Origin of the sequence: Parafannyhessea umbonata (assembly GCF_012844235.1) — a bacterium.
In the GTDB taxonomy this organism is placed as follows: Bacteria; Actinomycetota; Coriobacteriia; order Coriobacteriales; family Atopobiaceae; genus Parafannyhessea.
Map to the genome: position 1 here is coordinate 115,343 of NZ_JABAGR010000004.1, position 57,190 is coordinate 172,532.

The following is a 57,190-nucleotide window of genomic DNA, read 5'->3' on the forward strand; positions in this document are numbered from 1 at the left end:
CATACCCCACCCAGACCGCCCTCGTCGAGGTCAACCCCGAGGTGCGCGAGAACCGCCACGTCACGTGGCGCGAGTACGACCTGGTCGAGAACACGGAGGACGAGCCGTTCCGTCGCGAGATGACGTGGCGGGTGTTCGACGAGCAGGCCAACCGCTTCGCGAACCTGCTGCTTTCGCGAGGCGTGCACAAGGGCGACAAGGTGGCCCTTCTCCTCTACAACTGCATCGAGTGGCTGCCGCTGTACTTTGGCATCCTCAAGACGGGCGCCGCCGTGGTGCCGCTTAACTTCCGCTACGCCCCGGACGAGATCGAGTATTGCATAAAGAAGGCCGATGCGGACATCCTGGTCTTTGGCCCGGAGTTCATTGGCCGCGTGGAGCAGATCGTGCCGCAGATTCAGCGCGGCAGGCTGCTGTTCTACGTGGGCGACGACTGCCCCACGTGGGCGGAGAGCTACCGCGAGCTCGCCATGCTCTGCTCAAGCGCCGATCCCATGATCCCGCTTTCGGAAAACGAGGATGCGGCGATCTACTACAGCTCTGGCACCACGGGCTTCCCCAAGGCCATCCTGCACCACCACCAGAGCCTCACCCAGGCCGCCCAGATGGAGGCCGTGCACCACAACACCACGCACGACGACGTCTTCCTCTGCATACCGCCGCTGTATCACACCGGCGCCATGATGCATTGGCTGGGTTCGCTCTCCGTCGGCGGACGCGGCGTGCTGCTGCGCGGCGTGAGCCCCAAGACCATCCTCAAGACGGTGTCCGACGAGCGCTGCACCATAGTCTGGCTGCTCGTCCCCTGGGCGCAGGACATCCTGCTCGCCATCGAGGAGGGCACCGTCACGCTGTCCGACTACCACCTCGACCAGTGGCGCCTCATGCACATTGGCGCGCAGCCCGTGCCCAAGAGTCTCATCCGCCGCTGGAAGGAGGTCTTCCCCAACCACCAGTACGACACCAACTACGGCCTGTCGGAGTCCACGGGTCCCGGCTGCGTGCACCTGGGCCTGGACAACATCGACCACGTCGGCGCCATCGGCGTGCCCGGCTACCGCTGGGAGTGCAAGATCGTGGACGAGAAGGGCGAGGCCGTGGGGCGGGGGACCGTGGGCGAGCTGTGCGTGAAGGGCCCCGGCCTGATGGAGTGCTACTACAAGGACCCCGTCGCCACCGCGGAGACCCTCGTGGACGGGTGGCTGCACACCGGCGACATGGCCAGGCAGGACGAGGACGGGTTCTACTGGCTCGTCGACCGCAAGAAGGACGTCATCATCACGGGCGGCGAGAACCTGTACCCCGTGCAGATCGAGGACTTCATGAGCGGCTGCGACGCCATCCAGGACGTCGCGGTCATAGGCCTCCCGGACGAGCGCCTGGGCGAGATCGCGGCCGCGGTGGTGCAGCTGAAGCCGGAGTTCGTCGGCAAGGTGGAGGAGGACTACATCAACGACTTCTGCATGGGCCTTCCGCGCTACAAGCGCCCGCGCAAGATCATCTTCGCGGACGTGCCGCGCAACCCCACCGGCAAGATCGAGAAGCCGCTCCTGCGCCGCCGCTACGGGGCCACGGGTCTCGTGGACAGGGAGAACCAGGCCTAGCCTGGACATGCGTTTTTGTTGTGCTCGTACGGCCATGGACTTCGCACGGATGCATACGCCATGCGAATTGTTGGTATGCGGTTCTTCTCGCCCCGTATTCAGAAAAATGTCAATTGCGACTAACACCGTCTGCGACCTGCGAAGGGCGAACGTGCAGGCATTCCGGGGTTTTTGAAATGAATATCATTCGCTAGCCAACGTCATCAGAACGATGTGGACTGGAAACGTTTTCGATTCGACTTAGCAAAAAATCTCCACGTCAAATACAATTGGGACTAGTCGTAAGGCGACGTATGCCCGTGACTCAGGCGTCTCGGGCGTATCAAGACAGAAGGAGAAGACATGTCCGAAGCCCCCGAGACAAAAGCTCCGCAGGTCGAAGAGCCAACTCGCGATGACGGCGCGGCCATCATCGTCCACAGCGACGAGGAGCTGACCGAGAAGCTCGCCCAGATGCGTGAGGCCCAGAAGAAGTTCGCCACGTACACCCAGGAGCAGGTCGACAAGATCTTCAAGGCGGCAGCGCTTGCGGCCAACAAGGAGCGCATCCCCCTGGCCCAGCTCGCCTACGAGGAGACCGGCTACGGCGTCGTGGAGGACAAGGTCATCAAGAACCATTTCGCGGCCGAGTTCGTCTACAACAAGTATCGTGACACCAAGACGTGCGGCGTCATCGAGGAGGACAAGGCCTACGGCATGACGAAGATCGCCGAGCCCCTCGGCGTCGTCGCTGCGGTCATCCCCACCACGAACCCCACCTCCACTGCGATCTTCAAGACGCTGCTGTGCCTGAAGACCCGCAACGCCATCATGATCAGCCCGCACCCGCGCGCGAAGAAGTGCACCACCGAGGCCGCCCGCATCGTGCTCGAGGCCGCGGTCGAGGCCGGCGCCCCGGCAGGCATCGTCGGCTGGATCGAGAAGCCGTCCCTGGTCGCCACCAACACCCTCATGTCCGAGGCGGACATCATCCTCGCGACCGGTGGCCCCGGCATGGTCAACGCCGCGTACAGCTCCGGCACCCCCGCCCTCGGCGTCGGCCCGGGCAACAACCCCGCCATCATCGACGACTCCGCCGACGTCGTGAACTCCGTCAACTCCATCATGCAGTCCAAGACGTTCGACAACGGCATGATCTGCGCGACCGAGCAGAACGTGATCGTCCTCGACGGCGTGTACGACGCGGTCAAGGCCGAGTTCCAGAAGCGCGGCGCGTTCTTCCTGCAGGGCGACGACATCGACAAGGTCGGCAACACCGTCATCGTGAACGGCGCCGTCAACGCGAAGATGGTCGGCCAGCCCGCCACCAAGATCGCCGCGGCCGCCGGCGTCGAGGTTCCCGCCTGGACGAAGGTCCTCATCGGCGAGACCGAGTCTGTCGAGCCCTCCAACCCCTGGGCGCACGAGAAGCTCACCACCATCCTCGGCATGTACCGTGCGAGCGACTTCGACGACGCGCTCGCCAAGGCGTCCCGCCTCATTGCTGATGGCGGCTATGGCCACACCTCCTCGCTGTTCATCGACACGCGCGAGACCGAGAAGCTCCAGAAGCACGCGCACGCCATGAAGACCTGCCGTATCCTCATCAACACCCCCGCTGCCCAGGGCGGCATCGGCGACATCTACAACTTCCAGCTCACGCCGTCCCTCACGCTTGGCTGCGGCTCCTGGGGCGGTAACTCCTTCTCCGGCAACGTCGACGTTCACCAGCTGCTCAACATCAAGTCGGTCGCAGAGAGGCGTGAGAACATGCTCTGGTTCCGTACCCCCGAGAAGGTCTACTTCAAGAAGGGCTGCATGCCCGTCGCCCTCCGCGAGCTCAAGGAGGTCTACGGCTGCAAGCGCGCCTTCATCGTCACGGACTCCTTCCTGTACAAGTCCGGCTTCACCAAGAAGATCGAGGAGCCCCTGGACAAGATGGGCATCGCCCACTCCAGCTTCTGGAGCATCTCGCCCGACCCGAAGCTGCAGGACGCCCAGAAGGGCGAGGAGCTGCTCCGCGCGTTCGAGCCTGACGTGATCATCGCCATCGGCGGCGGCTCCGCGATGGACGCCGGCAAGATCATGTGGACCATGTACGAGCACCCGGAGGAGAAGTTCGACGACATGGCCGTCGACTTCATGGACATCCGCAAGCGCGTCTACCGCTTCAAGAAGATGGGCGAGAAGGCCAAGTTCGTCGCCATCCCGACCTCCTCGGGCACCGGCTCCGAGGTCACGCCGTTCGCCATCATCACGGACGCCGAGACCGGCATCAAGTGGCCCATCACGGACTACGAGCTCATGCCGACCATGTCCATCGTCGACACCGACAACATGATGACGCAGCCCAAGGGCCTCACCTCCGCCTCCGGCATCGACGTCCTCACCCACGCCATGGAGGCCTACGTCTCCATCATGGCGTCAGACTACACCGACGCCATCGCGCTCAAGGCCGCGAAGCTCGTGTTCGACTACCTGCCGACCGCCTACAGTGAGCCCACCAACGTCGAGGCCCGCGACCACATGGCGAACGCCTCCTGCCTCGCCGGCATGGCCTTCGCGAACGCCTTCCTCGGCGTGAACCACTCCATGGCGCACAAGCTCGGCGCCTACCACCACATCCCGCACGGCTGGGCCAACGCGGTCATCCTCACCCGCGTCGCCCGCTACAACGCGGCCGAGCGTCCCACCCGCATGGGCACGTTCTCCCAGTACCAGTACCCGCAGGCGAAGAAGCGCTACGCCGAGATGGGTCGCTTCTGCGGCTTCACCGGCAAGGACGACGACGAGGTGTTCGAGAACTTCATGCAGGGCATCGAGGACCTGAAGGAGTACATCGGCGTCAAGAAGACCATCGCCGACTACGGCGTGGACGAGAAGTACTTCCTCGACACGCTCGACGAGATGTCCCTCAACGCATTCAACGACCAGTGCACCGGCGCGAACCCGCGCTACCCGCTCGTGGCCGAGATCAAGTCCCTGTACCTGGACGCCTATTACGGACGTCCTGCGACCTCCTACGAGGACAAGGGCCTGACCATCCGCGATTCCGAGTAGCGTTTCTTGTCGTACACGCAAGATGAGGAGATGACTGCACCATGGAACTACCCAAGGACAAGAAGGTCATCAAGACCCGTCACAACAAGGTCGTCTACGACTGCGGTGACACCGTCGCCAAGGTCTTCAACGCCACGAAGCCGCACGCGGACGTCTTCAACGAGGCGCTGAACCTCGCCCGCGCGGACCAGGCCGGCATCGACGTGCCCGAGCTCGTCGAGGTCAGCAAGGTCGACGGCTCCTGGGCGCTCGTCACCAAGAAGGTCGCGGGCAAGACTATGCGCGAGCTTGCGGACGAGGACCCCTCCAAGCTGGACGGCATCATGAAGGACTTCGTGAAGCTCCAGCTCGACGTGCACAAGCACAGGAACGACCTCCTGAACCGCCAGAAGGACAAGTACACGCGCATGATCAACTCCGTCACGGAGGTCCTGGACGAGTCTACCCGCTACGACCTGCTGATGCGCCTGGACGGCATGCCCAACCACCAGAAGATCTGCCACGGCGACTTCGTCCCCTCCAACGTGATCGTCCGCGAGGACGGCACCGCGTGCATCTGCGACTGGGCCCACGCCAGCCAGGGCGACGGCTCCGCGGACTGCGCGGTCTCGTACCTGCACTTCAAGCTGAACGGCCAGGACGACTTCGCGGAGACCTACCTCAAGACCTACTGCGAGCTGCAGGGCACCACGGTCGAGTACGTCAGCCAGTGGTTCCCCATCGTCGCGGCGGCCGAGCTTGCGCGCGGTCGCGTGGTCGAGAAGGACTTCCTCCTCAGCTGGATCTCCGTCGGCGACTACGAGTAGTCCGGGGCGGCGGCCCAGGCACCGCGGCATGCGCCGCATGACATGAGCGAGACAGGGGACGGGGTCGCCGCGCGCGGCCCCGTCCCCTTTGCGCTTCTCGCCCGTGGCGCGCGTTGCCGCCGCTTGCCCGTCATGCGCCCTTGTTGTCAAAATCGAAACAACTATCCTAGACAATGGAGCCCTGGCACGAGCCCGGTGCTCGTGACGTGAGTCCTGCGGCGGGGCGGCGCATGCGGCCCGCCGCGGGTTGGCGATGGGAGAATCGATGGCAAAGCAGCTGCTTTCGGGCAACGAGGCCATAGCGCAGGGCGCGTGGGAGGCCGGCGTCAGGGTTGGCACGGGGTATCCCGGCACGCCCTCGACGGAGACGCTCGAGAACCTGGTCAGGCACGAGGACGTCTACTGCGAGTGGTCGCCCAACGAGAAGGTCGCGCTCGAGGTGGGCATAGGGTCGGCCATGGCCGGCGCGCGCACGCTCGTGACCATGAAGCACGTGGGCGTCAACGTCGCGGCGGACCCGTTCATGTCCGTCGCGAACACGGGCGTGAACGCGGGCCTCGTGGTGCTGGCCGCGGACGACCCGTCGTGCTACAGCTCGCAGAACGAGCAGGACTCCCGCACGTACGCGGCGTTCGCGCGCATCCCGTGCCTGGACCCCGCGGACTCGCAGGAGGCCTACGAGTTCAGCCGTGCGGCGTTCGGGCTCTCCGAGCGCTTCGACACCCCCGTCATGCTGCACGAGACCATGCGCATCGCGCACACGCGCACGATGGTTGACCCCGCGGGCGAGCGCGAGGACGCGCCGCTGCGCGACTACGCGTCGCAGCCCCAGAAGTACGTCATGATGCCGGCGTTTGCCGTGGGCCGCATCCAGGCCACGAACGCGCGCGAGGACGCCCTGGTGCAGTTTGCCGAGAAGAGCGAGCTCAACCGGGTCGAGATGCGCGATACCGGCATCGGCGTCATCGTGGCCGGCGCGCTGTACAACCACGTGCGCGAGGCGCTGCCGAACGCGTCCACGCTCAAGCTCGGCCTCACGTGGCCGCTGCCGCCGGAGCGCCTGCGCAAGTTCGCGGCGTCCGTGGACAAGGTGTACGTGGTCGAGGAGACGTGCCGCTACTTCCGCGACGCCATCGCCGCCATGGGCATCGACCTGGGCGAGTCGCCCGCGGCGCCGCTGCCGCGCTCCGGCGAGATCTTCCCCTCGCACATTCGCGCCAGCTTCGGCGCCGAGCTGCCCTCCCACAAGCAGGCGGCACAGGACCTGCCGCCGCGCCCGCCCGCGTTCTGCGCCGGCTGCCCGCACCGGCTGGTCTTCTGCGAGCTGCGGCGCATGCACGCCATTGTGACCGGCGACATCGGCTGCTACACGCTCGGCGCCGTCGCGCCGTACAAGGCGGTAGACTCCGTCATCGACATGGGCGCCTCCCTCTCGATGGCGCACGGCATGGAGCTCGCCGGCGCGCAGGAGCGCACGGGTCGCCCCGTCGTGGGCGTCATCGGCGACTCCACGTTCGCGCACTCCGGCATCACGAGCCTGCTGGGCACCGTGTACAACGGCGGCACCGGCACGCTCTGCATCCTGGACAACCGTACGACGGCCATGACCGGCACCCAGGGCAACCCCGTGAACGGCCTCACGCTCACGGAGCAGGCGGCGCGCGTCTCTCCCCTCGTGGACGCGGCGGAAAAGCCGACCATGCTCGACCGCCCCGCCGGCAAGCCGCTCGACCTGGTGGCGCTGTGCCGGGCCATCGGCGTGGACGAGGTGAGCGTGGTGGACGCGCAGGACCTGAGGGCCATCCGCCGTGCGCTCAAGGAGGCCACGTCGCACGCGGACCAGCTGAGCGTCGTCATCTTCAAGAGCCCGTGCCGCCTGGTCGACCGCTCTTCTCGCCCGGCGCCGCGCATCACGGACTGCCGCGCGTGCGGATCGTGCATCCAGATTGGCTGCCCGGCCTTGGGCAAGGCGGCGGACGGCACCGCGCAGATCGACCCGACCCAGTGCATCGGCTGCAACCAGTGCGTGCAGAGCTGCCCGTTTGGCTGCATCGCGTTCGAGGAGGAGTAGCATGCCACACGCAACCGCATCCGCGCAGGCCTCGACCATCGAGCTTGGACAGCGCGTCACGTTGGAGAAGACCATGACCGTCCTGCTGGTGGGCGTGGGCGGGCAGGGCACGATCCTGGCCGGCAACATCCTCGCCATGTGCGCGAGCGAGGCCGGCCTGGACGTGAAGGTGTCCGAGATCCACGGCATGAGCCAGCGCGGCGGATCGGTCAGCACGATCATCCGCATGGGCCAGAGGGTCGACAGCATGATCTGCGACCCGGGCTGCGCGGACGTCCTGGTGGCGTTCGAGGCGATGGAGGCCCTGCGCAACCAGCAGTTCCTGCGCGAGGGCGGTCGGCTGTTCGTGAACGACGAGACGATCACCCCCGTGCCCGTGAACATAGGAAACGCAACCATGCCGCAGAACGTGGATCAGCGCCTGGACGCGCTGGGCGCCACGCGCATGAACGCCGGTGCCATCGCGCGCGAGGCGGGCAGCCCCCGCTCCACCAACGTGGTGCTGGTGGGCGCGCTTTCCACGGCGCTGCCGTTTGCGCGCGAGGAGTGGGAGGACGCCATCAGGCGCCGCGTGCCTCCCAAGACGGTGGACGCGAACCTGAGGGCGTTTGCGCTGGGTCGCGAGGCGGCCCTTGGCTAGCGGCGCGGGCCGCGGTCCTGCCGGCGGCGAGCGCGAGCCCCTCACGGAGGAGCTGCTGGCGCGCCTGCTCGCAAGCGCCACGCCGCAGGAGTACCTGGACCAGACGCAGGTGGGGGAGCGCGACCTTGCCCCCTACCTGCGCACCCTCCTGCAAGAGAAGGGTCTGACGCGCGCGGACGTGCTGCGCGCGTGCGACGTGAGCCCCTCGTTTGGCTACCAGGTGTTCCAGGGCGTGCGCCGCCCCAGCCGCGACACGGCCATAGCGCTCGCGTTTGGCCTGGCCTGCAGCCTGCGCGAGGCCCAGCGCCTGCTGCGCCGCGCCGGCCACTCCGAGCTGTACTGCAAGGTGCGCCGCGACGCCGTGATCATATTCTGCCTGGAGCACGGCTACAGCCGCTTCGAGTGCGACGACGAGCTGTTTCGCCTGGGCGAGAAGACCATCGGCGCCGACGGCGCGGGAGCCGTGGGCTGATGGCGTCGGCCGACCCGGAAGACCAGGCGCTGCTGGCCGCGATGGACCTGGACGACTCGTTTGTGCCCGTGCGCACGCTGGCCGAGGGCGACGGCGGCACGACGGAGCTCGTGGCGCGTCGCGTGGCGCGGGCGGGCGAGCCCGCGCTGCTGGTGCGCAAGCGCATGCCGGCGCCGCTCGCGAACGAGCCCGCGTGGCGCGCACTGCAGGTGGCGGAGCTTGCGGCGGCGGACGCGGAGGCGGGCGAGCCGGCGGCCAAGGCAGGCGACCACTCCATGGGGGATGGCCCGGCCAAGGGGGTCGGCCCGGCCAAGGACTCAGGCGTTTCTCGCCTGCCGCGCGTGCGGGAGCTGTACCGCCTGCCGGACGCGCTCGTGGCGGTGTACGACTACGTCGAGGGGCCCACGCTGCGCGAGCTCGTGAGCGGGCGGGGTCCGCTGGCGGCGGAGGCTGCGGTTGCGCTGGCGCGGCAGCTGTGCCAGGCGCTTGCGCCGCTGCATGCGGCGGGCGTGGTGCACCGGGACGTCGCGCCCGGCAACGTGGTGGTGGCCGCGGACGGAGCGCACCTCATCGACCTGGGGATCGCGCGCATGCGCGTGGACGGGGCCTCGCACGACACCACGCGCCTGGGCACGTGGGGGTTTGCGGCGCCGGAGCAGTACGGGTTTGCGCAGACGGACGCAAGGTCGGACGTGTTCTCGCTCGGCCGCGTGCTGGCGTACGCGCTCACGGCGGCGGACCCGCAGGACGCGTCGTTCGACGCGGCGGCGCAGGAGTCGCCGCTTGTGCCGCCGGACCTGCGCGATGTTATCAGGAAGGCAACCTCCTTCGAGCCTTCGGCCCGCTACCAGTCCGTGGGGGAGCTAGACCGTGCGCTTGCGGCCACTCAGGCGGGTCTGGTTTCGCCGCGGGGCGCGGTGGGCGATGCGCGCCCCGCACGCTTCTGGGGCGCGCGGTCCGTCGGGCACGTTCGCGCCCGGGACCTCTGGACGGCGTTTCGTGCCGCCGGGGCCGGGACGAGGGCGGCCTGCGTCCTTCTTGCCGCGTTCGCGGCGTTCAGTACCGTCTTGCTGGCGGTCTCGTGCTGGTACATGGTGTTTAGGCCGACGGACGAGTACGGGCCGTACTCCGCGGCGCTGGGAGTTGGCCTGGCCGTGTGGGTTGCGTTTGCCTTTGGCTGGGAGCCCGTGTGCTGCATGCTTGGGCTGGGACGCTACGACCGCCCGGACGGGCGCGTGCGCGTGCGCGTGCTGCTGCGTCGGGAGGTCATGCACCTGCTGTGGCTTGCGGCGCTGTTTGCGCTGGATATCGCGGCTGTCGTCATCGCTGGGGCCAGCAACGGCGCTGTCGTTGGCGCGTAGTGCGTGGCCCCACGCTCCAAGAGGCCATCGGCGTCCCACGCGTCCGTTGGCCGGAAGATGCGACCGGCAACCTTGCGCGGCCCAATTTGCCCGACTCTGCTGCCAGCAGAGGACTTTGCACTTCCTGAAACCTAACATCGGTCGTGCGCGCAAACGCGCGTGCCTGACGTGCGCCGTGGCCCAGGCCATGGCGTGTCGCAGGCCGCAGCGCGGCGCAAACACGGACGGGTTCGGGACGAGGAGAAGAACATGAGAATCAAAAGGACAATCATTGGTGCTTGTGCGGCATCCGGCGCGCTCGTGCTCGCGCTTGCGGGGTGCGGATCGGGCGGCTCTGCCTCCAGCCCCAAGTCGTCGGACAGCTCCTCCTCTGCAAAGCAGGAGCAGACCACCAAGAAGGCCGATCCCAAGAAGGAGGCCTCCGTCAAGGTGACGATCGACGGCGCGCAGATGGCGACCGACTACAATGGCAACCCCTGCGTCGTCGTCAACTACACCTTCACGAATGTGTCGAACAAGGAGGCGCAGTCATTCACGTCCTCCACGTACACGGAGGTCTACCAGAACGGCGTCCAGTGCGACGCGGCCGCGACCGACGCGGCGGATGGTAACTCGCTGCTCACCAACGTCCAGGCGGGGCACTCCGTCCAGGTGCAGGAGGCTTACAGCGTGAAGGACACGTCGGACATCGAGGTCAAGGTGTACGCGGTCGAGAACATGTTCGACGGCAAGACGCCCCTGGCAGAGCAGAAGATCAGTCTCTCGTAGCAGGTACGCAGGAACGTGAAAGGCAGGCTTTACTCGTGAAACGCAGCAAACTCCTCTTGGTCGCGCTCGTTCTGGGCGTGGCATATGTGGTCTACAGCCTCTGGTACTGGTTTGGGGGCGGTGCGGCCGGGTCCGTGGGCGCGGACTCCGCGTCTCAGGCGGGTGCGGGCCTCGCGACCATGCTCGTGACTCCCCATCTGGCCCTTACCGTCGTCGCAGTCGTGTTCAACGCACTGGCGTACTTCATGGGCAAGCGAGCCTTCGCGCTTGTGGCGGGCATCCTCTACGCGGTCGCCATGGTGCTCTTCCTCGCGTACTTCTTCTTCGTGCTGGTGCAGATGATCCTGTGCTTCGTGGCGTACGCGAAGATGCCGAAAAAGGGCGATGCGTAGCCTGTCAACCTGGCGCTCGGATACACGCTCAAACAAATAGATAAGGCAGGCGAGAAGGACTGGCGGCCATGGTCGCTGGTCCTTCTCGCCTGATGTCGCTTCCGCCTTGCAGACGCCTTGCGCCGGGACGGCCGCCGCCTGGCCCGCCGGCCGCCGACTGGCCCGGCGGACTCGCGCGAAGAGTCCCGCGCTACCCCAGGATGCGGTGCTGGAACTCTCCGTCCGCATAGACCCCGTAGCTGTGCGAGCTGTCCTTGGGGATGCCCACGCTGCCCGGGTTGAAGCACCACGCGTTGGGGTTTGCCTCGCTCTGCTGGTTCACCTTCTTATGCGTGTGGCCATAGACGATCGCGGCGCCTGCCGGAAGCGTGGGCATGCGGTCCACGGAGTTGTGGATGCCGGGGCCCCACACGTGGCCGTGGGTAAGGAACAGCTCGCGTCCGGCGCCGGCCGCCTGCGGGTTTGGCGCAGTCGGGTCCCACAGCACGTCGTAGTCCGCCATGCACGGGAAGTCGAGCACCATCTGGTCGACCTCCGCCTCGCAGTTGCCTCGCACGCAGATGACGCGGTCCGCGATGCCGTTCAGCATGGCGATGACCTCCTTCGGGGCGTAGTCCGCCGGGAGGTCGTTGCGCGGGCCGTGGTACAGGAGGTCGCCCAGCAGCACCACGCGGTCCGGCTGCTCGGCGTCGATGGCGTCCATGAGCCGCGCGCACCACCGGGCCGCGCCATGGATGTCGGACGCAATCAGGAGCTTCATGATCTTCTCCACTTCCGTGGCCTCCACAGGGGCGCCACATGAGGTCTTTGCCTGGTACCGATGGTCCCACTGGGTGGCACCCGTGGTCAAACAATGGCGTTTACCTGCACGGATGTCGCATGGCGAGAAACGCTGCCGCCATGGTCGAACCCTATAGCGCAAATTTCAAAAAATCTAATGTGTGAGGACTTAGATTATGTATAGAATCAAAACGCATGGGAACAATGAGGATTGTACAACGAGGATAGAACGTCCCGAAGCCGGCGCGGCCGGTCCTTGGGAGACAGGGAAAGGAACTACACCATGGCAAAGATTCTTGGCATCGACCTTGGTACTACTAACTCGGCAATGGCCGTGCTCGAGGGTGGCAAGCCCACCATCATCGTGAACGCGGAGGGCGACCGCACCACCCCGTCCGTCGTGGGCTTCCGTCCCGACGGCGACCGCATCGTCGGCAAGGCCGCGAAGAACCAGGCCGTCACGAACCCCAAGAACACCGTCTTCTCGATCAAGCGCTTCATGGGCCGTCGCTACGACGAGGTTGGCTCCGAGCTGAAGACCGTCCCGTACACCGTGAAGAGCGGCACCGGCTCCCGCGCCGTCGTCGAGATCGACGGCCAGGACTACACGCCGGAGCAGATCTCCGCGATGATCCTGTCGAAGATGAAGGCCGACGCCGAGAAGTACCTGGGCGAGACCGTCACCGACGCCGTCATCACCGTCCCCGCGTACTTCAACGACGCCCAGCGCCAGGCGACGAAGGACGCCGGCAAGATCGCGGGCCTGAACGTCAAGCGTATCGTGAACGAGCCGACGGCCGCCGCGCTTGCCTACGGACTGGACAAGAAGGGCATCGACCAGAAGGTCCTCGTGTTCGACCTGGGCGGCGGCACCTTCGACGTGTCCCTGCTTGACCTCGCGGACGGCGTGGTCGAGGTCCTGGCCACCAACGGCGACAACCACCTGGGCGGCGACGACTGGGACCAGAAGGTCATCGACTGGATGGCCGACAAGTTCCAGAAGGACAACAACATCGACCTGCGCAAGGACCCGATGGCGCTGCAGCGTCTGAAGGAGGCCGCGGAGAACGCGAAGAAGGAGCTGTCGAGCGCGCAGCAGGCTGACATCAACCTGCCGTTCATCACCGCCGACGCGACGGGCCCCAAGCACCTGAACTACACGCTGACCCGTGCGGAGTTCGAGCGCATCACCCGCGATCTTCTCGACCGCTGCAAGGCGCCTGTGACCAAGGCCCTGCGTGACGCCAACCTGCAGATCTCTGACGTGAACGAGGTCATCCTCGTCGGCGGCTCCAGCCGTATGCCCGCCGTCCAGGAGCTCGTGAAGCAGATGACCGGCAAGCAGCCGAACATGTCCGTGAACCCGGACGAGGTCGTCGCTGACGGCGCTGCCGTCCAGGGCGGCGTCCTGACCGGCGACGTCGAGGGCATCCTGCTTCTGGACGTCACCCCGCTTTCCCTTGGTGTCGAGACCATGGGCGGCGTGATGACCAAGATGATCGACCGCAACACGACCATCCCGACCTCCAAGACCGAGGTGTACTCCACCGCCGCCGACAACCAGACCTCCGTCGAGATCAACGTCCTGCAGGGCGAGCGCGAGATGGCCGCAGACAACAAGAGCCTGGGCAAGTTCCAGCTCACCGGCATCCCCGCGGCGCGTCGTGGCGTGCCCCAGATCGAGGTCACGTTCGACATCGACGCCAACGGCATCGTGAAGGTCACCGCCAAGGATAAGGCCACCGGCAAGTCGCAGCAGATCACGATCAGCGGCTCCACCGCGCTTTCCGACGACGAGGTCGACCGCATGGTGAAGGACGCCGAGTCCCACGCCGAGGAGGACAAGAAGCACAAGGACGAGATCGAGGTCCGCAACCAGACCGACTCCCTTGCGTACAGCACCGAGCAGACGCTGAAGGACCTGGGCGACAAGGTTCCCGCCGACATGAAGAAGCAGGTGGAGGGCGCGGTCGCCGAGGCCAGGAAGGCCTTGGACGGCACGGACATGGACGCCATCAAGGCTGCCGGCGACAAGCTGCAGGAGGTTGGCCACAAGCTGGCCGAGATCGTCTACAGCGACACGAACGCGCAGACCGCCGCTGGCGCCGGCGCGGGCGCCGCACAGCCGACCGGTGACCCCGACGACGTTGTGGACGCGGACTACGAGGTCGTGGACGACGACAAGGACAACAAGTAAGCTCGTCGCGTCGAGCGAACGATAGCTACCTGAGGGGCGGTCTGAGGGCCGCCCCTTGGGGGATTCCCGAAGGAGGGTGACGTGAAGGTGCCAGTCGAGGACGCGGAGGAGAAGAGCAAATCCACTGAGGCCCAGGCCGCGCCGGAAGCGAAGGCGACGGACGAGCTGGATCCCGAGGAGGAGGCGGCTCGCGTGGAGGCTGCGAAGCGTGCGGGCGAGGCCGCTGCCGCCGAGGACTTCAAGGCGGACGCAAGCAAGGTGCGCGCGGAGCGCGACGAGCTGCAGAAGCAGCTTGAGGAGGCCGCTGCCGACGTCGAGGCCGCGAAGAAGCAGGCCGCGGAAGCAAGCGAGCGCCTCGTGCGCCTGCAGGCGGACTGGGACAACTACCGTAGGCGTACGGCCCAGGAGCGCCTGGACGAGCGCGAGCGCGCGGCCGAGAAGCTCGTGGTGAACCTGCTGCCGGTCTTGGACGACATGGAGCGCGCGTCCGAGCATGCCGCGAAGAACGACGCGGACAACGAGAGCCTGATGCAGTTTGTGGACGGCGTGAACGCGGTGCATGACAAGATGCTCTCCGTCCTGGCGAAGGAGGGCGTCGAGGTGATCGACCCCGTGGGCGAGCCGTTTGACCCGCTGATTCACCAGGCGGTCGGTCGCGAGGAGAACAAGGACGCCTACGACGAGACCGTGGCCCAGGTGTACCAGAAGGGCTACTCCATGGGTGGCAAGGTCATCAGGAACGCAATGGTGACGGTTACCTTTGGCGGGCCGAAGCGCCCGACCCCCAAGCCGGAGGACGACTCCGAGGACGAGGGCGGCGCGAAGGATGCCGGCAAGGCCGCCGACGCCGAGTAACAAGGTAAGTTGACCAACGCGCCCGGGCCCAGCAGGTTCGGGCGCGGCTATTTGGAAGGAGGCGTTAGCTCGCATGACGGACAAGAGGAACTACTACGACATCCTTGGCGTGAAGCGCGACGCCGACGCCGACGAGATCAGGAAGGCCTTCCGCAAGCTGGCCGTGAAGTACCATCCGGACGCGGGCGGCGACGCTCAGAAGTTCAAGGAGATCAGCGAGGCGTACACGACGCTCTCCGATCCCCAGAAGCGCAAGGAGTACGACCAGCTGCTGATGTTCGGCGGCATCCCCGGCGCGGACTTTGGCGGATCGGGCGGACGCAACCGCACGTACACGTACACGACGGGCGCGAACGGTGCCGACTGGTCCGAGATATTCGACAACATCAGGAGCGGCGACGGTGCGTTTGGCGGGTTCGACTTCTCGTCCATCTTCGGCGGGGCGGGAGGCCCCGGCGCGGCACGGTCGAACAGGACCGTCAAGGGCGGGGACCTCACCATGTCCATCGACATCTCTGCCGAGGAGGCGTTCTCCGGGGCGCAGCGCAAGGTGTCGTACACGATACCCTCCACGGGCGAGCGCCAGTCGCTTACCGTGAAGGTGCCGGCCGGCGCCGTGGATGGGGGCAAGCTCCGCTACCGCGGCCGCGGCGAGTACGGCATGAACGGCGGCGCGCGCGGCGACCTTGTGGTGACCACAAACGTGGCCGAGCACCCGCTGTTCAAGCGCGACGGCGCGGACGTGCGCATGGAGGTGCCCATCAGCGTGTTCGAGGCGGCGCTGGGCGCCCAGGTGGACGTTCCCACGCCGGACGGGCACGAGGTCAGGCTGAAGGTGCCGGCGGGCACCCAGGATGGCAAGACGTTCCGGTTCAGGGACCTTGGCGCCCCGGACGTGAAGCACAAGGGAAGCCGTGGCGCGATGTACGTGACGGTGAAAGTCAAGGTGCCTACGCACCTCTCGCCCAAGGAGAGGGAGTCGCTGCAGGTCATGAGGGATAACGACAAGCGCGACTACCGAAAGGACGTGGAGCGCTATGGCGCATAGGGACGAAGGCGACAAGAGCAAGCCGCTGTACATGATCAGCGTGGCCGCCGAGCTGACGGGCATGCACCCGCAGACCCTGCGCGTGTACGAGCAGAAGGGGCTGGTGACACCCGGGCGCTCGCGCGGCAACACGCGCCTGTACTCGCAGGGCGACATCGAGCGGCTGAACCTCATCAGCAAGCTGACGGACGAGGGCATCAACCTCGCCGGCGTGGTGAGGATCCTGGACATGCGCGAGCGCGCCATGGAGCGCGACAAGGAGATCGACCGGCTGCGCAGGCGCGTGCGCGAGCTTGAGGACGAGGTCCACGAGCTGCGCATGAGGGAGAAGATCACCGCCCTCGCCCGCTACGACGGCGCGGGACCGGAGCAGGTCATGCGCGGACTGCTCTCGAACGGCAAGGGCCGCGGCGTCTGAGGACGGCTTGCCGGCGCGTGGCAGGCCCTTCTCGCCCGCGCGGGCGTTTGTCGCTAGCTACAAAAATCGCGTTTGGCTTAGACGCCCCTTCCTCGTACCTTTATGCGGGGAAGGGGCGCCTTCGTGTGCGGTGGCCATGTGACGCGAGGCTTGCACGGGAGGCCCCAGGGCCCAGGGGAGGAAGATCCACATGAGCGAGTTTCTTGCAAGTCGCTTTGCGAACGCGTGCCCGTATCGTCCCGGAGAGCAGCCAAAGGACCGTGCGTACGTCAAGCTGAACGCGAACGAGACCAGCGTTGCCCCGAGTCCGCGCGTGCGCGAGGCGCTGTGCGACGAGGGGCTCTTCAAGGGGCTGGGCCGCTATGCTGACCCGTACTGCATGCCGCTGCGGCGCGCCGTGGCGCGGGTGTACGGCGTGGACGCGGAAGAGGTGTTCGTGGGCAACGGCTCGGACGAGGTCTTGGGCTTTGTGATGCAGACGTTCATGGGGCCGGGCTCTCGCGTGTGCTTTCCGGACGTGACATACGGCTTCTACCATGACTTTGCAGTTACCTTTGGGCTCGACTGGGAGTACGTGCCTGTGCGCGACGACTTTGGCGTCGACGTTGCGGCGCTGTGCGCGACGGACCGCCATGTGCTCTTGGCTAACCCCAACTCCCCAACGGGAATCGCGTTGGGTATCGACGAGGTCGAGAAGATCGTGGCCTCGCGGCCGGAGCGTCTTGTGGTGTTGGATGAGGCCTACGTGGACTACTGCGGCAAGAGCTGCGTGCCGCTGGTGCGCAGGCACCGCAACCTGATAGTGGTGCACACCATGAGCAAGTCCAGAAACTTGGCCGGCGCGCACATTGGCTACGCCATTGCTCAGGCGGACCTGGTGAAGGACCTGGAAGACATCAAGTTTGCATTCAATCCGTTTAACCTGAGCGCACCGACCATGGCCGTGGGTATCGCGGCGCTTTCCGACCCGGAGTACTATCGCGCGACGGTTGCCAACACGGTGCGCACGCGCGAGGCGATCCGTGCCGAGCTCGAGGCCATGGGCTTTGCGGTGCTGCCTTCGAGTACGAACTTCCTGCTGGCGTCGCACCCTAGCCTCGACGCGCGAACGTGGTGCGCAGAGCTGCGATCGGCCGGCGTGCTGACGCGCCACTACGATACCAAGAGGTTGCGGCCGTGGCTGCGCGTGACCGTGGGCACGCCGGAAGAGATGCGCGTCTTTTTGGACCAAACGCGGCAGATACTGGAGCGGGCGCGCGCCTAGGGGCGCCGCCGCGGGCCACTACTGCGCAAGGAGCTCCTGGCAGAGCGCGATCTTGCGCGCGATAGACAGCTGCTCCATCTGCGCGTGCGACTTGTAGCTGAGGCCGCATACGGAGGCGATCTTGCCCAGGCGGTAGCGGATGGTATTGGGGTGCTGGCCCAGTGCGCGTGCGGCGGCCTCCACGGACTCGTCGGCGTCGCAGTACGCCTCGAGCGTCTGCAGCAGGCTGGAGCCCGTCTCTGCGTCAAAGCTCCGCAGCGGCTCGAGCACGGAGTCTGCCCACGCGTTCACCTGCGCGTCACGAGCGCAGGGCAGAAGCGCCCTCAGCACGCCCAGGTCTGCGTAGTGCACGGTGCCGCCGCCGCGCCTGCGGGCAACGAGGGCCGACCTTCGCGCTTCGAGCACGGCATCGCCCATCTGCCCAAGGTCAAAGTGGACGCAGCTCACGCCAACCGGCGCCGTCACCTCGTGCTCAAGAACGTCCGCACGCAGGACGCTTACCAGCTCGTCCAGCTGCGCCCGACCGTTCACGACGTCGGAGTCCGCGCTCGCGACGTACAGCAGGCCGTCGTCGTAGGGCGCCAGCAGGCAGCGCAGGCCAAAGAGCCGGCTTTCGTGGTAGCGTGCGAGCGCCTGCGCAAGTCCGGCCTGCGAAGGAGGCTCCGCAACGTAGACGGCCACGTGCTCCTCGCCAAAGCTCGGGTTCAGGCGCAGCGCGTGGGTGCGCACGACCTCGCGGCTTGCAGGCTCGCGCGTCATCAGGTCCAGCTCGTTCTGTGCAAACGACGCGTCCGCGAGCTCGGCCACACGCCGGTCCACCTGGGCTATGACCGTGTCGAAGAAGAAGTCGTCGTGGGTCGTCAAGAACAGCGGGAAGTCGCGCGCGTTTGCATAGCGAAGCGTGGAGTCCGGTATGTCCAGGTGCAGCACGTTCTTGATCACGAGGCCGCTCGTACCGCGTCCGACCAGGTACTTCACGGCCTCGCCAATAAGCCACGGGTCGTCGCGCGCATACAGAAACGTCGAGAGCACAAGCTGGCCCGGCTCGAAGTTGACGCGCTGGTAGCGGGTCTTGAGCCCGGGCATGAGCTCGTAGTCGAGGATGCCCACCTGGCCAATCGCGCGCGAAAGCCCGCCGGCGCCCGCAAGGAGCCGCATGCTCTGGGCGTACGAGTTCATGAAGTCCGAGACGGTATAGATCATCATAGGCTCCTGTAGGTCCAAAAACACAATGCAAAGACTGTCGAGAAGAACAATCACCATGGCAGATAGCCCGTAAATTCAAAAGAAATGTTCTTCTCGCCCCAAAACCTATTGTAGACAAAAACAACAAGTTGCCCTCGAACATCAGGCCTTGGGCACGTAAAGTCGTTGTCATGAGCGGCGTGGGTATAGGGCCCGCGCTACGGGCAGGCCGGATCCAGGAGCCCGTGTAAGACAGGACGAAGCATGACGCAGATCAGGGTACTTTCCGCGGAAGACATCTCGAAGGTCCTTACCGTGACCGATGCGCTTGAGGCGGTGGAGGACGCCTACCGCCAGAAGGCGGAGGGGGAGGCCAAAGCGTGGCCCATGGTATACGAGCACTTTGTGCCCGGCGCCTCTGACATGGACATCCGCTCCGGCGAGCTTGCGGCCAGTGGGCTGTTTGGGCTCAAGCTCACGTCGTGGTTCTCGGGCAACCCCAGCCGTGGCCTGCCAGAGGTCTTTGGTACCACGCTTTTGTGTGACAACGGTACGGGCGCCCCGCTGGCGGTCCTGAACGCCGGCGCCATCACGGGCCTGCGCACCGGGGCGGCCGCGGCACTGGGCGTGAAGTGGCTGGCGCGCAGGGACGCGTCGCGACTGCTCGTCGTCGGCGCGGGCCACATGAGCACGTATATGGTGGCGGCGACGCTCGCAGCGTGCCCCGCCATAGACCACGTCGAGGTGTGGGACCCGCGCAAGGAGGAGGCACCGGAGTCGCGCGTCGAGCTCATGCGCGGTGAGGTTGCGGACATCCTGGCCGCGGCGGGTGCGGAGCGCGAGTACGAGCTCGTCGACGTGGCGGACGGCAAGGCCGCGGCAGGCGCCGCCGACGCGATTATCACCATCACCCCGGCGACCGACCCCGTGGTCCAGCGCGACTGGGTGCGTCCCGGCACGCACATCAGCGCCGTCGGCGCGGACATGGAGGGCAAGCAGGAGCTTGCGTCCGACCTTGTGGCGGCGGCCCGCGTCTACGTGGACGACCGCGCGCAGAGCGTGTCGTCCGGCGAGCTCGAGGTGCCCGTCAAGCAGGGCGCCATCACGCCGGACCACATTGTGGCGGAGCTGGGCGAGCTCATCGCCGGCAAGGCGGAGGGTCGCACGTCCGAGGACCAGGTGACGGTGTTCGACACCTCGGGAATCGCCGTGCAGGACCTTGCGGCGTCGCACATGGCCTACGACCGCGCCGTCGAGCGCGGGCTGGGTTCCGTGGTCGCGCTGTAGCGGGCGAGAAGAACAGTCAACGTACGGGCAAGCTAGGCGGACGCGCCCGAATCTGGTGGGCGCCGCAACGGAGGTCGTCATGAAGATCAAGGACTTCAAGGTAGAGCAGTGGATGAACGCGTGGGAGACGAAGTGCCGCTACAACGTGGCCGAGACCTGCACGTACTCCATGTCCCTCGACGAGGTGTTCGAGCTGTGCGAGGGCTCGGCGGAGGCCGGGGCGAAGGCGCGCCAGGAGTTTCTGGACGCGTTCTGCAAGCGTCGCCTGACGTATGGCGACATAGAGGGCAACCCAAAGTTCCTGCAGGGCATCTGCGGCCTGTACCAGACGGTCAAACCAGAGCACGTCATTCCCACGCACGGCGCGGCAGGCGCAAACCACCTTGTGCTCACGACCCTGTGCGAGCCGGGTGACCACGTCGTTTCCGTCATGCCCACCTACCAGCAGCTCTATTCCATCCCCGAGATGTGCGGAGCCAAGGTGAGCATTCTGCACCTGGACAAGGAGCAGCACTACCACGTGGACGCAGAGAGGCTCGAAGCCCTCTGCGGGGACGACGCCAAGGTCATCTGCATCAACAACCCGGACAACCCCACGGGAGCCCTGCTTTCCGAGGAGGAGATCCGCAACATCGTGGACATCGCCCGCAGGCATGACGCATGGCTCGTGTTCGACGAGGTGTACCGTCTCTTGGTGCAGGACAGCGACGCGTTCACGACCTCGCCCATCGACCTGTACGACAAGGCCGTCGTCGTGAGCTCCATGTCCAAGGTCTGGTCCATGGCCGGCGTGCGCCTTGGCTGGTGCATCACGAAAGACGTGCAGCTCCGTCACGACCTGCTGAGTCACCGCGACTACGACCTCATCAGCTGCGGCCTGTTCGACGAGGAGGTAGCGGCCTATGCCCTAGCGCACCGCGACGCGATTCTGGGTCGCAGCCACCGCATCGTCCGCAAGAACCTGCAGGTTCTGACGGAGTGGGTCGACTCCGAGCCGCACCTCTCGTTCGTGAGGCCCGAGGCCGGAACCACTGCCCTCGTCTACTACGACTACGACATCGACTCCTACGACTTCTGCGTCGACATGGTCAAGACCGCGGGCGCCCTCGTCACGCCCGGCGATGCCTTCGAGGAGCCGCACAGCATGCGCATCGGCTATGCGTACTCCGACAACCCCGATGACCTGCGCCGCGGCCTTGAGGCGATCTCGGCCTTCATGCGCACGCTCGAAAAGTAGCTGCGGTCGCACGCGACGCGGCCCCCAACATACGTATCGCCTGCGGGCGAGAAGGACGTGCGGCGTAAGGCCGCGACCCTTCTCGCCCGCCCATCTTTGCGGCCGGCGCGCCTTCGGCGGTGCGCTGGCCCTTCCTTTTGGTTCTCTTTATCACGCGCAGAAAATCTATCTAATGAAGACTTAGATTTTTGCATAAGCGCCAGCTCACGGGGAACAATGAACCTTGATAACCAGATTCCCAGAAGGGAGAAAAGCATGAGATTCGACAAGTGGGCAGTGACGGCCCAGGAGGCGCTGCAGTCCTCCGTCAGCATAGCCGCCGACGCCGAGGCGGGCGAGGTTCGCCCCATACACCTGCTGAAGGCGCTGCTGCAATCCAACGAACGCAACATCACCGCGATCATCGAGCGCGTGGGCGCGGACCCCGCGCAGGTCGAGGCCCAGGTGGACCAGACCATCGCGCATGCGCCGCGCGTCACGGGCGACATGAGCCAGATGAGCATAAGCAACGAGCTGCGCCACGTGGGCGACGAGGCCGAGAAGCTCGCCTCCAAGCTCGGCGACAGCTACGTCACGAGCGAGCACCTGCTGTGCGCGCTCGCGGACGAGAAGGGCGACGCCGGATCGGCGCTGCGCGGCGCGGGCATCACGGGCAAGCGCGTGCAGGAGGCGTTCAACGACCTGCGCGGTGACGAGCGCGTGACCTCTCAGGACGCGAAGACGCAGTTCGAGGCGCTGGAGCAGTACGGACGAAACGTGACGGACCTTGCCCGCCAGGGCAAGCTCGACCCGGTCATCGGTCGCGTGGAGGAGATTCGCCGCACCATCCAGGTGCTCAGCCGCCGCACGAAGAACAACCCCGTCCTCATCGGCGAGCCCGGCGTCGGCAAGACCGCCATCGTCGAGGGCCTGGCAGAGCGCATCGCCGCGGGCGACGTGCCCTCCACCATCAAGGACAAGGAGGTCGTGGAGCTTGACATGAGCGCGCTCGTCGCGGGCGCAAAGTACCGCGGCGAGTTCGAGGACCGCCTCAAGAGCGTGCTGAAGGAGGTCCAGAAGGCAAACGGAAGGGTCATCCTCTTCATCGACGAGCTGCACACCATCGTGGGCGCGGGCGCGACCGAGGGCTCCATGGACGCCGGCAACATCCTGAAGCCGGCCCTGGCCCGTGGCGAGCTGCACATGATAGGCGCGACCACCCTGGACGAGTACCACAAGTACATCGAGAAGGACCAGGCCCTTGCCCGCCGCTTCCAGACGGTGTTCGTGTCCGAGCCTACGGTGGAGGACACCATTTCCATCCTGCGTGGCCTGAAGGAGAAGTACGAGCAGCACCACCGCGTGCGCATCACGGACGCGGCGCTGGTGTCTGCCGCGGACCTCTCCAACCGCTACATCAGCGAGCGCTTCCTGCCCGACAAGGCCATCGACCTGGTGGACGAGGCCGCGTCCCGCCTGCGCATGGAGCTCGACTCCATGCCGGCCGAGATCGACGCCGTCGACCGCGAGCTGACCCAGAAGCAGATCGAGGAGCAGGCCCTCATGAAGGAGGAGGACGCCGCCTCTAAGGAGCGCCTCGCCGCGCTGCAGAAGGAGATCGCGGTCACGCGCGAGAAGCTCGACGGCATGAAGGCCAATTGGAAGAACGAGAAGGACGCGATCGACCACGTCCAGGACCTCAAGAGCCAGATCGAGGACGCCAAGTCCCAGGTCGAGATGGCCACGCGCGCCGGCGACCTCGCGAAGGCATCCGAGCTGCGCTACGGCAAGATCCCCGAGCTCCAGAAGAGCTACGAGGCCGCCGAGCACGCGCTCGAGTCCAAGCAGGAGGCAGGCGGCATCCTGAAGGAGGAGGTCACCCCGGACGAGATCGCGGAGGTCGTGAGCTCGTGGACCGGCGTCCCCGTCAGCAAGATGATGCAGGGCGAGATGGACAAGCTCAAGAACCTGGAGGCGGAGCTCCACAAGCGCGTCGTGGGTCAGGACGAGGCCGTCAAGGCCGTCGCCGCGGCCGTGCGCCGCAGCCGTGCGGGACTTTCCGACCCCAACCGCCCGATCGGCAGTTTCTTCTTCCTCGGCCCCACGGGCGTCGGCAAGACCGAGCTCGCAAAGGCCCTGGCAGAGTGCCTGTTCGACGACGAGAAGGCCCTGGTGCGCATCGACATGTCCGAGTACATGGAGAAGTTCAGCGTCCAGCGCCTCATCGGCGCGCCTCCCGGATACGTGGGCTACGACGAGGGCGGCCAGCTGACCGAGGCCGTGCGCCGTCGTCCGTACTCCGTCATCCTCCTGGACGAGATGGAGAAGGCTCATCCCGACGTCTTCAACATCCTGCTGCAGGTCTTGGACGACGGTCGCCTCACCGACGGCCAGGGTCGCGTCGTGAGCTTCAAGAACACGATCATCATCATGACCTCCAACGTCGGCAGCCAGTACATCGCCGGCGCGAACGCCTCCAGCGACCCGAAGACGGTGCAGAAGCAGGTGAACGACGCCCTGCGCGCCACCTTCAAGCCCGAGTTCCTCAACCGTATCGACGACGTCGTGGTCTTCCACGCACTGGGCCTCGACGACATCGAGAAGATCGTGGACATCCAGCTGAAGGACGTCCGCAAGCGCCTCGACCGCGAGCGCATCAAGCTCGAGCTCACGCCTGCGGCCATCCAGTCGCTGTCGCTCGACGGGCTCGACCCCGTCTACGGCGCGCGTCCGCTCAAGCGCCTCATCCAGCGCCAGGTGGTGGACAACGTCGCGTCGCTCATCATCGCGGGCAAGCTCCACGAGGGAGACACCGCGAGGATCGACGTGGGCGCGGACGACCAGCTCTTCGCGGAGCCCGTCCCCGCCGGCGACAACTCCGACCAGCCGTCGGACGACACGCCGGTCGAGCCGGACACGGTGGAGTAGCCGGGGCGCCCCGCGCGTCGCGCGGACCATATGGTGTCAGGCCAGGGCCGGCCGGGCGGGACATCCTGCCCGGCCGGCCCTTTGCCGTACGCGCCGCCTTTGCGCAATAATGTTCCAAACGCTTGTGAGGGAGGCATCGTGACGGACGAGAAGGACCAGGCCCCAGAGCAGCTAGTCCCCCTGGACCAGAACTCCGAGGACGCCGTTGAGGACGCCGACGCCTCCGCCGTGGTCGATCCCGACAGGTTCGGCCGCGTGGCGCAGGGCGCCCGGGCGGCCGTCGCCGCGGATGGCGTGCCGGGCGAGGGCGCAAGCCGACGCCCCGGGCGCGCGGTCATGGCGTTCGTGCTCGTCCTGGCGCTCGTCGCCTGCGTCGCGGCCGCCGCGACGTACGGGGCGGAGCTCTGGGGCGGCAAGACCGTTCCCTACGTCGTGGGCTCCACGCAGGAAGGCGCGGCCGGCAAGATACGGGGCAAGGGCCTCGCGGTCAAGGTGGCCCTCGTCGCGTCGGACGATCCCGAGGGAACGGTCGTGCGCACGAGGCCTGCGGCGGGCACACGCACCCCGGCGGGAGGCACCGTCACCGTCTACGTCGCGAAGGCGCGCGTCGTGCCCAAGGTGTCCGGGCTCCAGCTGGGCGAGGCCAAAAAGGCGCTTCGCGGCGCAGGCGCCAGGCACTTCTCCATCGCCTACGTGGCGTCTGGCGCCGCCGACGGCAGCGTCGTCGCGACGGAGCCGGCGGAGGGCGCCGCGTTCCAGGCAAGCGACACCATAACCATCAAGGTCGCGCGGCCGTACACGGTACCGTACGTCGTGGGCAAGACCGAGGCTGACGCCCGCGCCGCCGTGGCCGAGGCCGGCCTTGTCGCAAGCGTCGCGTACGTGAGGTCGGACGAGGACGCCCTGACGGTCGTCGCGGCGGACCCCGCCCCCGGCACCACCATAGAGCGGGGCGCGACCGTCACCTTGCAGGTGTCTGCGCCGTACCCCTCCGACTACCACCACCTGCGCGAGTACTTCGACTACAAAACGCACGTGACGGAGTTCCTGAGGGGCGAGGGCTTCCAGCTCGCGACGTCCTCCACCGGCGACGGCGGCGTGGCGCGCGTGCTGTACGCCTCGGCGGACAAGGGCAACGTGACGGTGACGGACACCCCGTTCAGCCACAGCTTCCCCAAGGGGTCGGGCACCGCGGACGTGCTGGCGTCCGGCGCGGCGCTGCCGGGCATCCGCCTTGACTTCGCGGGCGCGGACCTCCCGGCGGACGCGTCCTCGCTTGACGAGTCCGCGGTGCGCCAGCTTGCGGACCTGTGCGGGTTCACGGGCATGACCCAGACGCTTACGCAGGACCAGGTGGTCGTACCCTCGAACTTGCGGAAGTCTTCCGCGCGGTTCGTGTGCGCGTACGGGGAGATGGGCGACTACTGCTGGTCGGTCCTCGTGGTGCGCGACGCGGACCGCACGCGCGCCGCGGCAACGTGTGCGCCAAAGTCGCTGTACGACGCCTACGACCTTGGCAAGTTCAACAACAGCATCTGCGACATGATCGCGTGCGTGGACGTGTACGGATAGGGGAGCGCAAGGCACATGCAACGGAATACGACAGACGACGCACGGCAGCAAGGCACCCGCAAGGACTCCGGGCGAGAAGCTCGCGCCCACGCGGCCGCCGCGAGGAAGCGGGACGCGCGTGGCGCGCGGCAGAGGCCCGACCAGCCGAAGGACGACCCGTTCATCCGCGCTGAGCGCGAGGACGATGACGGCTACGACCCGTATTCCGACCGCAGGCCAACGCCGGAGCCGCTGTTCGAGCGCGACCCCTGGGACTAGGGCCCCTGGGACTGGGATTGCCCAGGCGCCGGCCAGAAGCGCCCGGCGCCTAGCCCAGGTGGCTTATCATCTGGGCGATCACGATCGCGATGACCACAAACACCAGGATGACCGCGATGATCGAGAAGAGCGACCTGCGGCGCCGCATGCGGTCGCGCGAGGCAAATATGGAGCGGCGACCCTTTGGCACCTCGAGGTACTGGCCGTAGCGCCCCTGCTGTATGGAAGACCTGCTCTTGCGCGCGCGGCGGTAGCTGTGCCCGCCAGAGAGCACGCCGCCGCCTATGGCGATGTTGGAGTCGTGCGCGTAGCCCTCGGGCGAGTACGTGCCGTCGGCTGCGTCATCGTTGATGGCCGGCTGCGTCTTGTGCGGCGCGCGTGGGCGCGTGTACAGCTCGCGCTGCATGCCGGCACCGCCCTCTGGCCAGGCGCCGTCCTCCCAGCCCTGCTCTCGGGCGGCCTGCGCCGCCTCGTACTCTGCCGGGTCCATCGGGCGCCGGCGCGGCGCGTCCTGCGGCTGGGGCTGCGCCCCATAGCCCTCGAGCCCGTCAAGGCCAAGCAGATCGTCGTCCGTGGCGTCCGTCGGGCGCTCGCCTGCCGCGCCCGCATCCTGTGCCGCGGCGCCCGTCCCGGCCGGCCGTGACGTGGCCGCGTCCTTCTCGTCCACGCGCTGGCGCTGGTCCTGCGCCGCGCCCGCGTCCCTTGCGCCGCTTATGTGCTGCGGCTTGGCCTCGGCGGCCTCTACCAGAAAGTCGGGTATGTCCTGCGCGGTGCGCGAAGCGTCGTCGGACGCGCGTCCCGCTGGCTTCTGCTGATTCATTGCGTGCCTCTGTGTTCGCTCGCAAGATGCTACTGGATGGAATTTAGCATATCGCGCACGAATGACCTCCAGCCAAACTCCGCTAAGCAGTAAGCAAACATAAATGAAAACCTAGTGTGTGTACACTTAGATTTGATGAGTTTGTGTCGCTAAGAAAACCTTGCGGCGCGTGTTTAAATCCACCCTCGGCGGGAACAAACAACTACGAACGCAAAAGCGCACGACGGCGCCGGAAAGCGGGCGCCACCAACCATAGGGAGTGATAGTCATGACGAGCATGATTCCGTACACCAGCCTTGACAGGGCACTTTGCAGCTGGCCGTTCGATTCCATGGACGATTTCTTCGCGCCGCTGGCCAAGGTCACCGGCGACTACGGCTTCAAGATGGACGTTGAGGACGCGGGCGACGCGTACGTGGTGTCCGCGGAGCTGCCGGGCGTCACGAAGGACCAGGTAGACGTGGAACTTAACGAGGGCCGCCTCTCCATCAGCGTGGACAAGAAGGAGTCCGACGAGAAGAAGGGCAAGACCTACCTGCAGAAGGAGACCTCGGAGTGGCAGGCGTCCCGCGGCGTGTACCTAAAGGACGCCGCGCGAGAAGGACTTTCCGCCAAGCTCGAGGGCGGCGTCCTCACGGTGAACGTCCCCAAGCAGCAGAAGCAGTCCAACGTGACGAAGGTCACCGTCGAGTAGCCCTTCGCGCCTGGGGTGCGCCGGAAGGCGCGTCCACAACATGGCCCGGGCCGTCATGGCGCGGGCGTCCTAACACACAAGGGGACGACGCTCGGGCGCCGTCCCCTTTCTGTGTCGCGTGCCTCACCGCGCACGCTTCTTCTCGCACGTCTCATGTCGCGTGCGGCTTGGTCCCGCGCGCCGATGCCCGCGGTCGTCGCCGGCAGCTACACCGAAAGCTCCGGGCGCGGGCAGCGCATGATGACGGGCTCGCCGTCGCATGCGAGCTCGCCGCCTTCCACCACCACGTCGGACCCGTCGATCAGGTTCCTGTACGTGCCGTCCGCAACGTCCACGGCAACGCGGGCAGTCTTGCCCCTCAGGCTGAACACGCCAACGGTGCGAGGCATGTCGCCCGCCTCCTTGCGAACGTCGTCTCGATACATGACCGCCACGTCCTTCTCGTCGTCCGCCGTGGCGTGGCAGTAGTCCGTGGGCTCCAGCACGTCGCGCTTGATGCCGTACAGCGTGCGCATGAGGCCGCTCAGGTCGCAGCGCACGGTCCAGTCCACGGTGTCGCGGTCAAACAGGCTGGGCTGGTGCTCCGCCGCGACCTCCTGGCCGGCGTACAGCAGGGTCGTGCCTTTCAGGAAGTAGATCATGGCGGTAAGGTTGCGCAGGTCGCGGGGGTCGCTGTCCCATCCCGCGATGCGCGGCAGGTCGTGGTTCTCCAGGTAGCGCAGCTTGTTGTAGTACGCGGGGTACGCGCAGTCCTGAAAGTCCACCAGGTCCAGGTAGTGGCTCAGCGTCGCCTTGCCGCGCAGGTAGTTGTCGAACGTCTCCTGCACGTCGTAGGAGTACTCGATGTCGAACGCCTCGAACGCCTCCGTGTCGCGGGCGCAGCACATGCCCAGCGCGCGACACGCCTTGCCAAACGAGCGGTGCACGGTCTCGGCCAGCCAGATGGCGTCCGGTCGCACCTTCGCCACGGCCTTGCGCGCGGCCTTCCAGAACTCCACGGGCACGAAGGACGCCACGTCGCAGCGGAAGCCGTCCACCATGGTCGCCCAGTAGCACAGCGACTCGATCTGGTAGTCCCACAGCGGCTTGTTCCACCTGCCGGGCGTGCCGTAGTCCAGGTCGATCACGTCGGACCAGTCGCCCACATGGTTGCCGGGGTTGCCGTCCGGCTTGCGATAGAAGAACTCCGGGTGCTGCTCAAACAGCACGGAGTCGGGGGAGGTGTGGTTGTACACCACGTCGATGATGCACCTCATGCCGCGCGCGTGGATCGCGTCCACCAGCTGCCTGAAGTCGTCCAGCGTGCCGTACTCCGGGTTCACGGCGCGGTAGTCGCGGTTTGCGTAGGGGCTCCCGAGCGTGCCCTTGCGGCCCTTCTCGCCCGTTGGGTGGATTGGCATGAGCCACACCACGTCGACGCCCAGGTCGCGGATGCGGTCAAGGTCGGGTATGACCGAGAGGAACGTGCCCTCCTTGGTGTGGTTGCGTACGAAGACGGAATAGATTACCTGCTTCTGCAGCATGGGGTTCGTGTCTGCCGGCATGCGCTTCCTCCTTGTGTCCTGTTGCGGCGTCTGCGTGCCGTCCCGCCCGTGGCGTCCGGGCGGCCGCGGCCACGCGATAGCATATGCCATTGCACGCGCCGAGGGTGCGTGCCCTTTCGTTCCTCTATTGGTGTCGCTTGTTCCATCTTTTTTGGCGAGATTGCTACTCACCCGCGATTTCCGTCCGTTCACCGCCTGTTCCCGGAAATCCGACGGCTATTCCTTGACCGAATCTCCATGCGAGTGCTTCAATGGTCTTACTGGAAACGTTACCAGAAACGTTCCCGCAACTGGTTTGATGCCAGTTTTCGAATCGGTACGAAACGCAGCGACAAGTGCATGAGGGGAGGGACCGACGTTGACCATCAAGGATGTCGCAGCATACTGTGGGGTCTCGGTCAGCACGGTCTCCCGAGCGCTCAACGGTCACCCGGATGTGAGCGAGGACATGCGCAACAAGGTCCTGGATGCCGCCCGCGCGCTGCGCTACGTTCCCAACAGGAGCGCCCGCGACCTCGCGATGAACCAGTCGGACACCATCGGGCTCGTCGTCCGCGGCGGCACCAATCCGTTCTACACCCCCATCGAGCACGCCATAGAGCATGAGGCGGAGCTTCGCGGCTTCGGCATCGTGCCGCGCCAGCTCCCCTCGAACGGCGACGAGATCGGCGAGGCCGCGGAGCTCGTGCGCACGAAGCGCCTCAAGGGCGTCGTGCTCTTGGGCGGCAGGTTCGACTACTCCACAGAGGACGCGCAGTCCGTCGGCGTGCCGTTCGTGTGCTGCTCCTATACCAACCACTTCGGCGACCTGCCGAGGGACGCCTACTCCTCCGTCTCCATCAACGACAAGGCCGAGGCGTACAAGGCCGTTCGCGCCCTCATCGACGCGGGCCACACCCGCATCGCGTGCCTGTTGTCCGAAACAGACGACCAGTCCATCAGCCAGCTCCGCTTCGACGGGTACTGCCAGGCGCTGGAGGACGCGGGCATCCCGCTCGACCTCGGTCTCGTCCTCAAGACGAACGGCTTCCTGATGAGCTCCGCGTACGAGCGGGTCAAGGAGGCCATCGAGGCCGGCCTCGACTTCACTGCGGTCTTCTCCATCGCCGACACGATGGCCATCGCGGCCATGAAGGCGATTTTCGACACCGGCGCCAGCGTTCCCGACGACTACTCCGTCATCGCGATCGACGGCATCGAGGTGTCCCAATACACGGTCCCAACGCTCACCACGCTCTGCCAGCCTCAGGAAACCATGGGCCAGGAGGCTGTGCGGCTGCTGGTGGACGTCTTGGAGGGCAAGTCCGAAAACGAGCACGTCAGGCTCAAGACGACCCAGCGGTCCGGTGGGACCGTCGGGCCGGCAAGAAGGTAATTCTCGCACCTAAGGGAGGGTGCGTGAAGGAAAACGTAGGAGGGTTCTTATGTTTGACAAGCCAATTTCTCGTAAGGGTTTCCTGAGCGGCACCGCCGCGGTCGTCGCGGGCCTCGGCCTCGCCGCCTGCTCCGGTGAGTCTGGAGACGACTCCAGCAAGTCCGGTGCCGGCAAGACCTATGGCTCCGGCAAGAACGGCACCGTTTACTGGCTGAACTTCAAGCCCGAGATTGACGAGACCATCCAGAAGCTCGGCAAGAAGTACGCGAAGGCCAAGGACGTCAAGGTGAAGATCGTCACCGCTGCTTCCGGCGACTACGAGAAGACCCTGACCTCCGAGATGGACAAGTCCGAGGCTCCGACCATCTTCGTCATCGGCAACCATGCCGGCGTCAAGGAGTGGAACGACTACGCTCTCGACCTCAAGGACACCGACATCGCCAAGGCACAGACCACCGACGAGTACAACCAGTACGATGACAGCGGAAAGCTCGTCTCCGTCGGCTACTGCTACGAGTGCTACGGCATCGTCGCCAACGTCGACAACATCACGAAGGCCGGCCACTCCGTCGACGAGATCAAGAACTTCGACACCCTGAAGGCCGTCGTCGAGGACATCCACAAGAACGCCAAGGCCAACGGCTTCGACGCCTTCGCGGCCACCGACATGGACGACTCCTCGTCCTGGCGTGTCACCGGCCACCTCGCCAACCTCGAGTTCTTCTATGAGGAGCACAAGGGCGACGGCGCGAGCAAGGACGTCTGGAAGGAGACCCCCGCTACCATCGAGGGAACCTACCTGCCGAACTTCAAGAGCCTGTACGACCTCATCATCAACAACTCCGTCACCGCTCCCGACCAGCTCGCGACCGGTGGCCACGACCCCGCGCAGCAGTTCAAGGACGGCAAGGCCACGTTCTATCTGACCGGCTCCTGGGACTACGCCGACATCGCCAAGTCCGTCAAGAACACCACCATGCTTCCTTACTACTGCGGCGTGAAGGGCGAGGAGAAGGCCGGCCTCAACAACGGCACCGAGAACTGCTGGGCCATCAACAAGAACGCCTCCAAGAAGGACCAGAAGGCCTCCATGGACTTCCTGATGTGGCTCGTCTCCGACGCCGACGCCTCCAAGGCCCTCGTCGAGCAGCTCGGCATCATGCCCTTCAAGGACGCTGCCGAGTCTGAGAACGGCTGGCTGAAGCGCTCTGCAGAGCTCGCCGACGCAGGCAACTACAACATGGACTGGGCGACCAACTTCGAGCCGAACGTTGACACCTATCGTGCCGGCCTCGTCTCCGCTCTGAACGACTACAACTCCAAGCAGAACGACGAGAACTGGGACAAGTTCAAGACCGCCTTCGTCGACGGCTGGGCGACCCAGTACAAGAAGGCTAACGCATAGCCTTAGGCTCGGGTAAGCCTCTGCGGACCGGGTGGACGCGCGCCCGCCCGGTCCGCTTCTTTTTGGGAGCGTTTATGAGTAGTGCAAAAGCAAAGAAGATAACGGCGACGAGCTCGCGGGTGAGGTCCATCAGGCGCTGGGGCCTCCTCTTCCTCGGGCCCGTTACCGCCGCATTCACGATTGGTTTCATCTGGCCGTTCATTCAGGGCATCTACCTCTCGTTCTGCCAGTTCCGCCTCACGTCTGATGCCAAGTTCATCGGACTCGGCAACTACGCGGCGGCATTCGCGGACGAGAGCTTCAGGTACTCGTTCTGGTACACCGCGGCATTCGCGGTCGTGAGCCTCGTGCTCATCAACGTGCTGGCGTTCGCCGTCGCGTACGCCCTGACGCAGAACCTGAAGGGAAGCAACATCTTCCGTACCGTGTTCTTCGCGCCCAACCTGATCGGCGGCATCGTCCTGGGCTACATCTGGTCGATGATCTTCGACGGCATCCTGTCCAGGTACGGCACCTCCGTCATCCTCGAGACCAAGTATGGTTTCTGGGGCCTGGTCATCCTCATGTGCTGGCAGCAGGTCGGCTACATGATGATCATCTACATCGCCGGCCTTCAGGCCGTACCCGAGGACATGCTCGAGGCAGCCAAGATCGACGGTGCGTCCAAGTCTCAGACCCTGTTCAAGGTCACCATTCCCAACGTAATGCCCTCCATCACCATCTGCATGTTCCTCACTCTCACCAACAGCTTCAAGCTCTTCGACCAGAACCTTGCGCTGACCGGTGGCCTCCCCTTCAAGCAGCTCGCGAACGGCGAGACGGTCCACACGACCGAGATGCTCGCCCTGAACATCTACAACACGTTCTACGGAACCGCCTCGGTCGCACGTGGCACCGCACAGGCCAAGGCAGTCATCTTCTTCGTCCTCGTCGCGATCATGGGCCTCGCCCAGCTTGCGTACACGCGTAAAAGGGAGGTGCAGCAGTAATGGCTTCCAAGCAAGAGACCCTTACCTCCGAGCGTCGTCACAAGACAATCGCCTCAGTGGTTCTCTCCATCATCTGCATCATCTACGTCATGCCCATCGTCACGGTGGTCATCAACTCCTTCAAGAAGAACACCTTCGTGAAGACCGACACCTTCGCGCTCCCGAACGCGGAGACCGCTGCCGGCTGGGCGAACTTCATCAAGGGCATGACGTTCGGCAACTACCCCTTCATGGCGTCCGTTGCCAACTCCGTGATCATCACGGTGATCTCCACCTTCCTCATCCTGTTCTTCTGCTCGATGGCCGCCTGGTACATCGCGCGCGTGAACTCCAAGTTCTGCAAGGTCATCTACTACCTGTGCATCTTCAGCATGGTGGTCCCCTTCCAGATGGTCATGTTCACGCTGTCCAAGACGGCGGACGTCCTCAAGCTGAACACCCCGTTCACCATCCCCATCGTCTACCTCGGCTTCGGCGCCGGCCTCGCGATCTTCATGTTCGTCGGCTTCGTCAAGTCGATCCCCATCGAGATCGAGGAGGCGGCCTCCATCGACGGCTGCGGTCCCGTGCGCACGTTCTTCCGCGTGGTTCTTCCCATGCTGAAGCCTACGCTCATCTCGGTCGGCATCCTCGAGGTCATGTGGGTGTGGAACGACTACCTGCTTCCGTACCTTGTGCTTGACATCAACAAGTACCGCACCATCCCCATTCACATCCAGTACCTCAAGGGCAGCTACGGTACGGTCGACCTTGGCGCGACCATGGCGCTCATCCTCCTGAGCATCATCCCCGTCATCGTCTTCTACCTGGCGCTGCAGAAGTACATCATCAAGGGCGTCGCAGCAGGCGCCGTTAAGGGCTAAGGAATCATGGATCGTTCGTGCGGCACAATTCTTCCGATCTACGCGCTCCCGACGGCGCATGGGGTCGGCACCCTGGGCAGGGAGGCCCGCGAGTTCGTGGACTTCCTGTCCGAGTCCGGCCAGACCTGGTGGCAGATGCTGCCGGTCGGGCCGACCAGCTACGGCGACTCCCCGTACCAGAGCCCCTCTACCTTCGCGGGAAACCCGTACTTCATCGACCTGGACTACCTGGTCGAGGACGGGCTCCTCACGAGGGACGAGGTCGACGCCGTGGACTGGGGCGACGATCCCAGCAAGGTCGACTACGCCCTTCTCTTCCAGAGGCGCGAGCCGCTGCTTCGCCGCGCATTCGAGCGCGGGCGTAACGGCAACCGCCGGCTCTTCGAGGAGTTCGTGGTCGAGAACGAGTCCTGGCTGGCCGACTACGCCCTGTTCATGGCGGTCAAGCGTCGCTTCGACCTCAAGCCGTGGATCGAGTGGCCCGACGACGGCATCCGCCTTCGCGACGACGACGCCGTGGCCAGGTACACGTCCGAGCTTGCGGACGAGATCGAGTTCTACGAGTTCGAGCAGTTCCTCTTCTACACCCAGTGGGACCAGCTGAAGCGCTACGCGCACGCAAAGGGGGTCAAGGTCCTGGGCGACCTCCCCATCTACGTCGCGCTGGACTCCGCGGACGTGTGGGCGAACCCCACCATGTTCCAGCTGGACGAGAAGAACGTGCCCATCGAGGTCGCGGGCGTTCCGCCAGACTACTTCTCTGCGGACGGACAGCTGTGGGGCAATCCGCTCTACGACTACGACGCCATGGAGAAGGACGGCTTTGCCTGGTGGGTCAACCGCATCAAGGGCGCGGCGAACCTGTACGACTCCATCCGCATCGACCACTTCCGTGGCCTCGAGAGCTACTGGGCCGTGCCGTACGGCGATAAGACCGCGCGCAACGGCCGCTGGGTCAAGGGGCCGGGCATGAAGCTGGTCGGGACGCTGGAGAAGGCGTTCCCCAACGTGAGCTTCATCGCGGAGGACCTTGGCTACACCACGCCGGAGGTGCGTCAGCTGCTCGCGGACTCGGGCATGCCGGGCATGAAGGTGCTCGAGCTTGGCTTCGACTCGCGCGATGTGAGCGACTACCTGCCGCACGCATTCTCCCCGCACTGCGTCTGCTACACCGGAACGCACGACAACCAGACCGTCGAGGGCTGGAGGTCGGAGGCCGATGCGGCTGATGTCGAACTTGCCACCAAGTACCTGGGGCTCAACGAGGGGGAGGGCTTCTCGTGGGGCGTCATCAGGGGTGGCATGTCCAGCGTCGCGGAGCTATTCGTGGCGCAAATGCAAGACTATCTGGAGTTGGGTTCCGAGGCGCGGACCAACTTGCCCGGGACCCTTGGTGGGAACTGGCAGTGGAGGCTTTTGCCGGGGCAGATCACGCCCGGGCTCACTAAGCGCATCGCCGCGATGACCCATATGTATGGAAGGGACGTGAGACGCTAATGGCAGAGGTAAGCCTGAAGCACATCGAGAAGATCTACCCCAACATCGAGGGTGAGAAGAAGCACTTCTTCGGCAAGAAGAAGGACGCTCCCAAGAAGAAGAGCAACCTCAAGCAGGTCGACGGCGGCGTCCTCGCCGTCGAGGACTTCAACCTCGACATCGCCGACCGCGAGTTCATCGTGCTGGTCGGCCCGTCCGGCTGCGGCAAGTCCACCACGCTGCGCATGGTGGCGGGCCTCGAGGAGATTACCTCCGGTGAGCTGTACATCGACGGCAAGCTCATGAACGACGTGGCCCCCAAGGACCGCGACATCGCCATGGTCTTCCAGAGCTACGCCCTGTATCCGCACATGACGGTGCGCGAGAACATGGCGTTCCCCCTGAAGCTGCGCAACGTCCCGAAGGACCAGATCGACAAGAAGGTCGAGGAGGCCGCCTCCATCCTGGGCATCACCGAGTACCTCGACCGCAAGCCGAAGGCGCTTTCCGGCGGCCAGCGCCAGCGCGTCGCCATCGGCCGCGCCATCGTGCGTGAGCCAAAGGTCCTGCTCATGGACGAGCCGCTCTCCAACCTGGACGCAAAGCTCCGCAACCAGATGCGCGCAGAGATCATCAAGCTCCGCCAGCGCATTGACACCACGTTCATCTACGTCACGCACGACCAGACCGAGGCCATGACCCTCGGCGACCGCATCGTGATCATGAGGGACGGCGTCGTCCAGCAGGTCGGCACCCCGCAGGAGCTGTTCGACCACCCCGCGAACCTCTTCGTCGCAGGCTTCATCGGCGTCCCGCAGATGAACTTCTTCGACGCGAAGCTCACCAAGGACGGCGACATCTACAAGGTCAAGGTCGGCGACGCAACGTTCGTCCCCAGCGAGGCAAAGCAGAAGCGCCTCGCCGCCAAGGGCGTCACCCCGCAGGACGTCACGCTCGGCATCCGTCCGGAGCACGTCACCCTCACCGACGACGCGCCCGAGCTCGTGACCGGCACCGTCGACGTCTCCGAGATGATGGGCTCCTCCATCCACCTGCACCTCAACACGCTGGGCAAGGACGTCATCGTCATCGTCCAGACCCAGGACCTCAAGGAGGAGAAGCGCGGTGGCTTCAAGCTGGGCGAGAAGGTCTCCTTCACGTTCGGCGGCGACGTCATCCACCTCTTCGGCAAGGACGACGAGAAGAACCTCGAGTTCTAGTCCAGACGCCCTCGGGCGCCCGGCAAGGCGCTCCCCGCGGCCGACCGGCGCATGTCACACCGGCCGGCCGCGTTAGGGGCAGAGCGCGTCTTGCGGCGCAAGGCCGCAGGCATCGCGCACCATAAGGCAGCACCCTCCCCAAGCCCGCGTCGCAACCCCTTTCGGCGACGCGGGCTTCTTCGTGTCGCGGGGCGTCGTCCGCGTGCGACGGGTGACGGGTGCCGGCGCGCCCGTGGCGGTCTCGCCGGGCGCGGCGCCGCTATGCCTCGAACCCAAAGAACGACGTGACGTGCACGGTGGAGAAGCCCTTCTCGCATGCCGCGTCGAGCGTTTTCACGGTGTCCTCCACAAGCGCCACGCGGTCGCGGGGGAGCGCGAGGTCATCCGCGACGTCCTGGAGGAAGTCCATCTTCTGGGGCTTGCGCTCGACCAGGCGGATGTGGTCTGGGGCGATGCCGTAGTGCGCGAGCACGAAGTCGCGCTTGCCCGGCGCCTCGAAGTCCGCCGCGACGGAGCACGCGTACACACGCTCCGGCCCCTTCGCGCGCACGAAGCGCTGGATCTGCGGCACGGGGCGCGTGAAAGCGTACGGGTCGTGCGTGCGGACGTAGGTCTCCCAGTCTTCGTCGGGGCACGCGCTGTGGCAGTGCGTGCCGAACTCGTACACGGCCAGCACCCCGTCGATGTCGAACACGACGGCGGTCTGGGGGTCCAGCAGGAATTTGAAGAGCTCGCTCATGGGGTCTCCCTGGTCTTGTCGGGTCTGGGCGCGCGGCGCGGCGCGGGGGGCGCCCGGCGGCGTGCGGCATTCGCTCACACCTGCTATATACCACAGGCGGGTGACCCGGATGGGCCGCCCGCCTGGCGTTTCGTCTTGCATGTGCCTTGCGCGTGCCTTGCGGCTACGTTGCCGCCTATGACCACGCCGACGCCGTGGCCGATGGTGAGGCGACGGCCGCGGTGGCCGCGAGCTGCATTAGAGGTCCATCGAGAGGTAGCGCTCGCCGGTGTCGGGCAGAATCGCCACGATGGTCTTGCCGGCGTTCTGCGGGCGGTTGGCCAGCTCGACTGCGGCGGAGACGGCCGCGCCGGAGCTGATGCCCACGAGTAGGCCGAAGTCGCTCGCGAGGCGCTTCTTGGTCGCGATGGCGTCCGCGGAGGTCACGGGCACGACCTCGTCCACGACGGACGCATCGTACGTCTTGGGGACGAAGCCGGCGCCGATGCCCTGGATCTTGTGGCCGCCGGCGGGCTTGCCCTCCAGCACCGCGGACTCCGCGGGCTCGACGGCGATGCCCTGGACGGAGGGCTTCTGCTCCTTCAGGTACTTGGCGGTGCCGCTGATGGTTCCGCCGGTGCCGACGCCCGCGACGATGAAGTCGACGGTGCCCTCGGTGTCACGCCAGACCTCGGGGCCAGTGGTCTTGTAGTGGGCGCGCGGGTTGGCGGGGTTCACGAACTGGCCGGCGACGATGGCGCCGGGGGTCTGCTTGCGCAGCTCCTCCGCACGGGCGACGGCGCCCTTCATGCCCTCGGAGCCAGGGGTGAGCACGATCTGCGCGCCGTAGGACGCGGCGAGCTTGCGACGCTCGACGGACATGGTCTCGGGCATGACGAGGATCATCTTGTAGCCGCGCTCGGCCGCGAGCATGGCAAGGCCGACGCCGGTGTTTCCGCTCGTGGGCTCGATGACGGTGCCGCCCGGCTGGAGCGTGCCGTCGGCCTCGGCCGCGTCGAGCATGGCCCTGGCGATGCGGTCCTTGACGGAGCCGCCGGGGTTGGTGGCCTCGTACTTGCCCAGGATGGTGGCCTTGCCGTCCACCAGGGCCGAGAGGTCCACGAGTGGGGTGGAGCCGATGAGTGCCTCAGTGCTTCCTGCGTACTTCATTTCTTCCTCCTATGAGACTGGGTGCGAGGTAAACAGCGCCTTGTGCGTGGTAACTCGCATGGCAGTATCGTGGCACCTAAATCCCTAGCAATCAAGTAGGAAAATATATTCGTAACAAAATCCTACCTGTGCGGTGGGAGAAGGCGGCCCCGGTCGGTTATTGGGTAAGAATGTGGTCACAAAAAGGGTCTGACTTTACAATTCTGCAGACTGGTACCTATTAGCGGGCTTTTGGTACCAGTCAGACTTCTGGCCACCATGGCGTGGGAATAAATTAGGTGCACGGTTGGTGTCGACGCTGGCGGTGCATGATGAAAAAAGATATCGAACGGCGCTGTGTCGAACTGACTCAGACGGCAATCACGCGCTTCTGGCAGCGCGATCCAGAGTACGTGCTCAGTCTCTGCAGTGACGACGTCATGTGGATCTCTCCGGAGAAGGACCGCTACATGCGCGGCCTGGACGAGGTCTCGGCCGACTTCCGTAAGTCCGCGCACGACATAAAGAGCTCCCACGTCTCGCACGCGCAGTTCTCCGTGGTGCAGAACTGCGGTGACGCCTGTTCCGTCGTGGGCCGCTACGTGGTGACGATGGACGAGGAGACGGGCCTGATACGGCAGTCGCACGAGCGCTGCCAGTTCAACTGGGAGCGCAAGGGCGGCGAGCTCAGGGTCGTGAGTATGTTCGTGAGCTGGCCGCGCGGGCAGATGGTGCCGGAAGAGACGTGCCGCGTCGACTCGATAAGCAAGGTGACGCGCCGCTACCTCGAGGCACGCATCGCCGCGCAGAGCGACAAGCGCCGCCTGGTGTTCCCGGACGTGAACGGACCCATACGCTTCGTGTCCCTCAACGAGGTGCTGTGGGTGGGCGCAAAGCGCAAGCACACCATCATCCACACGGTCTCGGGCGACTACGAGGCGAGCATCGGCCTTTCCGAGGTGGAGCGCTCGCTTGGCCAGGGCTTTGTGCGCGTGCACCGCAGCTTCATAGTGAACCCCAGCTACGTGGCGCTAATCGAGCGTCGCGAGATCGTGATGTCAGACGACACGCGCGTTCCGGTTCCCGAGAAGCGCCATGCCGAGGTGGCGGCGCGGCTCATGCGGACCACGAACTAGTGCCCGTCGCGGCCGCGCGGGTCGCAACCCCCAACGCCCGCGCGGCCGCAGGCTTGCACTGCGGGACTTATTGGATACTTGTCCGGCGGATGCGGATTTGCCTGAACGGGTTTCCCAACAACTCACTTCACCACGTAGCGCGCCTGGATCTTCAGGCGCGCGTTGCTTGCGACGAGGACGTTGTCGCCCGTCAGGCGCGGGCTCTCCGGCGCCTCGGGAATCAGGTACACGTGCTCGAACGTGGCCTTGCACGCGTCGAGCGAATCCGCGAGCACGTCGGTCCCCTTGCCCTCGAGCGGAGATATCACGTTCGCCAGGTACACGCCGCCCTCTGCCAGGTGGTCGCGCACCTGTCGCGCGCCGTCCTCGGTCTTGAGGGGGCCAAGCGGCCTCTTGCCGCCAAACGCGTCGTTCACGATGAGGTCGAAGCGCTCGCCGGAGCGGGTGAGGTAGCCCCAGCCGTCGTCGCACACCAGGTCGAGCCTGCCGTCCTCCCGCGTGCGGAACTCGCGCTCGAGGTCGTCCAGAAAGAAGAAGCGCCGCGCGATATCCGTTATGGCGGGGTCGATCTCCACGACCGTGGTCGAAAGGTGCGGGCACGAGCTCACCAGCCACTTGGGAAACGAGTAGCCGCCGCCCCCTATGACGAGGGCACGCCCTTCTCGCCCGTCCTTGAGGCCGGCGATGTCGACTATCTGCGCAAAGTAGCGGTGGTACACGCACACGAGGCGGTACCTCAGGCTGTCTTGCACGTAGCTGACGGACTGGAACTTGCCGCCCACGTTGAGCAGACGGATGGGGACGCCGTCGTCGTCCTGCGAGTCGAACACGATCGCCGGGCCGAACTTGGTACGAAGCTTGATGTAAACGCCACGGCGCCTGAGCACAAGCAGGCACACGAGGCATACGAGGTCGACGGCGACGGCGATCGCGATGAGTGCGACGATGGGCGTGGGGAGCTTTGGCATGCGTTTACCTTTGGTGTTCTGGCGCGGCGGCGGGGTGCGGGGCGCACGTAAAACGGGCACGTAGAGATTGTGAGTTTTGCCCGGCTTTGGTTATACTAACCATTGCATCTTTGTCGAACCTAAGACGCCACCATCAATACAGAACCTTTGGGAGGACTCGTATGATTTTGGGAATGGGACCTTTTGAGCTGATTGTCATCGTCTTGGTAGTGCTGGTCATCTTTGGGCCCAAGAACCTCCCGAAGCTTGGCAAGTCGCTTGGCCAGACCGTGAAGAACGTGCGCGAGGGCATGGAGGAGGGCTCCGACGACAAGAAGGACGAGAAGTCCGAGGAGGCCGCCAAGGACGCCGAGGCCGAGGACGTGGTCGAGGAGTCCGCAGACTCCGACGCAGGCGCCGCCGAGGACGTCGTCTTCTGCTCGCACTGCGGCCACAAGAACGAGGCCGGCGCGGAGTTCTGCTCCAAGTGCGGCAGCCCCCTGTCCAAGTAACGAGCGTCCCGCCAGCGCAAGCGCACCGCCGGCACGGGCAAGCGTCCCGGCCAACACCACGAAGGAAAGCAGAACATGGCAAACAAGGAAATCATCCTTACCCCCGAAGGCCGCCAGAAGCTCGTCGAGGAGCTTGAGTACCGCGAGGGCGAGAAGCACGACGAGATCGTCGAGCGCATCAAGGAGGCCCGCGGCTTTGGCGACCTCTCCGAGAACGCGGAGTACGACGCCGCGAAGGAGGAGCAGTCCCAGAACGAGTCCCGCGTGAACGAGATTCGCCACATCCTGGCGACGGCCAAGGTCGTGGAGTCCGGCGCGGACGCTCACCTGTCCGTCTCCATCGGCACCACCGTGGAGCTCGAGGACGCCAAGGGCAAGCGCATGAGCCTCACCATCGTGGGTACCACCGAGACCGACTCCATCAACCACAAGATCTCGAACGAGTCCCCGGCGGGCATGGCGCTCATCGGCCACGTCGTGGGCGACCAGGTTTCCTTCAACACCCCCACCGGCAAGGTCCGCGAGTACAAGATCGTCAACATCACGCGATAGGCCAGGCCACGCGGAAGCCCGCATAGCACGAAGCGTCGCGCCCCACTGCGCAGGTGAACCTGTGTGGCTGGGGCGTTCTTGGTAACGGCGCCCGCGGGCATCGTGCCCGGCACGCAACGCAAGCCAGCAACGGCGGCCACAGGCCGACATATTCCAGAACAGGAGAGAACATGGCTCAGGCGAGCAATGCCCCCGAGGTAGACATCAACGACGTGCGCGCGGTCCGCCGCGCGAAGCGCCAGGCGCTCATCGACGCCGGCGTGAACCCGTACCCCATCGCGAGCAAGGTCACGGCCCACGCAAAGGACCTGGAGGAGAAGTACGCGGGCCTCGAGGCCGGCGCCGACACCCAGGACGAGTACTCCCTCGCCGGTCGCGTCCGCGCGATCCGCGGCCAGGGCAAGCTCATGTTCGTGGTGCTGGAGGACGTGTCTGGCAAGATCCAGCTGTTCTGCCGCGTGAACGACATGGACGAGAAGAGCTGGGAGCTGCTGCGCCAGCTCGACATGGGCGATATCGTCCAGGCGGAGGGCCCCGTCGTGCGCACCCGCCGCGGAGAGCTCTCGCTCGCGCCCAGGAGCATAGTCCTTCTCTCCAAGTCCATGCGCCCGCTGTCCGAGAAGTTCCACGGGCTGACGGACCGCGAGATCCGCTACCGCCAGCGCTACCTCGACCTGATCATGAACCCCGAGGTGCGGGACGTCTTCCGCAAGCGCAGCCGCATCGTGAGCCTCATTCGCAGCTACATGGAGGCCGACGGCTACATCGAGGTCGAGACGCCCATCATGCACTCCATCCTGGGCGGCGCGAACGCGAAGCCGTTCGTCACGCACTTCAACGCGCTCGACCGCGACTTCTACCTGCGCATCGCGACGGAGCTGCCGCTGAAGCGCCTGATCGTGGGCGGCATGGAGCGCGTGTTCGAGATCGGCCGCCAGTTCCGCAACGAGGGCATGGACCTCACCCACAACCCGGAGTTCACCTCGATGGAGGCGTACTGCGCCTACAGCGACCTGGACGGCATGAAGCGCCTGACCGAGGGCCTGTTCCAGTACATCGCGCGCGAGGCGTGCGGCTGCGAGCCCGGCCACGAGGTCATCATGTTCCAGGGGCAAGAGATCGACATGAGCGGCACGTGGGACTCGCGCCCGCTGAGCGAGATCGCCTCCGAGGTCGTGGGCGAGCACGTGGACATGGACACCCCGGTGGAGCACCTGCGCGAGCTGTGCCGCGCCAACGGCATCGAGCTGCAGGACAACTGGGGCCCGGGCAAGCTGCTGTTCGAGCTGTACGACGAGTTGGGCGAGGAGACCCTGGTGCGCCCGACCTTCGTGTGCGACTACCCGGAGGAGGTGAGCCCCCTGTCCAAGCGCAAGGACGACGACCCGCGCCTGACGGACCGCTTCGAGCTCGTGATCGCCGGCCACGAGTACGCCAACGCGTTCAGCGAGCTCAACGACCCCGTTGACCAGGCCGGCCGCTTTGCGGAGCAGGTTGCGGCCAAGGGCTTTGGCGACGACGAGGCCATGGGCTACGACTACGACTACGTGCGCGCGCTGGAGTACGGTATGCCGCCCGCGGGTGGCATCGGCTACGGCATCGACCGCATGATGATGCTGTTCTGCGACCAGCCGTCCATCCGCGACGTGCTGCTGTTCCCGCAGATGAAGCCGGAGACCGTCACGCGCCAGGACATCGCGGAGCAGGTTGGCGGCGCGCGCACGGACAACGCCGCCGCGGACGTGGACTCGCTTTTCTCGGATGCCGAGAAGGGCGCGACCGCCGAGGTGGAGGCCCAGCGCCAGGCCGAGGACGCCGAGCCGGCGGCCGACGCCGAGCCGGCAACCGATGCCGCGGGCGAGAAGGACGAGGCCTCGGGCTCGCAGGACGGCGCCGGGGCGTCCGACGCGGTGCGCGCGGCCATCGACGCCACGGCGCAGGAGGGTGAGGCGCTCGACGCCGGGATCACCCGCGAGAAGGCGCACGAGCTGCTGACCACGTACAACAAGGACCCGTTCCACGTGAGCCACGGCGAGACGCTCGAGGGCCTCATGCGCCACTTCGCGCAGAAGTACGACCCGGCGAACGTAGACTTCTGGGGCCTGGTGGGCCTGCTGCACGACCTTGACTGGGAGAGGTGGCAGGACGACCAGCTCCACACCACGAAGACCGCGGAGCTTCTGGCCGAGGCCGGCGCGAACCCGTACCTGGCGCACGCCATCATGACGCACAACTCCGACATGAACCACGACCTGCCGGAGCCGCGGCTTAAGATGGAGAAGGTGCTGTTTGAGTGCGACGAGGTCTCCGGCCTGATCCAGGCGGCGGCCAAGATGCGCCCGTCCGGATCGGTTATGGACATGCCGCTGAAGTCGCTCAAGAAGAAGTTCAAGGACAAGCGCTTCGCGGCCGGCTGCGACCGCGACGTGATGCGCCTGGGCGCGCAGTACAACGGGCTCGAGGTGGCGGACGCGCTGAACGAGGTGCTCGAGGCCATGAAGGCCATCGCGCCCGTGGGCGACATCTACGCACGGGACGACGAGGACGAGGCGGAGCAGTCCGCCGAGCCCGCGAAGAAGGGCCTCACGATCGAGCCGGTGGCCGATGGCGTGACGTTCGACGTGTTCAGCCAGTCCGACATGCGCGTGGTCCACGTGAAGGAGTGCGTCGCCGTCCCGAAGAGCAAGAAGCTGCTGCAGTTCACGCTGGACGACGGCTCTGGCCAGGACCGCACGATTCTCTCGGGCATCCACGAGTACTACGAGCCGGAGGACCTGGTGGGGAAGAACGTGGTCGCCATCGTGAACATCCCGCCGCGCAAGATGATGGGCGTGGAGTCCTGCGGCATGCTGCTCTCCGCCATCCACGAGGTCGACGGTCAGGAGCGCCTGAACCTGCTGATGGTGGACGACGCCATCCCCGCGGGCTCGAAGCTGTACTAGGCCGGGCGGCGCACCGGGCGCCGGCACAGGGCCGGGCGCGCGCAAGACACATGCAAGGGGGCCGTCGACGGTGCTGTCCGTCGGCGGCCCCCTCTGCGTGGGCGGCTCTTCTCGGCCAGCCGCGTGCCGGCGCGCGTCCCGCGGCCGTACCCGCGGCCGCAACCACGGCTAGTGGGTGGACACGGAGTGGAACTCGTAGCCGCGTGCGTGGCGTGCTATGGAGTACTCGAACGGCACGCCGTCGTCCAGGTAGCCCACCTGCTCCACCTCCAGAAGCGGCGTCGTGGGCGTCACGTCCAGCCAGCCCACCTCGCTCTTGCTGGGAAGCACCGCCCGCAGGGTGCGGTGCGCGCTGCCGATCTTCAGGCCAAGGTCACCCTCGATGTAGCCGTAGATCGTGGTCTCCACGTTGCGCTCGCGCAGGTCCGGTATCAGCTTGATGGGCATGAACGTGTACTCGATCACCTGAGGAACGTCGTCGATGAGGCGGGTTCGGCACACGTAGTACGCAAACTCGTCCGAATCCATGCCCAAAAGCCCCGCGACCTCTGCCTTCGGCCTTACGACGGAGAACTCGTGCACGTCGGACGTCACCTTCTCGCCCGGGTGCTCGGCGCAGAAGCCCGTCATCTGGCTGGACATGTCCCACCCGGAGGGCGACTGGGCCTCTGGCTGCGGCACGCGCTTCACGTACGTGCCCGAGCCGCGCCGCCTTGCGATGAGCCCCTGCTGCACCAGCTCGTCCATCGCCTTCTTGATGGTGATCTTGCTCACGTCGTACAGGTCGCACAGCTCCGGCGTGGTGGGAAGCTGGTCGTTCGGGCCGTACACGCCCGAGGCGATCTTCTTGCGGATGTCATCGGCCACCGACTCGTACTTAAGCATGCGCGTCTTCTTTCCGTCGTCTGTCTCATGCCATTATCCCCATAATTCGTCCCATTGTCTTTATTGAACACGAACAAAAAATATTCCTTTATCGCGCAAAGTATCTGCTGAGAAGCACCGCGGGCGCCGGGACGAGAAGGACGGCCCCCTCGGTCGGGGTTTTGAGGACGTGGTCCCAAAAAAGCCCGCCGTGCGTTATAGCCGCCGCGCAACGGGGTACAGACGTACAAGCAAACCAACATCCGTGGGCCCGCATGCGCGTGGGGTCGCGGAAGCACAAGGATTGGAGGCGTCAGACCCCGCATGTTCGAGAAGTTCACAGACAAGGCCCGCAAGGTCATGAGCCTCGCGCAGGAGGAGGCCCGCAGCCTCGGCAAGATGTACGTGGGTACGGAGCACCTGCTGCTCGCGCTCATCCGCGAGGGCGACGGCATCGCCGCGCAGGCGCTCGCGAAGCTCGACGTCACGTATGACGAGACCGTGGCCACCATCAAGGAGATCTCGTCCGAGGAGACCGAGCCCGTCCCCGGCGGCCACATCCCGTTCACGCCGCGCGCCAAGCGCGTGCTGGAGGACGCGTACCGCGAGACCGTGACCCGCGGCCAGACCTACATCGCCACCGAGCACCTGCTCCTGGGCATCGTCGCGGAGGGCGACGGCCGCGCCATGACCGCGCTCTCTCGCATGGGCGTGTCCGGCGACGCCGTGCGCAACGCCGTGAACGAGCTGATGGAGAGCGAGGGCGAGAAGGGCGAGCCCGCCTCCGCCGCGACCGAGGTCGGCTTCGGCCCGCAGTTCATGGGCGCGGGCGCGCCGCAGGGCGGCTCGTCCGCCGACGACGGCTCCATGCTGGAGCAGTTCGGGCGCAACCTCACGAAGCTGGCGGCGGACGGCAAGCTCGACCCCGTCATCGGCCGCGACCGCGAGGTCGAGCGCGTGATGCAGGTGCTTGCCCGCCGCCAGAAGAACAACCCGCTCATCCTGGGCGACCCGGGCGTCGGCAAGACGGCCATCGTCGAGGGCCTCGCGCAGCTCATCTCTGCCGGCAACGTGCCGGACATCCTGCGCGGCAAGCAGATCTGGACCCTGGACGTCGCCTCGCTCGTCGCCGGCTCCAAGTACCGCGGCGAGTTCGAGGAGCGCATGAAGAAGGTCATCGCGGAGGTGATGAAGAGCAAGGACGACATCCTCTTCATCGACGAGATTCACACCATCATCGGCGCGGGCTCCGCGGAGGGCTCCATCGACGCGGCCTCCATCCTGAAGCCGCCGCTGTCCCGCGGCGAGATCCAGGTCATCGGCGCCACGACGGTGGACGAGTACCGCAAGCACATCGAGAAGGACTCCGCGCTCGAGCGCCGCTTCCAGCCCGTCAACATCGGCGAGCCCACGCCGGAGGACACCATCAAGATCCTCCACGGCCTGCAGGACCGCTACGAGAAGCACCACCACGTCAAGTACACGGACGCGGCCATCGAGGCGGCGGTCAGCCTCTCGAACCGCTACGTGCAGGACAGGTTCCTTCCGGACAAGGCCATCGACATCATCGACGAGGCCGGCGCCCGCACGCGCGTCCACAAGACGACGCTGCCGCCGGAGCTCGCGCAGGTGGACGAGGAGCTCGCCCGCATCAAGGAGCAGAAGTCGAAGGCCGCGACGGCCCAGGAGTTCGAGGAGGCCGCGCGCCTGCGCGACAAGGAGCGCGAGCTCACGTCCAAGCGCGACGAGCTCGAGAAGTCCTGGCACGAGCGCCAGAGCAAGAACGTCGTCGTGGTGGACGAGAAGGACATAGCAGACGTGGTCTCGGACATCACCGGGGTCCCGGTGTCCAACCTGACCGAGGCGGAGGCCTCGAAGCTCCTGCGCTGCGAGGACGCCCTGCACCAGCGCGTCATCGGCCAGGATGAGGCCGTGAGCAAGGTCGCGCGCGCCATCCGCCGCAGCCGCTCGCCGCTCAAGGACCCGCGTCGCCCCGGCGGCTCGTTCATCTTCCTCGGGCCGTCCGGCGTCGGCAAGTCGGAGCTCGCGAAGTCGCTCGCGGAGTTCCTGTTTGGCAGCGACGACGCCCTCATCAGCTTCGACATGTCCGAGTTCATGGAGAAGCACGAGGTGTCCAAGCTCGTGGGCGCGCCTCCCGGATACGTTGGCTACGACGAGGGCGGCGAGCTCACGAAGGCCGTGCGCAGGCGCCCGTACTCCGTCGTGCTGTTCGACGAGATCGAGAAGGCCCACCCGGACGTCTTCAACGTCCTTCTCCAGATCCTGGACGAGGGTCGCCTGACCGACGGCCAGGGCCGCACCGTCGACTTCAGCAACACCGTCATCATCATGACATCCAACATAGGCGCGCGCGAGATAGCGCAGACGGCGCCCATGGGCTTCAGCGCCGAGGGCAACGGCGGGCTTTCCGACCGCGAGATCAAGAGTCGCGTGGAGGGCGAGCTCAAGCACCTGTTCCGCCCGGAGTTCCTGAACCGCGTGGACGAGATCGTGGTGTTCAAGTCGCTCACGGGCGATCAGCTGCGCCAGATCGTGGAGCTCATGATCCGCGACCTGCGCAACCGCCTCATCGCGAACGGCATGTCCATCGAGCTGACGGACGCGGCGCGCGACTACATCGCGAAGCGCGGCACGGACCCCGTCTATGGCGCGCGTCCGCTGCGCCGCGCCATCCAGACGCTCATCGAGGACCCGCTGTCCGAGCAGATGCTCATGGGCACCTGGAAGGCGGGCGACGTGATCGCGGTGGACGCCGGCGAGGACGGCCTCACGTTCTCGAAGGGCGAGGGAGAGATCCCGGCCGTGACCGAGAGGGTCCACATGGACCTTCCCCGCGCGCGCGAGCACTGGAGCGCGCCGGCCGGCGGCCACGCGACGCCCGGGGCCTCCGGGGGGCTTGCCTCCGCGGAGTAGCCGCGACAAAGGGGCGGGGTTCTTCTCGCCCCGCGCAAGCAATATACTGTTGGTGACGACGTTGGCCGGCCCGCGACGCGCGGGCCGGCTGTGATATGGGGGTGAGCCGATGGACCAGAACGAGGTGGACAGGGCCCAGGACAGCAGGGAGCGACTGCGCTCGGCCATTCGCCAGACCGCGCCGGGAACGTCGCTCAGGCACGCGCTTGACATGATCATCGCGGGCCACATGGGGGCGCTCATCTGCATAGGCGACACGGACGCCGTGCTGGCCGCCGGGGACGACGGCTTCAAGCTTGACATATCGTTCACCGCGAACCGCCTGTTCGAGCTCAGCAAGATGGACGGCGCCATCGTGATCGACAAGGGGCTCACCCAGATCCTGCGCGCAAACTACCACCTGAACCCGGACCCGTCGCTCCCCACAAGCGAGACGGGGATGCGCCATCGCACCGCCGCGCGCATGAGCCTGCTCACGAAGGCCATCGTGATATCCGTGTCAGAGCGCCGGCAGGTCGTGAACGTCTTCGTGGACGGCAAGGGCCACCAGCTGCGCACCGTGACGCAGATTATGGCGTCCGTGAACCAGCTGCTGGTGTCGCTGCAGAGCACGCGCACGCAGCTCGACCGCAGCCTGCTGCGCCTGACCACGCTCGAGCTGGACAACTACGTCACGCTTTCGGACATAACTGAGACGATCTACCTGTTCGAGGTGCTGGCCACCGTGGCGGAGCAGCTGGACCGCCTGATCCTGGAGCTGGGAAGCGAGGGCAAGACCATCGAGATGCAGCGCGACGAGTTCGTGGGCGACGCGAGCGAGAACTACACGCTGCTGGTGCGCGACTACGCGGCGGACTCCTCGCGCGAGAACGCGGCCCGCATCCGCAGGCAGCTGCACGAGACGGACAACGCCCGCCTGCGCCAGCCAAAGGTGGTCGCGTCCATCCTGGGCTACGAGGGCAAGAGCGAGGACTCCATCCTGACGCCGCTGGGCCTGCGCACGCTGTCGAACATCTCCGTGGTGCGAAAGGGCATGGCCGATAAGATCGTGGACGAGTACGGATCGCTCCAGAACCTGCTCGACGACATCGAGAAGAACCCGTCGCGCCTGGACAGCGTGGGCGTGGACAACCCCAGCATCCTGGCGGACAGCCTGTACCGCATGTGGGGCAAGCGCGCATGAGCGCCCCAAGGCCGTGCGCATGCGCCCTGGCCGAGAAGGACGCGCCCACGCGATCCGGGCAGGACACGTGCGCGATAGTGGTTGCCGGCGGCGTGGGCCAGCGCTTTGGCGACCCGCGAGGCAAGCAGTACGTGGAGCTGTGCGGGCTGCCCATAGCGTGCTGGGCGGTTCTCGCGCTGGACAGGGCGCCCTCCGTGGGGCACGTCGTGGTGGTGTGCGCGCCGGAGCGCGAGGACGAGATGCGCCGCGACGTGCTGGGCAGGCTCCGCCTGCGCTGCCCGGTGACCATAGCCCACTCCGGCGCGACGAGGCAGGAGTCCGTGTACTCGGGGCTGTGCGCCGTGCCCGGGCGCTCGGGCTTCTCGATGGTGGCCATCCACGACGCCGCGCGCCCGCTCGTGCGCACGCAGGACGTGGAGCGCTGCATCGCGCGCGTCCGCGGGGACGATGCGGTGGCGGGCGCCATCTGCGCCGTGCCCAGCACGGACACGCTGAAGCTGGTGGAGGGCGACTCCGTCGTGGCGACGCCGGACCGCAGCTTCTATTGGTGCGCGCAGACGCCGCAGGTGTTCAGGACGAAGGCCATCGTGTCCGCCCACCGCGCAGCCATATGGGACGAGTTCGTGGGGACGGACGACGCGTCGCTGGTGGAGCGCCACGGCGGGCGCGTGGCGTGCGTGAAGTCCAGCCGCGACAACATAAAGGTGACGCTTCCCGAGGACCTGGCCATTGCGCAGACGCTGCTCGAGCGGCGCCTGATCCAGGAGGGCTGCGGCCTTGAGTGAGGGGGAGACGTGCTTCGCATAGGACACGGGTTCGACGTCCACCGCTTCGCGGAGGGACGCAGGTGCATCCTGGGCGGCGTGGACGTGCCGAGCCAGAGGGGGCTTCTGGGCCACTCCGACGCGGACGTCGTGACGCACGCCCTGATGGACGCCATACTGGGCGCGCTTCGCGCCGGCGACATAGGCCAGCTCTTTCCGGACGACGACCCCGCGTTCGAGGGGGCGGACTCCCTCGTGCTGCTCTCGCGCGTGATGGACGTGGTGCGCGAGCGCGGCGCGCGCGTGATGGACTGCGACTGCACCATCGCGGCGCAGGCGCCAAGGCTAGCGCCGTACCGCGACCAGATGAGGGGCAACCTCGCCCGCGCCATGGGCGTGGACGTGGGATGCGTGGGCATGAAGGCCACCACGACGGAGCGGCTGGGCTTCGTGGGCCGCGAGGAGGGCATCGCCGCGTGGGCCGTGGTGCTTCTGGACGACGGCCAGGGCGACGCCGCGGGCGCCGGGCGATGTAACGACTGAGGCGCCCGGGGCCGCGGCCCAGGCGCAAAGCGCTACAATGCCATGCCATGAACGCACGCGGGCCACGCCCGCTCACACCCAAGGAGAACCACGATGCTCGTATACAACTCCCAGACCCACAAGAAGGAAGAGTTCAGGCCCATCGACGAGGGCAAGGTCCGCATGTACGTGTGCGGCCCCACCGTGTACGACCAGATCCACATTGGCAACGCGCGCACGTTCCTGAGCTTCGACGTGATTCGCCGCTACCTGCAGTACAAGGGCTACGAGGTCACGTTTGCCCAGAACCTGACGGACGTGGACGACAAGATCATCAACCGCGCGAACGAGGAGGGCCGCACGGCCGCGGAGGTGGCGGAGGAGTACTCCAACGCCTTCATCGAGCAGATGCACCGCTTCGGCATCCTCGACCCGGACATCCGCCCGCGCGCCACGCGCGAGATCGAGGCCATGCAGCAGATGATCCTGGCCCTGATCGAGAAGGGCCACGCATACGCCGCCGACAACGGCGACGTGTACTTCTCGGTGAGGTCCGACCACAACTACGGGATCCTCTCCGGCCGCGACCTCGACCAGCTGCGCGCCGGCGAGCGCGTCGAGGTGAACGACCAGAAGCGCGACCCGTTCGACTTCGCCCTGTGGAAGGCCGCGAAGCCCGGCGAGCCCAGCTGGCCGAGCCCGTGGGGCGACGGCCGCCCCGGCTGGCACACGGAGTGCTGCGCCATGATCCACCGCTACCTGGGCACGCCCATCGACATCCACGGCGGCGGCCAGGACCTCGTCTTCCCGCACCACGAGAACGAGACCGCGCAGGCCATGTGCGCGTGGGGCCGCCCGCTTGCGAACGTGTGGATGCACACGGGCATGCTCCGCGTGAACGGCGAGAAGATGTCCAAGTCGCTTGGCAACTTCTTCACCCTGAAGGAGATCCTGGACAAGTACCCCGCGGACGCCGTGCGCCTGCTCATGCTGCAGACCCACTACCGCTCCGCGCTCGACTTCCAGACCGACCAGCTGGACGGCGCCGTCGGCACGCTGGAGCGCCTGCGCACCTGCGTGAAGAACCTGCGCTGGGCCGCTGACATGGCGCCGCAGGACGGCGAGCTCTCTGCCAACGACCGCGAGCTGGGCGCCGCCATCGACGCGGCCCACGACGAGTTCGTGCGCCAGATGGACGACGACTTCAACACCTCCGGCGGCCTCGCGGCCATCTTTGGCCTGGTGACCGCCGCGAACAAGTACCTCGCGGACGCCGGCAACGACGCGGCGACCGCGCCGGCGCTGCGTGCGGCCGACATGATCGTCGAGCTTTCCGACGTGCTGGGCATTAACCTCTCCCAGATCGGCGAGGGCGACCTTCCGCACGAGCTTGTGGACCTTGCGGCCGAGCACGCCGGCTACCAGGGAGACGACCCCGCGGTAGCCGCGAAGGCGCTGCTGGACGCGCGCCAGGCGGCCCGCGCCAAGAAGGAGTGGGCGACGGCGGACGCCATCCGCGACGGCATCGCCGCGCTGGGCCTTGTGGTGGAGGACACCGCAGCCGGCGCGCGCCTGACGAGGAAGGCGTAGGGGGCCCATGTCGAAGATGCAGCCGAGAAGCGCCGGGCGTCCCGACAGGGGCGGCGCGCGGGGCGCGGGCGGACGTGGATCCGCGCGTCCCGCGGGCGGTCGCGGGGAGCGCCGGGGGCCGAAGGCGGCCGCCAATGGCCGCGACCGGGCATCGCGCGGCCAGGGCCAGCGCGGGCCCGCCTCCCGCGACGACGCCCGCAGGGGCGGCCAGCACCGCCAGGGCCAGCGTCCCGCCCAGGGCCAGCGTCCCACGACGGACTTCATCGAGGGTCGCCGCGCGTGCGCGGAGGCCCTGGAGGGCGGGCTCCCGCTGAAGCGCGCGCTCGTGGCCATGGGCGGCGAGCAGGACCAGACGCTCGCCGGCCTCGTCCGCAGGCTGGAGGCGGCCGGCGTCCCGGTGGAGCGCGTGCCAAAGGGGCGGCTCGACGCCATCAGCTCGCACGGCGCCCACCAGGGCATCGTGGTGCAGACCCGTCCGTTCGCCTACGCGGAGCTCTCGGACGTCATCGCAAACGCGGGCGACGGCCACGCGCTCGTGGTTCTTCTCGACCACGTGACCGACGAGGGCAACTTCGGCGCGATCGTCCGCTCCGCGGAGGTCGTGGGCGCGGCCGGCGTCGTCATCGCGAAGGCGCGTGCGGCCGGCGTGGGCGTGGGCGCGTACAAGACGTCCGCCGGCGCGGTGCTGCACGTGCCCATAGCGCAGGTGCCAAACCTCGCGACCGCGATAGACGAGCTCAAGCGCGCCGGCTTCTGGGTGGCCGGCTCCACGGAGCACGCGACGCAGGACGTGTGGTCCGCGCCGCTTGAGGGAAGGCTGTGCCTGGTCATGGGCTCGGAGGGCTCCGGGATCTCGCAGCTGGTGCGCAGGAAGTGCGACTTCGAGTGCCGCCTGCCGCAGTGGGGCCGGGTGGAGTCGCTCAACGTGGCCCAGGCCGCCACGGTCATGTGCTACGAGTGGCTTCGTCGCGAGAGTGCTGCCGCGGCGGACGCGCCCGCAGGCGCCGCGACGCCGGTGGGGGAGCGCTAGCATGGCGCGGCCCGCGGAGCTTCTGGTGGTGGACGGCTACAACGTCATCCACAAGTCCCAGCGCTACATGTGCCTCGTGGATAAGCCGTCCGGCCGCCTGGGCGATACCGACCCGTTCGACCGCGCGCGCCAGCTGCTCATAGCAGACGTGGCTGCGTACGCGCAGGGCTGCTACGAGGCCGTCGTCGTGTTCGACGCCGCCGGCAACGTCTCGCCCGAGCGCCCGAACCTCACCGTCGCCGGCGTGCGCACGGTCTTCTCGCCCACGGGCGAGGACGCGGACAGCGTCATAGAGCGCCTGGTTACGGAGGCCCGCCACCACGTGCGCGCCGTCACGGTCATCACGTCCGACAACACCATCCGCGCCACGGTGGGCGGCGTGCCCGTCACGCGCGTGTCGAGCGACGTGCTCATCGCGGACGTGGGTGCCATCGTGGAGGACGTGCGCGCGGCGAACGAGGAGCGCAACCACCAGCACCTCACGCTGGAGGACAGGCTCGACCCCAAGACGCGCCAGAAGCTGGATAGGCTGCTCGGCCGCATCTAGGCGCCCGTGCCATCGCGACGCCGCCCTGCCAGCCGCACTCGACAACGTCCGGCCAAGGCGCTATGATGCTAGGACCCGCTGGCGTAGCTCAATGGTAGAGCCCTGGTTTTGTAAACCAGTTGTTGTAGGTTCGAGCCCTATCGCCAGCTCCAGAAAAAACAGCGCCAAAACCTTTTGCGGGTTTTGGCGCCTTTTTTATCCCAACGCAATGTTTCGAAGAGAAGAACGACATGCCCTACCTGCAATTATGTAGGAAATATGAGGGGGATACGCCCGGTTGGGTGGAATGAGTTGACAAGCTGGTCCGCGGGCCGTAGTATACTTTCCGCTTGCAAGGGAAGTCCTCGCGAACGAACGAGCAAGCAGCTTGAAAACGGAATGGGGATGTGGCACAGCGGCAACTGCGGCGGACTGTAAATCCGCTCCCTCTGGGTTCCTTGGTTCGAGTCCAAGCATCCCCACCATTCCAGGCCCGTGTAGCTCAGTCGGTAGAGCACTTCGTTGGTAACGAAGAGGTCACCGGTTCGAATCCGGTCGCGGGCTCCATGTTTCAAGTGCCACACACCATGCCGGTGTAGCTCAGCTGGTTAGAGCACGCGGCTCATACCCGCGATGTCACTGGTTCGAATCCAGTCACCGGTACCATGGCTTTAATGAGGCGCTTCGGCGCCTCTGAGCATAATTAGGCGTCGTTTTTAGTACCATGGAATAGCCCGCGAAGGTTGTTTCAAAAGGAGGATTGGCAATGGCCAAGGAGAAGTTCGACCGTTCTAAGCCACACGTAAACATCGGTACGATTGGTCACGTCGACCACGGTAAGACCACCCTTACCGCAGCCATCACCAAGGTTCTCTCCGAGACCGAGGGCTGCAAGGCTGACTACACCGCCTTCGAGAACATCGACAAGGCTCCCGAGGAGCGTCAGCGTGGTATTACCATTTCTGTCGCCCACGTCGAGTACGAGACCTGGGAGCGCCACTACGCGCACGTCGACTGCCCGGGCCACGCTGACTACGTCAAGAACATGATCTCCGGCGCTGCTCAGATGGATGGTGCCATCCTCGTCATCGCAGCGACCGACGGCCCCATGGCTCAGACTCGTGAGCACATCCTCCTCGCCCGTCAGGTTGGCGTTAAGTACATCGTCGTCTTCCTGAACAAGTGCGACATGGTCGACGACGAGGAGCTCATCGACCTCGTCGAGATGGAGACCCGCGACCTCCTGTCCGAGTACGGCTTCCCCGGAGACGACATCCCCATCATCCGTGGCTCCGCTCTCGGCGCCCTCAACGGCGAGCAGAAGTGGGTCGACTCCATCGTCGAGCTCATGCACACCGTTGACTCCTACATCCCGACCCCCGCTCGTGACAACGAGAAGCCGTTCCTGATGGCCATCGAGGACGTCATGACCATCTCCGGCCGTGGTACCGTCGTCACCGGCCGTGTCGAGCGTGGCGAGCTCAAGCTCAACGAGCCCGTCGAGATCGTCGGCATCAAGGACACCCAGACCTCCACTGCCACCGGCATCGAGATGTTCCGCAAGACCATGGACTTCTGCGAGGCTGGCGACAACGTCGGCATCCTGCTCCGTGGCATCAAGCGCGAGGACGTCGTCCGTGGCCAGGTTCTCTGCAAGCCCGGCTCCGTTACCCCTCACCACGAGTTCACCGGCGAGATCTACGTCCTCACCAAGGAGGAGGGTGGCCGTCACACCCCGTTCTTCTCCGGCTATCGTCCCCAGTTCTACTTCCGCACCACTGACGTGACTGGCGACATCACTGAGCTCACCGACTCCGATGGCAACAAGGTTGAGATGGCTATGCCTGGCGACCACATCACCATCCACTGCGACCTCATTCACCCGATCGCCATGGAGGAGGGCCTCCGCTTCGCTATCCGCGAGGGTGGCCACACCGTCGGCGACGGCCGTGTCTCCACGATCATTGCGTAGTATCTAGCTACACATAGTTCGTAGTTTTGGCCCGACGCCTCGTTTGGGGCGTCGGGCTGTTTTCTTCTGTCGTATACGCTGATATTTGATGGTTTTGTCGAGTCGACGAATGACAAACCCATCCAGTTGACAGACTGAACCATTGAATGGTAGCGTATACCATCGCCGACGCAGGGGTAGTCCCGTGGCGGTTATCTATAGGAGGATCAATGCGTACACTCGTTACCCTTGCATGCACTGAGTGCAAGCGTCGCAATTACACCACGAAGAAGAACAAGGCAAACACTCCGGATCGCATGGAGTTGAAGAAATATTGCCCGTGGTGCCACAAGCACACCCTTCACAGGGAGACCCGCTAAAATAAGGGTCATACAGGCCAGTAGCTCCAATGGTAGAGCGGCGGTCTCCAAAACCGTTTGTTGTGGGTTCGAGTCCTACCTGGCCTGCCAGATTACACCACCGGCTATCCCTTCTTGGGGTTAGCCGGTTTCTATGAATAGGGGTTTCGTTTCATGGCAAAGAAGGAGCGTCAGAGAAGAAGCGCACGCAAGGCCCGCTCCGCTGAGCGTGCCGCGCTCGAGGCCACCCGCGCCGCTTCCCAGTCCGGTTCGAAGGAACCGGCGAAGAAGGCTGACGCTTCGGTTGCCCAGGCCTCTACGAAGAAGTCCGAGAAGCCGGCGAAGAAGCCGGGTCGCATTCGTGGCTACTTCCGCGACGTGAAGGCAGAGATGCACCGCGTCGTCTGGCCTGACCGTAACGAGCTCAAGAGCTATTCGGTCGCGGTCATCGTCATGCTGGTCGTGTTTGGCGTGTGCGTGTGGCTTGTTGACACCGGATTCGTTGCCGTACTCGTAGGATTCACTGGACTGAGGGGATAGGACATGGCAAAGCGCTGGTATGTGGTCCACACCTACTCGGGCTACGAGAACAAGGTGAAGGGCGAGATCGAGCACCGTGCCGAGATCAACGGCATGCAGGACAAGATCGTCGACATTCAGATTCCGACCGAGGACGTCACCGAGATCAAGGACGGTGGCAAGCGCGAGACCAAGGAAGAGAAGGTCTTCCCGGGCTATGTGCTCGTTCGCATGGAGATGAACGACGACACGTGGACCCTCGTTCGCAACACTGAGGGTGTCACCGGCTTCCTCGGCCTAGACGGTAGCAAGCCCGCTCCGCTTCGTAGGTCTGAGTTCAACAAGATCATGCACCGCGGTGGAGGCAACTCGAACGGCTCCAAGCAGCAGAAGCACGTTACGACCACCACCAACATCGAGCCCGGCATGTCGGTCAAGGTCGTCT

General features: G+C 65.9%; 49 protein-coding genes and 5 tRNA genes (2 of these 54 cut by a window edge). 46 read left to right on the forward strand and 8 right to left on the reverse strand.

The window, feature by feature from the left end:
• From HF885_RS05205 to HF885_RS05245, 9 genes are all read left to right on the forward strand, one after another.
• On the forward strand, window positions 1-1,604 hold the 3' portion of the coding sequence (locus tag HF885_RS05205) for a class I adenylate-forming enzyme family protein (protein WP_235927318.1). Its footprint begins 37 nt before the window's first position; the window shows 1,604 of its 1,641 coding nt (coding positions 38-1,641); its start codon lies off the left edge, out of view; the stop codon is at window positions 1,602-1,604.
• Window positions 1,605-1,946: 342 nt separating this feature from the next.
• A complete protein-coding gene (adhE, locus tag HF885_RS05210; protein ID WP_170103873.1) occupies window positions 1,947-4,643 on the forward strand; it encodes a bifunctional acetaldehyde-CoA/alcohol dehydrogenase in 2,697 nt (898 codons plus the stop codon).
• 41 nt (window positions 4,644-4,684) lie between these two features.
• Window positions 4,685-5,449 (forward strand): phosphotransferase family protein, encoded by a 765-nt coding sequence (locus tag HF885_RS05215; RefSeq protein ID WP_170103874.1) that lies wholly within the window; start codon window positions 4,685-4,687, stop codon window positions 5,447-5,449.
• A gap of 265 nt (window positions 5,450-5,714) precedes the next feature.
• Complete coding sequence (locus HF885_RS05220; RefSeq protein WP_170103875.1) at window positions 5,715-7,520, forward strand: thiamine pyrophosphate-dependent enzyme; 1,806 nt, start codon at window positions 5,715-5,717, stop codon at window positions 7,518-7,520.
• A 1-nt stretch (window position 7,521) separates the two neighbouring features.
• Window positions 7,522-8,160, forward strand: coding sequence for an indolepyruvate oxidoreductase subunit beta (locus tag HF885_RS05225; protein WP_206109810.1), 639 nt, complete (start codon window positions 7,522-7,524; stop codon window positions 8,158-8,160).
• The gene (locus tag HF885_RS05230) at window positions 8,153-8,632 is read left to right on the forward strand and encodes a helix-turn-helix domain-containing protein (protein WP_170103876.1); all 480 of its coding nucleotides are present in this window, start codon (window positions 8,153-8,155) and stop codon (window positions 8,630-8,632) included. The genes HF885_RS05225 and HF885_RS05230 overlap by 8 nt, the downstream gene beginning before the upstream one ends.
• The gene (locus HF885_RS05235) at window positions 8,632-9,993 is read left to right on the forward strand and encodes a serine/threonine-protein kinase (RefSeq protein ID WP_170103877.1); all 1,362 of its coding nucleotides are present in this window, start codon (window positions 8,632-8,634) and stop codon (window positions 9,991-9,993) included. Before HF885_RS05230 ends, HF885_RS05235 begins: the two co-directional genes overlap by 1 nt.
• 249 nt (window positions 9,994-10,242) lie before the next feature.
• Entirely contained in the window at window positions 10,243-10,761 is a 519-nt protein-coding gene (locus HF885_RS05240) for a DUF5067 domain-containing protein (protein WP_170103878.1), read from the forward strand.
• A gap of 35 nt (window positions 10,762-10,796) precedes the next feature.
• A complete protein-coding gene (locus HF885_RS05245; RefSeq protein ID WP_170103879.1) occupies window positions 10,797-11,153 on the forward strand; it encodes a hypothetical protein in 357 nt (118 codons plus the stop codon).
• A gap of 190 nt (window positions 11,154-11,343) precedes the next feature.
• Here the strand turns inward: HF885_RS05245 and yfcE are convergent, their stop codons facing one another.
• Window positions 11,344-11,913, reverse strand: coding sequence for a phosphodiesterase (gene yfcE / locus HF885_RS05250; protein ID WP_170103956.1), 570 nt, complete (start codon window positions 11,911-11,913; stop codon window positions 11,344-11,346).
• 303 nt (window positions 11,914-12,216) lie between these two features.
• Between yfcE and dnaK the strand changes: the two genes are divergently transcribed.
• The 5 genes from dnaK (at window position 12,217) to HF885_RS05275 (ending at window position 17,715) form a co-directional block, all read left to right on the forward strand.
• On the forward strand, window positions 12,217-14,130 hold the full coding sequence (gene dnaK / locus HF885_RS05255; RefSeq protein ID WP_170103880.1) for a molecular chaperone DnaK: 1,914 nt from the start codon (window positions 12,217-12,219) through the stop codon (window positions 14,128-14,130).
• A gap of 81 nt (window positions 14,131-14,211) precedes the next feature.
• Window positions 14,212-14,985, forward strand: a complete 774-nt coding sequence (locus HF885_RS05260; RefSeq protein WP_170103881.1) for a nucleotide exchange factor GrpE — start codon at window positions 14,212-14,214, stop codon at window positions 14,983-14,985.
• Window positions 14,986-15,058: 73 nt separating this feature from the next.
• The gene (locus tag HF885_RS05265; RefSeq protein ID WP_170103882.1) at window positions 15,059-16,033 is read left to right on the forward strand and encodes a DnaJ C-terminal domain-containing protein; all 975 of its coding nucleotides are present in this window, start codon (window positions 15,059-15,061) and stop codon (window positions 16,031-16,033) included.
• Window positions 16,023-16,451 carry a heat shock protein transcriptional repressor HspR gene (locus HF885_RS05270; protein ID WP_170103883.1) on the forward strand — a complete coding sequence of 143 codons (429 nt, stop codon included), beginning with the start codon at window positions 16,023-16,025 and terminating at the stop codon, window positions 16,449-16,451. The genes HF885_RS05265 and HF885_RS05270 overlap by 11 nt, the downstream gene beginning before the upstream one ends.
• A gap of 190 nt (window positions 16,452-16,641) precedes the next feature.
• A complete protein-coding gene (locus HF885_RS05275) occupies window positions 16,642-17,715 on the forward strand; it encodes a pyridoxal phosphate-dependent aminotransferase (RefSeq protein WP_170103884.1) in 1,074 nt (357 codons plus the stop codon).
• A gap of 18 nt (window positions 17,716-17,733) precedes the next feature.
• Here the strand turns inward: HF885_RS05275 and HF885_RS05280 are convergent, their stop codons facing one another.
• Window positions 17,734-18,918, reverse strand: coding sequence for a PucR family transcriptional regulator (locus HF885_RS05280; RefSeq protein WP_170103885.1), 1,185 nt, complete (start codon window positions 18,916-18,918; stop codon window positions 17,734-17,736).
• Window positions 18,919-19,164: 246 nt separating this feature from the next.
• On the opposite strand from HF885_RS05280, the gene HF885_RS05285 reads away from it, so the two are divergent.
• The 5 genes from HF885_RS05285 (at window position 19,165) to HF885_RS05305 (ending at window position 26,161) form a co-directional block, all read left to right on the forward strand.
• The gene (locus HF885_RS05285; RefSeq protein ID WP_170103886.1) at window positions 19,165-20,187 is read left to right on the forward strand and encodes an ornithine cyclodeaminase family protein; all 1,023 of its coding nucleotides are present in this window, start codon (window positions 19,165-19,167) and stop codon (window positions 20,185-20,187) included.
• A 79-nt stretch (window positions 20,188-20,266) separates the two neighbouring features.
• On the forward strand, window positions 20,267-21,424 hold the full coding sequence (locus HF885_RS05290) for an aminotransferase class I/II-fold pyridoxal phosphate-dependent enzyme (RefSeq protein ID WP_170103887.1): 1,158 nt from the start codon (window positions 20,267-20,269) through the stop codon (window positions 21,422-21,424).
• Between the two features lie 255 nt (window positions 21,425-21,679).
• The gene (clpB, locus tag HF885_RS05295) at window positions 21,680-24,331 is read left to right on the forward strand and encodes an ATP-dependent chaperone ClpB (RefSeq protein ID WP_170103888.1); all 2,652 of its coding nucleotides are present in this window, start codon (window positions 21,680-21,682) and stop codon (window positions 24,329-24,331) included.
• 138 nt (window positions 24,332-24,469) lie between these two features.
• Window positions 24,470-25,903 (forward strand): PASTA domain-containing protein, encoded by a 1,434-nt coding sequence (locus HF885_RS05300; RefSeq protein WP_170103889.1) that lies wholly within the window; start codon window positions 24,470-24,472, stop codon window positions 25,901-25,903.
• A 15-nt stretch (window positions 25,904-25,918) separates the two neighbouring features.
• On the forward strand, window positions 25,919-26,161 hold the full coding sequence (locus HF885_RS05305) for a hypothetical protein (protein ID WP_170103796.1): 243 nt from the start codon (window positions 25,919-25,921) through the stop codon (window positions 26,159-26,161).
• A gap of 49 nt (window positions 26,162-26,210) precedes the next feature.
• Here HF885_RS05305 and HF885_RS05310 read toward each other — a convergent pair whose 3' ends face one another.
• Entirely contained in the window at window positions 26,211-26,981 is a 771-nt protein-coding gene (locus HF885_RS05310; RefSeq protein WP_170103890.1) for a hypothetical protein, read from the reverse strand.
• A 268-nt stretch (window positions 26,982-27,249) separates the two neighbouring features.
• Between HF885_RS05310 and HF885_RS05315 the strand changes: the two genes are divergently transcribed.
• Complete coding sequence (locus HF885_RS05315) at window positions 27,250-27,675, forward strand: Hsp20/alpha crystallin family protein (protein WP_170103891.1); 426 nt, start codon at window positions 27,250-27,252, stop codon at window positions 27,673-27,675.
• Between the two features lie 206 nt (window positions 27,676-27,881).
• Here the strand turns inward: HF885_RS05315 and HF885_RS05320 are convergent, their stop codons facing one another.
• A complete protein-coding gene (locus tag HF885_RS05320; protein ID WP_170103892.1) occupies window positions 27,882-29,219 on the reverse strand; it encodes an alpha-amylase family glycosyl hydrolase in 1,338 nt (445 codons plus the stop codon).
• Window positions 29,220-29,577: 358 nt separating this feature from the next.
• Between HF885_RS05320 and HF885_RS05325 the strand changes: the two genes are divergently transcribed.
• From HF885_RS05325 to HF885_RS05350, 6 genes are all read left to right on the forward strand, one after another.
• Complete coding sequence (locus HF885_RS05325; RefSeq protein WP_170103893.1) at window positions 29,578-30,594, forward strand: LacI family DNA-binding transcriptional regulator; 1,017 nt, start codon at window positions 29,578-29,580, stop codon at window positions 30,592-30,594.
• Between the two features lie 49 nt (window positions 30,595-30,643).
• Window positions 30,644-31,999 carry an ABC transporter substrate-binding protein gene (locus HF885_RS05330; protein WP_170103894.1) on the forward strand — a complete coding sequence of 452 codons (1,356 nt, stop codon included), beginning with the start codon at window positions 30,644-30,646 and terminating at the stop codon, window positions 31,997-31,999.
• Window positions 32,000-32,073: 74 nt separating this feature from the next.
• Window positions 32,074-32,988 (forward strand): carbohydrate ABC transporter permease, encoded by a 915-nt coding sequence (locus tag HF885_RS05335; protein WP_170103895.1) that lies wholly within the window; start codon window positions 32,074-32,076, stop codon window positions 32,986-32,988.
• Entirely contained in the window at window positions 32,988-33,851 is an 864-nt protein-coding gene (locus HF885_RS05340) for a carbohydrate ABC transporter permease (RefSeq protein ID WP_170103896.1), read from the forward strand. The genes HF885_RS05335 and HF885_RS05340 overlap by 1 nt, the downstream gene beginning before the upstream one ends.
• Before the next feature lie 6 nt (window positions 33,852-33,857).
• On the forward strand, window positions 33,858-35,348 hold the full coding sequence (gene malQ, locus HF885_RS05345) for a 4-alpha-glucanotransferase (protein ID WP_170103897.1): 1,491 nt from the start codon (window positions 33,858-33,860) through the stop codon (window positions 35,346-35,348).
• A complete protein-coding gene (locus tag HF885_RS05350; protein ID WP_170103898.1) occupies window positions 35,348-36,547 on the forward strand; it encodes an ABC transporter ATP-binding protein in 1,200 nt (399 codons plus the stop codon). Before malQ ends, HF885_RS05350 begins: the two co-directional genes overlap by 1 nt.
• A gap of 259 nt (window positions 36,548-36,806) precedes the next feature.
• On the opposite strand, the gene HF885_RS05355 is transcribed toward HF885_RS05350, so the two are convergent.
• A complete protein-coding gene (locus tag HF885_RS05355; protein WP_170103899.1) occupies window positions 36,807-37,286 on the reverse strand; it encodes a hypothetical protein in 480 nt (159 codons plus the stop codon).
• 237 nt (window positions 37,287-37,523) lie between these two features.
• Window positions 37,524-38,435, reverse strand: coding sequence for a cysteine synthase A (cysK, locus tag HF885_RS05360; RefSeq protein WP_170103900.1), 912 nt, complete (start codon window positions 38,433-38,435; stop codon window positions 37,524-37,526).
• Window positions 38,436-38,854: 419 nt separating this feature from the next.
• On the opposite strand from cysK, the gene HF885_RS05365 reads away from it, so the two are divergent.
• Window positions 38,855-39,550, forward strand: coding sequence for a LytR/AlgR family response regulator transcription factor (locus HF885_RS05365; RefSeq protein WP_235927319.1), 696 nt, complete (start codon window positions 38,855-38,857; stop codon window positions 39,548-39,550).
• A 122-nt stretch (window positions 39,551-39,672) separates the two neighbouring features.
• On the opposite strand, the gene HF885_RS05370 is transcribed toward HF885_RS05365, so the two are convergent.
• Entirely contained in the window at window positions 39,673-40,518 is an 846-nt protein-coding gene (locus HF885_RS05370) for a spermidine synthase (protein WP_170103902.1), read from the reverse strand.
• Between the two features lie 161 nt (window positions 40,519-40,679).
• On the opposite strand from HF885_RS05370, the gene tatA reads away from it, so the two are divergent.
• From tatA to lysS, 3 genes are all read left to right on the forward strand, one after another.
• Window positions 40,680-41,009 (forward strand): twin-arginine translocase TatA/TatE family subunit, encoded by a 330-nt coding sequence (tatA, locus tag HF885_RS05375; protein WP_170103903.1) that lies wholly within the window; start codon window positions 40,680-40,682, stop codon window positions 41,007-41,009.
• Between the two features lie 75 nt (window positions 41,010-41,084).
• Entirely contained in the window at window positions 41,085-41,561 is a 477-nt protein-coding gene (greA, locus tag HF885_RS05380) for a transcription elongation factor GreA (RefSeq protein ID WP_170103904.1), read from the forward strand.
• 170 nt (window positions 41,562-41,731) lie between these two features.
• Window positions 41,732-44,503, forward strand: coding sequence for a lysine--tRNA ligase (gene lysS / locus HF885_RS05385; RefSeq protein ID WP_170103905.1), 2,772 nt, complete (start codon window positions 41,732-41,734; stop codon window positions 44,501-44,503).
• Between the two features lie 168 nt (window positions 44,504-44,671).
• On the opposite strand, the gene HF885_RS05390 is transcribed toward lysS, so the two are convergent.
• Window positions 44,672-45,388: a GntR family transcriptional regulator gene (locus HF885_RS05390; protein WP_170103906.1), complete on the reverse strand. Its 717-nt coding sequence runs from the start codon at window positions 45,386-45,388 to the stop codon at window positions 44,672-44,674.
• Window positions 45,389-45,691: 303 nt separating this feature from the next.
• On the opposite strand from HF885_RS05390, the gene HF885_RS05395 reads away from it, so the two are divergent.
• The 16 genes from HF885_RS05395 to nusG form a co-directional block, all read left to right on the forward strand.
• Window positions 45,692-48,301: an ATP-dependent Clp protease ATP-binding subunit gene (locus HF885_RS05395; RefSeq protein WP_170103907.1), complete on the forward strand. Its 2,610-nt coding sequence runs from the start codon at window positions 45,692-45,694 to the stop codon at window positions 48,299-48,301.
• A 109-nt stretch (window positions 48,302-48,410) separates the two neighbouring features.
• Window positions 48,411-49,484 (forward strand): DNA integrity scanning diadenylate cyclase DisA, encoded by a 1,074-nt coding sequence (gene disA / locus HF885_RS05400; RefSeq protein ID WP_170103908.1) that lies wholly within the window; start codon window positions 48,411-48,413, stop codon window positions 49,482-49,484.
• Complete coding sequence (gene ispD, locus HF885_RS05405; protein WP_170103909.1) at window positions 49,481-50,269, forward strand: 2-C-methyl-D-erythritol 4-phosphate cytidylyltransferase; 789 nt, start codon at window positions 49,481-49,483, stop codon at window positions 50,267-50,269. The genes disA and ispD overlap by 4 nt, the downstream gene beginning before the upstream one ends.
• Before the next feature lie 9 nt (window positions 50,270-50,278).
• Window positions 50,279-50,791 (forward strand): 2-C-methyl-D-erythritol 2,4-cyclodiphosphate synthase, encoded by a 513-nt coding sequence (ispF, locus tag HF885_RS05410; protein ID WP_170103910.1) that lies wholly within the window; start codon window positions 50,279-50,281, stop codon window positions 50,789-50,791.
• Between the two features lie 93 nt (window positions 50,792-50,884).
• A complete protein-coding gene (gene cysS / locus HF885_RS05415) occupies window positions 50,885-52,360 on the forward strand; it encodes a cysteine--tRNA ligase (RefSeq protein WP_170103911.1) in 1,476 nt (491 codons plus the stop codon).
• Window positions 52,361-52,367: 7 nt separating this feature from the next.
• Complete coding sequence (gene rlmB / locus HF885_RS05420; RefSeq protein WP_235927320.1) at window positions 52,368-53,390, forward strand: 23S rRNA (guanosine(2251)-2'-O)-methyltransferase RlmB; 1,023 nt, start codon at window positions 52,368-52,370, stop codon at window positions 53,388-53,390.
• A gap of 1 nt (window position 53,391) precedes the next feature.
• Window positions 53,392-53,937 carry an NYN domain-containing protein gene (locus tag HF885_RS05425; protein ID WP_170103912.1) on the forward strand — a complete coding sequence of 182 codons (546 nt, stop codon included), beginning with the start codon at window positions 53,392-53,394 and terminating at the stop codon, window positions 53,935-53,937.
• 77 nt (window positions 53,938-54,014) lie between these two features.
• Window positions 54,015-54,089, forward strand: a tRNA-Thr gene (locus HF885_RS05430).
• 228 nt (window positions 54,090-54,317) lie between these two features.
• A tRNA-Tyr gene (locus tag HF885_RS05435) sits at window positions 54,318-54,401 on the forward strand.
• Between the two features lie 6 nt (window positions 54,402-54,407).
• Window positions 54,408-54,483 (forward strand) — tRNA-Thr (locus tag HF885_RS05440).
• Between the two features lie 22 nt (window positions 54,484-54,505).
• Window positions 54,506-54,582, forward strand: a tRNA-Met gene (locus tag HF885_RS05445).
• Between the two features lie 100 nt (window positions 54,583-54,682).
• Entirely contained in the window at window positions 54,683-55,888 is a 1,206-nt protein-coding gene (gene tuf / locus HF885_RS05450; protein ID WP_090845484.1) for an elongation factor Tu, read from the forward strand.
• 209 nt (window positions 55,889-56,097) lie between these two features.
• Window positions 56,098-56,247, forward strand: a complete 150-nt coding sequence (rpmG, locus tag HF885_RS05455) for a 50S ribosomal protein L33 (protein ID WP_090845486.1) — start codon at window positions 56,098-56,100, stop codon at window positions 56,245-56,247.
• A gap of 14 nt (window positions 56,248-56,261) precedes the next feature.
• Window positions 56,262-56,337, forward strand: a tRNA-Trp gene (locus tag HF885_RS05460).
• Window positions 56,338-56,400: 63 nt separating this feature from the next.
• Window positions 56,401-56,766 (forward strand): preprotein translocase subunit SecE, encoded by a 366-nt coding sequence (gene secE / locus HF885_RS05465; RefSeq protein WP_170103913.1) that lies wholly within the window; start codon window positions 56,401-56,403, stop codon window positions 56,764-56,766.
• A gap of 3 nt (window positions 56,767-56,769) precedes the next feature.
• Window positions 56,770-57,190, forward strand: partial view of a transcription termination/antitermination protein NusG gene (gene nusG / locus HF885_RS05470; RefSeq protein WP_170103914.1) — the 5' portion only. It continues 137 nt past the right edge of the window; only the first 421 of its 558 coding nucleotides appear in the window; the start codon lies at window positions 56,770-56,772; its stop codon lies beyond the right edge, outside the window.

Coding starts and splice junctions, on each gene's coding strand:
- adhE (WP_170103873.1), top strand. CDS start 1,947: ATGTCCGAAGCCCCCGAGACAAAAGCTCCGCAGGTCGAAGAGCCAACT.
- HF885_RS05215 (WP_170103874.1), top strand. CDS start 4,685: ATGGAACTACCCAAGGACAAGAAGGTCATCAAGACCCGTCACAACAAG.
- HF885_RS05220 (WP_170103875.1), top strand. CDS start 5,715: ATGGCAAAGCAGCTGCTTTCGGGCAACGAGGCCATAGCGCAGGGCGCG.
- HF885_RS05225 (WP_206109810.1), top strand. CDS start 7,522: ATGCCACACGCAACCGCATCCGCGCAGGCCTCGACCATCGAGCTTGGA.
- HF885_RS05235 (WP_170103877.1), top strand. CDS start 8,632: ATGGCGTCGGCCGACCCGGAAGACCAGGCGCTGCTGGCCGCGATGGAC.
- HF885_RS05240 (WP_170103878.1), top strand. CDS start 10,243: ATGAGAATCAAAAGGACAATCATTGGTGCTTGTGCGGCATCCGGCGCG.
- yfcE (WP_170103956.1), bottom strand. CDS start 11,913: ATGAAGCTCCTGATTGCGTCCGACATCCATGGCGCGGCCCGGTGGTGC.
- dnaK (WP_170103880.1), top strand. CDS start 12,217: ATGGCAAAGATTCTTGGCATCGACCTTGGTACTACTAACTCGGCAATG.
- HF885_RS05265 (WP_170103882.1), top strand. CDS start 15,059: ATGACGGACAAGAGGAACTACTACGACATCCTTGGCGTGAAGCGCGAC.
- HF885_RS05270 (WP_170103883.1), top strand. CDS start 16,023: ATGGCGCATAGGGACGAAGGCGACAAGAGCAAGCCGCTGTACATGATC.
- HF885_RS05275 (WP_170103884.1), top strand. CDS start 16,642: ATGAGCGAGTTTCTTGCAAGTCGCTTTGCGAACGCGTGCCCGTATCGT.
- HF885_RS05280 (WP_170103885.1), bottom strand. CDS start 18,918: ATGATCTATACCGTCTCGGACTTCATGAACTCGTACGCCCAGAGCATG.
- HF885_RS05285 (WP_170103886.1), top strand. CDS start 19,165: ATGACGCAGATCAGGGTACTTTCCGCGGAAGACATCTCGAAGGTCCTT.
- HF885_RS05290 (WP_170103887.1), top strand. CDS start 20,267: ATGAAGATCAAGGACTTCAAGGTAGAGCAGTGGATGAACGCGTGGGAG.
- clpB (WP_170103888.1), top strand. CDS start 21,680: ATGAGATTCGACAAGTGGGCAGTGACGGCCCAGGAGGCGCTGCAGTCC.
- HF885_RS05305 (WP_170103796.1), top strand. CDS start 25,919: ATGCAACGGAATACGACAGACGACGCACGGCAGCAAGGCACCCGCAAG.
- HF885_RS05310 (WP_170103890.1), bottom strand. CDS start 26,981: ATGAATCAGCAGAAGCCAGCGGGACGCGCGTCCGACGACGCTTCGCGC.
- HF885_RS05315 (WP_170103891.1), top strand. CDS start 27,250: ATGACGAGCATGATTCCGTACACCAGCCTTGACAGGGCACTTTGCAGC.
- HF885_RS05320 (WP_170103892.1), bottom strand. CDS start 29,219: ATGCCGGCAGACACGAACCCCATGCTGCAGAAGCAGGTAATCTATTCC.
- HF885_RS05330 (WP_170103894.1), top strand. CDS start 30,644: ATGTTTGACAAGCCAATTTCTCGTAAGGGTTTCCTGAGCGGCACCGCC.
- HF885_RS05335 (WP_170103895.1), top strand. CDS start 32,074: ATGAGTAGTGCAAAAGCAAAGAAGATAACGGCGACGAGCTCGCGGGTG.
- HF885_RS05340 (WP_170103896.1), top strand. CDS start 32,988: ATGGCTTCCAAGCAAGAGACCCTTACCTCCGAGCGTCGTCACAAGACA.
- malQ (WP_170103897.1), top strand. CDS start 33,858: ATGGATCGTTCGTGCGGCACAATTCTTCCGATCTACGCGCTCCCGACG.
- HF885_RS05350 (WP_170103898.1), top strand. CDS start 35,348: ATGGCAGAGGTAAGCCTGAAGCACATCGAGAAGATCTACCCCAACATC.
- HF885_RS05355 (WP_170103899.1), bottom strand. CDS start 37,286: ATGAGCGAGCTCTTCAAATTCCTGCTGGACCCCCAGACCGCCGTCGTG.
- cysK (WP_170103900.1), bottom strand. CDS start 38,435: ATGAAGTACGCAGGAAGCACTGAGGCACTCATCGGCTCCACCCCACTC.
- HF885_RS05365 (WP_235927319.1), top strand. CDS start 38,855: ATGTGGATCTCTCCGGAGAAGGACCGCTACATGCGCGGCCTGGACGAG.
- HF885_RS05370 (WP_170103902.1), bottom strand. CDS start 40,518: ATGCCAAAGCTCCCCACGCCCATCGTCGCACTCATCGCGATCGCCGTC.
- tatA (WP_170103903.1), top strand. CDS start 40,680: ATGATTTTGGGAATGGGACCTTTTGAGCTGATTGTCATCGTCTTGGTA.
- greA (WP_170103904.1), top strand. CDS start 41,085: ATGGCAAACAAGGAAATCATCCTTACCCCCGAAGGCCGCCAGAAGCTC.
- lysS (WP_170103905.1), top strand. CDS start 41,732: ATGGCTCAGGCGAGCAATGCCCCCGAGGTAGACATCAACGACGTGCGC.
- HF885_RS05390 (WP_170103906.1), bottom strand. CDS start 45,388: ATGCTTAAGTACGAGTCGGTGGCCGATGACATCCGCAAGAAGATCGCC.
- HF885_RS05395 (WP_170103907.1), top strand. CDS start 45,692: ATGTTCGAGAAGTTCACAGACAAGGCCCGCAAGGTCATGAGCCTCGCG.
- disA (WP_170103908.1), top strand. CDS start 48,411: ATGGACCAGAACGAGGTGGACAGGGCCCAGGACAGCAGGGAGCGACTG.
- ispD (WP_170103909.1), top strand. CDS start 49,481: ATGAGCGCCCCAAGGCCGTGCGCATGCGCCCTGGCCGAGAAGGACGCG.
- cysS (WP_170103911.1), top strand. CDS start 50,885: ATGCTCGTATACAACTCCCAGACCCACAAGAAGGAAGAGTTCAGGCCC.
- rlmB (WP_235927320.1), top strand. CDS start 52,368: ATGTCGAAGATGCAGCCGAGAAGCGCCGGGCGTCCCGACAGGGGCGGC.
- HF885_RS05425 (WP_170103912.1), top strand. CDS start 53,392: ATGGCGCGGCCCGCGGAGCTTCTGGTGGTGGACGGCTACAACGTCATC.
- tuf (WP_090845484.1), top strand. CDS start 54,683: ATGGCCAAGGAGAAGTTCGACCGTTCTAAGCCACACGTAAACATCGGT.
- rpmG (WP_090845486.1), top strand. CDS start 56,098: ATGCGTACACTCGTTACCCTTGCATGCACTGAGTGCAAGCGTCGCAAT.
- secE (WP_170103913.1), top strand. CDS start 56,401: ATGGCAAAGAAGGAGCGTCAGAGAAGAAGCGCACGCAAGGCCCGCTCC.